The sequence below is a fragment of the Streptomyces sp. NPDC087859 genome (assembly GCF_044742595.1).
Taxonomy (GTDB): domain Bacteria; phylum Actinomycetota; class Actinomycetes; order Streptomycetales; family Streptomycetaceae; genus Streptomyces; species Streptomyces canus_F.
Map to the genome: position 1 here is coordinate 115344 of NZ_JBIUUU010000017.1, position 57671 is coordinate 173014.

The window sequence follows — 57671 nt, forward strand, 5'->3', positions numbered from 1 at the left end:
GCGCGGGACGTCGCCGAGGTGCTGCGGCTGCGCGAGGACATGCCCCTGGGCGAGGAGCACCTGACGGCGCGCCGCGTCGACTGGGAACCCAAGCCCGCCAATCTGGTGAGCCTCGCCCGCGAACTCGATCTCGGTCTCGAATCGTTCGTGGTGATCGACGACAATCCCGTCGAGATCGCCGCCCTGCGCGCCGCCTGCCCGCAGCTGCTCGCCCTCACCTGCCCGGCCGACCCCACCGACCTGCCCGCGTTCCTCGACCGCGTCTGGGCCTTCGACCGGCTCCAGGTCACCGCCGAGGACCGTACCCGCGCCTCCTTCTACGAGACGGCCGGGCAACGCCGTGAGCTACGCGCGTCCTCCGCCACGTTCACCGACTTCATCCGCGACCTGGACCTTCGCATCGAGGTCCGTGAGCCAGCGGGCGACGCGCTCACGCGGGTCGCCCAACTCACCCAGCGCACCAACCAGTTCAACATCGCGCCGGTACGGCGACAGGTGTCCGAGCTGCGCGCCCTGCTCGCGGACGACCCGTCCCTGCGCTGCCGCACCGTCAAGGTCGCCGACCGGTTCGGCGACTACGGCGTGGTCGGCGCTGCCCTGCTGCGCACCGCCGGGGAGGTGGCCGTTCTGGAGACGTTCCTGATGAGCTGCCGTGTGCTCGGCAAGGGCGTCGAGCACGCCTTCCTGGCCCGGCTGGCCGAGGAGGTCCGCGATGAGTGCGCGGTTGTGCGGATCACGCACCGGCCGACCGAGCGCAACGCCCCCGCACGGCGGTTCCTGGACTCGGTGGCCGGCGACCCGGTGCGCGAGGCGGCCGATGGATCGGTGGTGTACGAGCTGCCGGTCGAGGCGGCCGCCGCCGTGGCGTTCAGGCCCGAGACGTTCTTGGAGGAACCGCAGGAGGAGCAACAGGCGGCCCCCGTAAGGCAGTCGGCGCGTCCCGGGCACGCCGTGCTCGTGGAGATCGCCGAGCAGCCGTCGGCCTCCGACGCGGACGCACCGCACCCGTCTGCGGACGCACCGGTCCGGTCCGGCGCGGGCGGACACGGCACGGCGCTCGCGCGGATCGTGGAGGTGCTCTCGCGCACCCTGGGCGTGCCGGCCGCGACCCTGGACGGCGACACCACGGTCGAGCTACTGCGGCCCTCCTCCCTGGCCGCGGTGGACGCGACGGTCGCGCTGGAGCAGTGGTACGGCGAACTGCCGGCCACGCTGCTGTACGAGCACCGCACCCTCGCCGCCCTGGCCGACACCCTGGCCGCCCGGGAACAGCCCGCTCCCGCCCCCCGCGCCGATGCCCCGCGGACCACGCCCGCCGCGGCGCGTACGGAGCAACCGCGCGACGCCCAGGACGCCGTCGCCGTCATCGGCCTGGCCGGACGCTATCCCGGCGCCCGCGACATCGACGAGCTGTGGGACAGCCTGCTCGCCGGACGGGACTGCGTCGGCGAGATCCCACGCGAGCGCTGGGACCACGACGCCCTGCACGACCCGGACGGCGGCCCCGGCCGTACCTACTCGCGCTGGGCGGCGCTCATCGACGGCGTCGACGAGTTCGACTCCCTCTTCTTCGGCATCTCTCCCGCCGAGGCCGAACTGATGGACCCCCGTCAGCGGTTGTTCCTGGAAACCGCCCACCAGGCCCTCCAACACGCGGGCTACACACCCGCGAACATCGGCCGCGACACCGGTGTGTACGTGGGTGCGATGGCCAACGACTACGGCCTGTTCAGCGCCCTGGGCGCGCTCACGGGCGAAAGCCCCTATCCGTGGGCGGAGGGCTACCAGATCGCCAACCGGGTCAGCTACCTCTTCGACTTCACCGGCCCGAGTCTCACCGTGGACACCGCCTGCTCCGCCTCCGGCACCGCTCTGGAACTGGCCTGCGGAGCGGTACGGCGCGGCGAGGTCGGCGCGGCCGTGGCCGGTGGCGTCAACCTGGTACTGCACCCGGCGCGGCACGTGCAGTACGCGCAGATGGGCATGCTCTCGCGCACCGGCCGCTGCCGTGCCTTCGGCGCGGGGGCGGACGGCTTCGTGCTCGGCGAGGGCGTCGGCGCCGTGGTGCTCAAGCGGCTCGACCGGGCGCTTGCCGACGGCGATCACGTGCACGGCGTGATCCGCGCGGCGGTCGCGGGCTCCGACGGCCGGACCAACGGCTTCACCGTGCCCAGCCCCACCGCCCAGGCCGAGTTGGTGCGCCGTGCACACCGTGCCGCGGGCGTCGAGCCCGGTTCCATCGGCTACGTCGAGGCCCATGGCTCCGGCACCGCGCTCGGCGACCCCATCGAACTACGCGCCCTGACCGAGGCGTTCGGCGCGCAGGCGGACCCCGACGCCCGGTGCGGCATCGGCAGCATCAAGAGCAACATCGGCCATCTGGAGTCCGCCGCGGCCGTGGCCGGCCTCACCAAGGTGCTGCTCCAGCTGCGCCACCGCACGCTGGCACCGACGCTGCACGCGGACCCGGTCAACCCGCGCCTCGACCTCGCCCGCACCCCCTTCCACATCCAGCGCGCCGCCGAGCCGTGGCAGGCCCGCGGTGGCCTGCTGCGGGCCGGACTCAGCTCGTTCGGCGCCGGAGGCGTCAACGTCCACCTGGTGCTGGAGGAGGCCCCGACGTCGAGTGCCGGCAGCGGGGATCACACCGCCGGGCCCTGCCTCATCGTGCTCTCCGGCCGCGACGAGGCGGATCTACGGGACTACGCGGGCCGGCTGCGGACGGCTCTTCTGAACGCCCCGGACCACCGGCTCGCCGACATCGCCTTCACCCTCCAGGCCGGCCGGCCGGCGCGGGACGCACGGATCGCCTTCCCCGTGGCAGACCGGCCCCACCTGCACGCCGCCCTCGACCTCATCGCCGCCGGGCACCCCGAGGACGTGCCCGGACTGGTGAGCGGGCGGCTCGGTGGACAGCCGGGCCTCGGCGACCTGTTCGGCTCCGGCCCGCAAGGTACGGCCTTCCTGCGGGACCGGATGCGCGCGGGGGATCTGACACAGGCCGCCCGCCTGTGGGTACACGGCGCGGAACTGCCCTGGGCAGAGCTTGCCGAGCCCGGTCGCCGCCGTGTCCCGCTGCCACCGACGCGCTTCGCACCCGTACGGCACTGGTTGCCGGACCGCCTCACGGCGTCGCTGCTGCCGGGCGGGCTGAGCGCGAACGACGAGGGACGAACCGAAACGGCGCCGCCTCCCGGCGGCGAGACGGCCGGGCCCGGTGCGGCGGAGACGGACGGCGGGCCCCGGTACGAGACGGTGCTCTACCGATCGACGTGGGCTTTCGCCGGTGAAGCGCCCGCCCTGACCGTCGACGCCGGACTGCTGGTGGTGACGGTCGGCGGCGAGCCTGCGGGATCCGCTCCCGACGTGTTGCCGACCGGTGTACGGGTGCTGCGCGCGCCGGACGTGGACGCGGTACCGAGGCTCCTGGAGTCCGGCGCCGACCGGATCGTCGTCCTGGACATGCGTCAGTTCAACGGTCCGCCGCTGTCCCTGGAGGCGGCGGCGGAACTGCCGCTCGCTCTCGCACGCTGGTCGGCGCAGGGCGGGCGCCCGGTCGACTGCGCCGTCGTGTGCCGGCCGGGGGAACCGGCCGGGGTCGCGCTGGACGCGCTGGGCCGGTCCCTGGCCCTGGAAGGGGTGCGGTTGCGGCTCGGCCGGATCGAGGTCGCCGACGCCGAACTCCCGCCGCTGTCCCGCCTGCTGGCCGAGGCACTGGGCGCGGACCGCGAGGTCCGGCTGGACGGGGAACGACGCTGGACACCGCGGCCCGAGCCGGTGCGGCGGGCCGCCGCGGAACCGTCCCGCCAGGGCACCGGGGCCGGGGGCGCCGTGGTGATCACGGGCGGAGCCGGCGGCCTGGGACGGCTCATCGCCCGGCATCTGGCCGAGCGGCACCGCGTCGGTGCCCTCGTCCTGCTCGGCCGCTCGCCCGCTTCCGCCGACACCGAGCGGCTCCTGGCCGGCCTCGCACGGCACGGGACCCGCGCCGAGTACGCGCGGGCCGACATCACCGACGAGGACTCCCTGCGCGCCGCCCTCGACCGTGCCCGCGAACTGGGCGGAGGACTGAGGGGGATCGTCCACGCGGCGGGGGTACTGGAAGACGCCCCGCTGGCCGGCAAGACGGCCCTGTCCCTGCGGCGGGTCCTGGCGCCGAAGACGGACGGCACCCTGCTCCTGGACCGCCTCACCGGCTCCGACGACCTGGACTTCCTGCTGCTGACCTCTTCCTTCGTCGGCTGGACGGGCAACGCCGGCCAGTGCGACTACGCGGCGGCCAACCGCTTCCTCGACGCCTTCGCCGAACAGCGCGAGCAGCTCCGCCGACGCGGCCTGCGCCACGGACGCACAGTCTCCGCCGCCTGGCCGCTGTGGCAGGACGGAGGCATGCACATGCCGCAGGACGTCATCGAGCTCACCGCGTCCACCACCGGTCTTCGGCCCATCACCACGGCACAGGCGCTGCGTGCCCTGGACGAGCTGCTCACGGTCGAGTCCGGCGCGTATCTGGTCGGTCATGGTGACCAGGCCCGTATCAGCGCCGCGCTCGGCGGTGCCGCCGTGAGCGCGCCGGTGGCGCGGGAGGGGGCGACCGGTGAAGCCGTCCACGAGCAGGTCGCCGCCGAGGTGTGCGCCCTGCTCAAGCTGCCCGCCCATGTGCTGCGCACGGACGACCGGTTCGGGGACGTCGGCATGGACTCGGTGCAGACGGTCCGGCTGGTCAACCGGCTCAACGAGGTCTACGGACTGGCCCTGACTCCGGTGGCGGTCTACGACCACCCCACGGTGGGGGAGTTGAGCCGGCACCTGAGGGAGGCTCACGGGGCCGTCGCCGAGCCGGCGCCCTCCTCGACAGCGTCTCCAGTCCCCAGTGGCACACGGCAACTCCCGGCACGTGGCACGCCGCACGTTCCCGCCGCCACCGGCGCGGAGCCCATCGCCGTCATCGGTATGGCCGGGCGCTTCCCCGCGGCGGACGACGTGGACGCGTTCTGGGCGAACCTCCTCGCCGGACGGGACTGCGTCACTTCCGGCGCCGGGGACACGCCCGGTGAGCGGGTCGGCGGCCGGGTGCGGGCCTGGGCGGACGGGAGCGGCCCGAAGGGCGGCTTCCTCTCCGACGTGGACGCCTTCGACGCCGAGTTCTTCGGCATCTCGCCGCGCGAGGCCGCCCTGATGGACCCCCAGCAACGGCTGTTCCTTCAGGCGAGCTGGCATGCCATCGAGGACTCCGGCCGCGATCCGCGTACCCTCGCCGGTTCCCGTACGGGTGTCTATGCCGGCGCGACCCTCAGCGACTACACCGAACTGCTCGCCCGCAGCGGCGACACCGCGCATCCCCACCTCGCCACCGGCAACGTGCACAGCGTCATCGCCAACCGGGTCTCCCACCAGCTCGACCTGCGGGGCCCGAGCGAGGCCGTCGACACCGCCTGCTCCAGCTCGCTGGTGGCCCTCCAGCACGCCGTCACCGCGCTGCGCTCCGGCGACTGCGACCTGGCCCTGGCCGGGGGCGTCAACGTGCTGTTGTCGCCCACGTACTTCGCGTCGCTGACGAAAGCGGGGATGCTCTCGGCGACCGGGCACTGCCACACGTTCGACCGGGCCGCCGACGGTTACGTCCGGGGCGAGGGCGTGGCAGCGGTGCTGCTCAAGCCGCTGGCCCGGGCCCTCGCCGACGGTGACCCCGTGCACGCCGTACTGCGCGGCATCGCCGTCGGTCATGGCGGCCGGGCGCACTCCCTGACCGCGCCCCGCCCGTCCTCCCAGGCCGACGTGATCACCGCCGCACTGCGGGACGCAGGTGTGCCGGGGCATTCGCTCGCGTACGTCGAGACGCACGGCACCGGCACCGCGCTGGGCGACCCGATCGAGATCGAGGGGCTGCGCACGGCCCTCGGCAACACCGGCACGCAGCCGGCCGGCTGCGTGCTGGGCGCGGTCAAGGCCGCCATCGGCCACCTGGAGTCGGCCTCCGGCATGGCCGGACTGATCGCTGTCGTGCAGGCCATGCGCCATCGCACACTGCCCGGTACGCCCCGGCTGAAGGAGGTCAACCCGCACATCGACCTGTCGGACGGCACGCTGCGGCTCGCCACCCGCCCGGAACCCTGGGAGCGGCGCGAACCGCGGCAGCCCCGGCGGGCAGGCGTCAGCTCGTTCGGCTTCGGCGGCACCAACGCCCACGCCGTTGTGGAGGAGGCACCGCCGGGCGTTGCGGCCACGCCATCCACCGATCACGGCCCGCAGATCGTCACGCTCTCGGCCACCGACGACGAACGGCTGCGTGCCTACGCGGCACGCCTGTACGACTTCCTCGCGGACAACGACACCCCGCTGGCCGACCTCGCCCACACCTCCCGCACCGGGCGCACCGAGCTGTCGAGGCGGCTGGCGCTGATCTGCCACGACACAGCCGAACTGCGCGCGCTCCTGGCGGACTTCCTCACGGGCCGCGAGGACGCCGTGCGGCCCTCGCTTCCGGGCCCCCTGGCCGACGCGGTGCGCGAGTGGACGGCGGGCGGCAGCGTGGACTGGGCGGTGCTGTTCCCGCAGGGCGGGCGGCGCGTCCGGTTCCCGCTGTATCCGTTCACCACCAGCCGGCGGTACGGCCCGCCAAACGCCGCGGGCACCGACGGCGCGAAGACGGCCGACCACGCCCACGACGCCCCCCGCCGCGCCGATCGGCCCGGCGACGACGGTGACGCGATGGCGGGGTACCCGCACCGGACCATCAGCCCTCACCAGCCGGATGACGTCCGCCGACCGGACGTGAGCGACCCGCGCAGCGCCCCGGCCGCGGTCCGGCACGAGCCCGCCCTGTTGAGCCGTTCCTGGCAGACAGTGGAGCCGGTGCCCGCCACGCCGGGCGGCTCGCGTCCGGTGTGTGTCCTGCTGCTGGGCCGCCACACCACGCTGCCGGTGACCGCCGCCCTGCCGGGCACGGACGCGGTCGAGTGGATCGTCGTACGGGAGCGTTCCGCGCTGCCCCGGCTGGGCCGCGACGAACACGAACTCGAGCCGGAGGACGGCGCCTCGGGCCGGGCTCTGGGCGAGCGGCTGCGCTCGGTACACCCCCGCCTCGACGCGGTGGCGGACCTGAGCGACCTTGCCGGACCGCAGGACCTGGCCGGCCAACTCGGGCGCGTGGGAATGCTGCAAGCCCTCGTGGCGCCAACCGAGGGCCGTGCGCTGAGATTGCTGCACCTCACCTCCGGTGCGGCCGGCTCGCCCTGGGCCGCGGCCCGCATGGCCGCACTGGTCCGCTCCCTCGGTGCCGAGTACTCCCACGTATCGGCCACCACGGTCACCTGCGACACCCCCGCGGGCGACGGTGAGGCCCTGCTGCGCCTGGTGGAGGCCGAACTGGCCCTGGACGCGAGCGAGCCCGAGGTGCGGCTGAGCGAGGGCCGGCGGCTGGTGCCCCGGCTGGTCCGGGTCCCGCGGCCAGAGCCGGCGCCGGTACGGGTCGATCCGTCCCGGAGCTATGTGATCACCGGGGGCACGGGCGGGCTCGGCATGGCCGCCGCCCGGCGGCTGGCCGAACGTGGTGCGCGGCGGCTGGCCCTGCTCGGCCTGCGCCCGCTGCCGCCGCGCTCCGCCTGGACCACGGACAGTTCAGACCCACGCGTGGCCGGGCTGCTGGAGCTGGAGCGCATGGGCGTACAACTCCAGCTGCATGCAGGTCAGTTGACGGATACGGCCGGGCTGCGGGCGTTCCTCGGCCGGGTCCGGGAGGAACTCGGGCCCGTCGGCGGAGTGCTGCACTGCGCCGGGGCCGTCGACCGCGGGACGCCCGCCTTCGTCCACAAGGACCTGGACTCCGTACGGGCCACCTGGCGGCCCAAGGGGGAGGGGACGCTGACGCTGCTGACCGAGCTGCGCGAGGACACACCGGACTGGATCGTCCTGTACTCCTCGCTGTCCGCCGCCCTGCCGGAACTGGCCGTGGGACTCGCCGACTACGCCGCCGGCAACGCCGTACTGGACGCCGTCGCCGAACGGAACCCCGGCTCCCCCCGGATCCTCTCCATGGCCTGGGGCAGCTGGTCCGGTGCCGGCATGGGCGAGGTGCGCAGCCCCCGGTACGCGGAGCACGGCTTCGCCCCGCACACCGTCGAACAGGGCCTGGACCTCCTGGAAGCCGCCCTGGCATCAGGCCTGACCCACTGCGTGGCAGCCGCCGTCGACCCGGGCGTATGGCCCCTGTCCGATCCCGACCATGGACCCGAGGAAGCACCCATGCCCGAACCGGACACCGAGGGCGCCGCGCAGCCGGCCGTCGCCGAGGCCGTCGCCCGCCTGCTGGCCCGCGCCCTGCTGATGCCCGCCGAGCGGATCGGCCCCGACACGCACTTCACCCGGCTCGGCGTCGATTCCATCCTGGTGGCCGCCATCGTGGCCCAGCTCGAAGACCGCGTGGGGGAGTCGCTGTCACCCTCGCTCGTCCTGGAGTACCCGACCTGCGCCCAGCTCGCCGCGCATCTGTGCGACGCGCATCCCCGGGGCACGGCCCGCTGGATGCGCGAGGAATCCGGGGCTGAGCAGGCGCGGACGACCGTTGCCACGCAGGCAGGCGCCGGCGCGGTCTCCGCCGCTGCCGGACCCGCCCGCGAGACCCGGCCCGACCTGGTCGCTGTCATCGGTGCCGCGGGCCGCTACCCCGGCGCGCCCGACTTGGAGCGTTTCTGGGATCTGCTGCGGGAGGGCCGCAGCGGCATCACCGAGGTGCCCGCCTCCCGCTGGGATCACAGGAGGCTGTGGGCACCGCAGCAGACACCGGGCCGCAGCACCAGCAAGTGGGGCGGTTTCCTGGACGGCATCGAGGAGTTCGACCCGGAGTTCTTCGGAATCGACCCGGCCGACGCGAGCCATGTGGATCCGTTGGTGCGGCTGTCGCTGGAGACGGTGGAGCAGACACTGCGCGACGCGGGCTACTCCCGCGATGACGTGGCCGGGCGGCGGATCTCGTTCTTCATGGGATCCGGCACCAGCACCTATGGCAGCCGGGTGGCCGTCCCGCACCGCAACACCGTCACCGGCCTCAACCAGAACTTCATCGCCGCCCACGCCGCCCACGTCTTCGACCTGCGGGGACCTCACGTGACCGTGGACAGCGCCTGCTCCTCGTCGCTGACCGCGCTCCAGCTCGCCCTGCGCGCACTGGCCGCCGGTGACTGCGAGGCGGCGCTGGTCGGCGGCGGCGATCTGCTGCTGGACGAGACACCCTTCGTGAAGCTCAGCGCCTCCGGGGCGCTCTCGCCGGACGGCGCCTGCCATGTCTTCGACGCCGCCGCCAACGGCATCGTGCTGGGTGAGGGAGTCGGGGCGGTCCTGCTGAAACCGCTCGACCGGGCGCTCGCCGACGGTGACCGGATCCACGCCGTGATCGAGGCCTGCCTGCTCAACAACGACGGCCGCACGATGGGCCTGACCACGCCGAACCCCCAGGCTCAGGAGGAACTGGTCGCCGACACCCTGGCCGCGGCCGGAGTCGGCGCGGACACGGTGACATACGTGGAGGCGCACGGCACCGGCACCATGATCGGCGACCCGATGGAACTGCAGGCGCTCACCCGTGCCTTCCGTCGCACGACGGACGCGGTCGGCCACTGTGCGGTCGGCAGCGTGAAGTCCAACATGGGCCATCTGCTGATGGCCGCCGGTATGGCCGGGCTGCACAAGGTGATCCTCTCGCTCGTCCACGGCACCATTGCGCCCACCCTGCACTGCGAGCAGCCCAATCCGCGCTTCGCCTTCGACACCTCGCCGTTCCGGCCGGCGCTCACCACGGAGCCCTGGACACCGGAGTGCGGCGTGCGGCGCGCGGGGCTCAGCGCCTTCGGATTCGGCGGTACCAACGCCCACGTGGTGCTGCGCGAACTCCTCCCCGAGGAGCGGGAGCGCTATCACCCCCGCCGCACACCGCTGCCGCCCGCCCCCTACCGCCGAACCCGGCACTGGCTCGACCGAGAGGCGCCGCCGGCGTCACGTCCGGCGGCCCGGACGCTGCTCGCGCTGGAACCGGAACCCGGTCTGCCCGTGGCAGCCGGCCCGCCGTTGCCGTCCGCCCCGCAACAGGCCGATCCGGACGGGGCCGCCGTGCCCGTGCGGCCACACCGAACACCGGACACGGCTGACGTACCCGCGTACACCGGCCCGTCCGTCCCCGCATCCCGTCCCCGGCCTGCCGGTGCGGTTCGCCGACCCATGCTCGAACTCCACGAGGAGCTGACCTGATCATGTCGACCGTGGTTGATCCTCGCTTCGAGGCCGATCAGCACCGGCTGGCCGGCCGTCACCTGGTCACCAGCGTCACCGCCCAGGACGAGATCGTGCGCGGCCACCTCGTGCACGGCACGCCCGTCCTGCCGGGCGTCTTCTTCCTCGACCTGGTCCTGAGGCTCCTGCGGCACGCAGGCGTGGACCCGGCCGCGGCCGAACTGCGACGCTGCCTGTTCATCGCACCCGTGGTGGCCGCCGGGGACCGGGACCGGCAACTGCAGATAGCCGTGGACTCCCCGTCCCCGCAGGGTGTGCTGCCGGTGACCGTGCGCAGCAGGCCCGTGAGCGCGGGAGTCGTCCTCGACGAGGCATGGGAGACCAACTTCCAGGCGGAGATCCGTCTTTCCGCACCCGAGCCAGCCGGGCACGTCGACACCGAGCGGCTCAAGGCCGCGGCCGACCAGACCTACGACGCCGACGCGCTGTACGCCTTCGCTCGCCAAGTGGACATCCACCACCGGGACTTCATGAAGGTGGACGGCACCGTCTACCGCGGCGACGGCTACTCCCTCGGGGACGTCAGGCTCGGCCCCGACGCCCAGGAGTACCTGGACCACTTCCACATCCACCCGGTCACCCTGGACTTCTCCACCCTGGTGCCCTTCCTCCAGTTCGAGCCCACGCAGCGCGAACAGGCCGCGCGCCCCTTCATCCCGATCTACATCGAGTCCTTCCGCGCCTACGCCCCGCTCGGCGCCGCGGCGCAGGTGTACGTGCCGCGCGTGGAACAGCGCGAGCTGGATGCCGAGACCGTCACCGCGGACCTGCACATCTGCCACCCGGACGGCAGCGTCGTCGCCCGCATCGCCGGGTTCCGCGCCAAGCGCGTGCGCAGCGCCGACCTCATCACCCGGCTCGCCGAAGGCGCCGCGGCCCCCGTGCAGATCCCGCCCGCGCCGCGCCCGCCGAGGCCGGCCGAACCGCCGGTCGCCGAAGGACAGCGCACCTTGGAGACGGCCATCAGCGACCTCGTGGCCGAGGCGCTGGGCAGCGGGGACGCACCGATGGACCAGGACCGGGGCTTCTACGACCTCGGTCTGGACTCGGTGAACCTGCTCACGATCGCCGTATCGCTGGAGAAGCTGCTCGGCACCGAGCTGTACCCGACCCTGCTGTTCGAGTACCCCACCGTGAACAGCCTCGCCGCCCACCTGCGGGGCCAGGGACACACGCTGCCCGGCGGCACGCCCGCCCCCCAGGAACCGGTCGCCGCGCAGAGCACCGCCCCGCGGGCCGAGGCCCAGGGGGCACACCGGCCGGAACCGGCGCCGCACGCCCACGACGAGCCGATCGCCGTGGTGGGCCTCGCCGGACGCTACCCGGGAGCCGCCGACATCCGGGAGTTCTGGCAGGTGCTGCAGGACGGCCGCGACTGTGTGACCGAGGTACCGCCCGCACGCTGGGACCACACCCCCTGGTTCGCCCCCGGCCGGCACATCAGCGGCAAGACCCACGGCAAGTGGGGCGGATTCCTCGACGGCGTCGAGGACTTCGACCCGCTCTTCTTCAACATCTCCCCGCGCCAGGCCGAGTTGATGGACCCGCACGAACGGCTCTTCCTGGAGACCGCCTGGCAGACCGTCGAGGACGCCGGATACACCCCCGAGCAACTGGTCGGGCAGACCGGCGGCGCGGTCGGTGTCTTCGCGGGCGTCATGTGGAACGACTATCAGCTGCACGCCCTGGAGCAACTCGCCCGCGACAACCCGCAGATCGTCGCCTCCACCTTCTCGCTGATCACCAGCCGGGTCTCCTACGCCTTCGACTTCCGCGGCCCCAGTGTCTCCCTGGACACCGCCTGCTCGTCCTCGCTGACCACCATCCACCTGGCCTGCGAGGCGATCCGGCGCGGCGAGTGCCAGGCGGCCCTCGCCGGCGGAGTCAACCTCTCCCTGCACCCCTTCAAGTACCTGCGACTGGCGGAGAACAACCTGCTCTCCACCGACGGCCGTTGCCGTGTGTTCGGCGAGGGCGCCGACGGCTACGTGCCCGGCGAGGGGGTCGGCGCCGTGCTGCTGCGCCCGCTGTCCGAGGCCCAGGCGGCCGGCGACCACATCTACGGCGTCATCCGTGGCTCGGCCGTCCAGCACTCCGGCCGTACCAGCGGCTTCGCCGTGCCCAGCCCGGACGCGCAGGGCCGGGTGGTGCTGGAGGCGCTGCGCCGCGCCGACGTCGACGTGGAGACCATCACCAGCATCGAGGCGCACGGCGCCGGCACCACGCTCGGCGACCAGATCGAAATCGCCTCGCTCACCAAGGCCTACCGCCGCTCCACCGACCGGCGCGGCTTCTGCGCGGTCGGCTCGCTCAAGTCCAACGTCGGCCACCTGGAAGCCGCCGCGGGCATCGCGGCCCTCACCAAGGTGCTGCTGTCGATGCGGCACGGCACCATCGTGCCCACCCTGCACACCGAGCGGCTCAACCAGGAGATCCCCTTCGACGACAGCCCGTTCTACGTGGCACGGGAACGGCGTGACTGGCCCCGGGTCGTCGACCCGCGCACCGGACAGACGGCGCCGCGCCGCGCCGGGATCAGTGCCTTCGGCTTCGGCGGGGCCAATGTCCACATGGTGCTGGAGGAGTACCAGGACGGCGGCGGCGTGCGGTCCGACAGCACGACCGGACCCCAGGTCGTCCCCCTGTCCGCCCGTACCCCTGACGCGCTGCGGGTCCAGGCGGACCGGCTGCGCCGGTTCCTGAGCGAGGATCCGGACCTGCCCTTCGCCGATGTCGCCCACACGCTGCGCACCGGCCGCCGCGCCCTGGAGCACCGGCTCGCCGTGGTGGCCCACGACAGCGCGGAGCTGGTGGACCTGCTCACCGCATACGGTGCCGGACAGGCGGATCCGGCACGGGTGTTCACGGGCCGCGCCGGACGTGACGGCGGTGGCCGCGCGGACGGCACCGACCAGGCCCGCACCGCCGCGGCCTGGGTTCGCGGCGCGGAGACCGACTGGGCGACGCGCAGCGGACGCCGTGTGCCGCTGCCGACCTATCCCTTCGAGCGCAAGCGGTGCTGGATCCCGATGACCGACGCCGCTGCCTCGGGCCCGGCGTCCGGCGGGGCCCGGGCCGTGGCGGACGCGCCGGGCCCGATGGTCATCTCGTCCGACCCGTCGGCGGACAGCGACGGCGGCCTGGTCGGCGGGGAGCCGAACGTTCGCACCGAGGTGCCTGTTACGGCGGTGATGGCCGCGGCTCCTGCCGCACCCCGCTCCGCTCCCACCGCCGTACCGGACGGCCTGCTCGTCTACGAACCGGTATGGGCGCCGCGGGACCTCGAGGGCGGCACGCTGCCCGACGGCGTTGTGCTGGTGCTGGACGATGACGCCCGACGGGTGGCCGAACTGCGCCGCCGGGTAGCGGGCCGGGTCGTCGCGGTGCGCTCGGGGACGGCGTTCACCCGCACGGGCGCCGACGAGTTCACCGTCGATCCGGCCGCCGAGCAGGACCACCGAGCGGTCGCCCACGCGCTGCGCGCCGAGGGCGTCGATCCGGCGGCGGTCCTGAACCTGTGGCCCCTGGCCGCGGTGCTCGGCCCGGCGGCGGCGCGCGACAGCGCCTTCGCCCTGGCGCGCGCCTGGCTGACCTCGTGCACGGCGACCGTCCCGGTGGTCTACGCCTACGCCTCGGACGCCGTGAACCCCGACCACGCGGCCGTCGGCGGCCTGGCACGTGGTGTGCGGCGCGAACAACCCAAGCTGGCGCTGAAGACGGTGTGCCTGGAGACGGCCCTCGACGTCAAGGAGCAGTGCCGGGCCGTGCTCGCCGAGGCCGCGGCCTGGCAGGACATCGAGGTACGGGTCCGTCGGACAGGACGCGAAGTGCTCGGCTTCCGGCGGGTGACGACCGCGGCCTCGGCGGATGTCCCGCTGGCCCGCGACGGCGGCACCTATCTGATCACCGGAGGCGCCGGCGGCCTGGGCCGGCTGGTGGCCCGCCGACTGGCCGAGCGGGCACGCGTACGGATCGCCCTTGTCGGCCGGTCCGGGCACGGTGCGGAGCAGTCCGCGGCCGTCGCCGAACTCTCCGCGCTGGGCGCCCAAGCCCGCTACTACCCCTGCGACGTGACCGACCGTGCCGCCGTGGCGGACACCGTGTCGGCCGTCGTCGCCGACCTGGGCCCGCTCACCGGCGTCCTGCACGCCGCCGGAGTGGTCGAGGACGGGCTGCTGCTCCGCAAGGACATCACGGGCATCCGCCGGGTCACCGCGCCCAAGATCCTCGGCACCCGCCTGCTGGACGAGGCCACCCGGGAGGCCCGCCTCGACTACTTCCTGCTGTTCTCCTCCACCACCTCGGTGCTGGGCACCATCGGCACCACCGACTACACCACCGGAAACCGTTACCTGGACGCCTTCGCCCATCATCGTCAGGACCTGCGGGGCCGCGGCGAACGGTACGGCCGCACGCTGTCCGTCAACTGGCCCCTGTGGGCGGACGGCGGCATGCGGATCAACCCCGCCGTGGAGCAGCCGGTGCTGGAGGTCAACGGCCTCGAACCGCTCAGCACGACCGACGGTCTGGCGGCGCTGGAGTTCGCCCTCGGACATCCCGCCGCCCAACTCGCCGTGTTCCGCGGGGACGTACAGCGCCTGGAGCATCGGCTCACCCTCCACCCCGAGGCCCCGTCCGCCGCGCGCCCCGCTGTGGACGCCGACGCGCTCTGCCGTGAGCTGGCGGACATCTTCGCGGAGGTGCTGAAGGTCCCGGTCGAGGACCTGGACCCGGAGGAGGACCTCAGCGACTACGGGGTGGACTCGATCGCCGCCATGCGCGTCCTCGACGTCGTCGAACAGCGCTACGGCACCGCCGTCGTCCCCTCCGTGGTGGCCCGGCGCCGCACCCTGCGCGCGCTGGCCGATCACTTGGCCGGTGAACTCCCGGCGACGGCAGGCGACCCGGTCACGGAACCGGACACGCCCAGCCCGGCTCCGGAACCGGCTGCGACGCCCCGTCCCGCGCCGGCGCCCGTAGGGCCCGGGGACGTCGGCGGGCGGCGGGCCGCGTCCGGGCGGATCGCGGTCGTGGCCGCGGCGGTTCGCGTGCCGGGTGCCGCCTCCGTCGAGGAGTTCTGGCAGAACCTCGTGCGGGGTATCCACTCCGTCTCCCGTACGCCGGCCGACCGGTGGTCGCCGGACTGGTTCGACAGGGCCGATCCGGACGTCGTCGAGGCTGCCCGGTGGGGTGGGTTCATCGAGGGGATCGACCGGTTCGACGCGGAGTTCTTCGGCATCAGCGAGCAGGACGCGGCCTGGATGGACCCGCAGCAGCGGCTCTCCCTGGAACTGGCGCAGGAACTGCTCGACCGGGCCGGATACGCGCGCAAGGAGCTCGCCGGGGAACGTGTCGGTGTCTTCCTCGGCGTCGGTGCCAACGACTACGTCCGCCGCAACTGCATCGGTGGCCCGCCCACCACTCCGCAACTGCTGGTCAGCGCCCTGCCCAATATGGTGGCGACCCAGATCAGCCACGTGTTCGACTTCCGTGGCCCGTCGCTGGCCGTGGACACGGCCTGCTCGTCCTCGCTGGTCGCCGTCCACCAGGCGGTACAGAGCCTGCTCGCCGGTGAGTGCGACCACGCCGTCGCCGGCGGCTGCGAACTGCTGCTCGATCCCTTCGTCTACCTCGGCCTCGGCCGTGCGGGGGTGCTCTCGCGGGACGGCCACAGCCGGGTGTTCGACCGGGAGGCGACCGGCACGGTGCCGGGGGAGGGGCTCGGGATGGTGCTCCTGAAGACCGAGGAGCAGGCCCTGCGCGACGGTGACCAGGTGCTCGCCACCCTGGTCGCCTCCGCCGCGAACAACGACGGCCGCACCCTCGGCCTGACCGCGCCCAGCCACGAGGCACAGACGGAACTGCTGCGCACCGCACTGCGGGCGGCCCGCATCGACGCGCCCGCGATCGGATACCTGGAGGTCAACGGTTCGGCCAGCCGGTTCGGCGACCCGATCGAGATCCACGCTGCCGCCGAGGTCTACCGCGCGCTCGGCAGCGACAGCCAGCACTGCGCCGTCGGCTCGGTGAAATCCAATCTGGGCGCGCTGCTGCACGCCGGCGGCATCGCCTCCCTGGTGAAGACGGTGCTCGCGGTCCAGCACGGCTATCTGCCCGCGACCCTGCACTGCGCCGAGCCGCACCCCCGGCTCGGCTTCGAACGCACCCCCTTCTACCCCGTCACCTCCGGTCGCCCCTGGCCGGAGGCGACCGGGAGCCCGCGTCGCGCGGCGGTCTCCTCGTTCGGGTTCGGCGGCACCAACTGCCACGTGGTGCTGGAACAGGCCCCAGAAGGGCACACCCCGCGCCGCACCCCGCTCGCGCTCACCCGCTTCGACCGCAGGCGCCGGTGGATCACCGCCGGCGCGGGCAGCCCCGGCAGCGACCTGCCGCCGGCCAGCGGCCCTCGCTCGTACGGCGAACCGCCTGCGGCACGCATCGACCCGGACACCGCCACGGCCGCGGAGGCCACCCCCATGACTACGGGCGATCCCGTGCTCGACGCCGTCACCGACCACCTCGACGAGCTCGTCCGCGAACGACTGGGCACCCCGGTCCCGCCCGACCGGGCCGGCTTTCTCGACCTCGGGCTCACCTCGGCCGACCTGATGGCCCTCAACGACCGTATCGAGAGCGACCTCGGCTGCTCGCTCGTACCGACCGTCTTCTTCCGCCACCCCGACGTGCCACGGCTGGCCGCCCACCTGCGCGCGGAGTTCCCCGAGCAGACCGCCCGCCTCGCCCAGGCCGCCCCGCACCGGCAGGCGCCAGAACCGGTGGTCGCGCTACCGGTGCAAGCGTCAACCGCGGCACAGGCGAGCCCGGCGCGGCCCGTCGACCGTCCGTCCGAGGGAGCCATCGCCGTCATCGGCATGGCCGGGCGTTTCCCCGGCGCCCATGACACCGCCACGCTCTGGCAGCGTCTGCTGAACGGCGACGATCTCGTCACCGATGTACCGGCGGACCGCTGGGACCACCGGACGGTGTACGACCCGCAGGGCGGGGACGGTCGTACCGACTGCCCGCGCGGCGGATTCGTCGCCGACGCCGACAGCTTCGACGCCGCGCTGTTCGGCATGTCCCGTGACGAGGCGCAGACCATGGACCCGCAGACCCGGCTGCTGCTGGAGGTGCTGTGGGAGACCGCCGAGGACGCGGCGGTCGCCGGCCGGCTGCGCGGCTCCGACACCGGTGTGTTCGTCGGCCGTTCCTTCCGCGACTACGAGGAGGAGATGATCCGCGCCGGCCACGCCGAGGGCCCGTACGCGCCGATCGGCACGGCGGTCTCCATGTCCGCCAACCGGCCCTCGCACTTCTTCGACCTCACCGGCCCGAGCCTGACCGTCGACACCGCGTGCTCCGGCTCGCTGTACGCCGTCCACCTCGCGGTGAACGCGCTGCGGCGCGGTGAGTGCAGGATGGCCCTCGCCGCCGGAACCAACCTCATCCTCACGCCCCGCCACTACACCCAGCTGTCCGCGATCGGCGCCCTGTCGCCGAGCGGCGCCTGCCACGCCTTCGACGAGCGCGCCGACGGCTACGCGCCCGCCGAGGCGGTCGCCGCCGTCCTGCTCAAACCGCTCGCGGACGCCCTCCGCGACGGGGATCCGGTGCACGCCGTGATCCGGGGCAGTGCCGTCAACCACGGCGGCCGGGCCGGCTCCGTCACCGCACCCAACCCGGCCCGCCAGACGGCCCTGTTGCGCGCCGCCTGGGCCGACGCGGGCATCAGCCCCGACACCCTCGGATACCTCGAGGCCCACGGCACCGGGACCAAGCTCGGCGACCCCGTGGAGGTCGACGGCCTCACCGCCGCCTTCGCCGAACACACCTCCCGTACCGGCTTCTGCGTCCTGGGCACCGCCAAGGCGCACCTCGGCCACACCGAGGCGGCCGCCGGCCTGACCGGGCTCGTCAAGGCGGCACTCACCGTCCGGCACGGCGTCCTGCCCGCCATGCCCGACTACGCGCGCCCCAACGCCTACTGCACGCTCGACGGCGGGCCGCTGCGCGTCAACCGGGCCACCGAGCCGTGGGAAACGGCCGCCGGAACGCCGCGCCGGGCCGGAGTCAGCTCCTTCGGCTTCGGCGGGGCCTACGCCCACGTCGTGCTGGAGCAGGCCCCGCAGGCACCGGAGCGCCGACTGGCGACCGAAGGCCCGATGGTGTTCCCGTACTCCGCCGCGGACGACGACCGGCTGCGGGAGGTGATAGCCCGTCAGCGCGGCTTCGTCGCCGACTCGGACGCACCGCTCGACTCGATCGCCGCGACACTCCAGCACGGCCGCTTCCCGCTCCCGGCCCGGGCCGCCGTGGTCGCCGCCGACCGGCGCGCACTCCTGCGCGGCCTGGACGAACTGCTCGCTGCGGCACTGACGGGTGACCGGGTCCGGCTCGTGGGCGCCGAGGCGGCGTCCGCCGCCGCGGGGGCCGCGCGCCGCTGGACGGACGGCACCACCGACGCCTGGCCGCAACTGCCGGAGGCGGAAGCCCGACGCGTGTCCCTGCCCACGTACCCGTTCGCCCGCGAACGCCATGGACTGACCGCGCCACCGGCCACGCCCGAACGCACACCCGCTCCGGGCGCCGGACCGGTCACGAGCACTGCACCGGGCTCCGGGCGTGCCGTCACCACCGTGCCTGCGGGGCGCGGCACGCCCGACACCACGTCCGAGCCCGTGCCGCTCCCAACGCGGGCCGCCACGCCCGGCACCGCCCTCGGGGCGGACTCACCCGCCGCCGCGGCGGAACGGGCCGCCGACGCCTGGCTGCGCGACGCCGCCTACGACGGCCGGCAGATCGCCGCGGCCCTGCGGGGGCTCGGGGTCACCGCCGGCCGGATGCTCGACGCCGACCTGCGAGCCCGGCTGGGTCGTGACCCGCTGGCGCCCGGGGCACTGGACTCGCTGGCCGCGGACCCGTCGTACGAGCGGCTGACCCGCGTGATCGAGGGCGTGCTGCGTCGCAGCAGGGCCGCGGATCCGAGCCCGTTCGCGGCGGGGGAGTTGGACGCCCTCCTCGTCCGGCACCCCGAACTCTCCGCCCACGTACGCCTGGTGGCCGAGTGCCTGCCCGCGCTGCCGGATGTGCTGGCGGGCAGGGTCGACCCTCTGGAGCTGTATTTCTCCGGCGATCATCCGGACGTCCTGGCGGACATCTACCGGGGCAACGCCATCGCCGACCATTACAACGAACTCGTCGCCCGCGCCGTCCACGGCTTCGCCGCCGCACGGCTGGCCGCCCACCCCGGCCGGCCGGTGCGGATCGTCGAGGCGGGCGCGGGGACCGGAGGCACCACCGACCGTGTCCTTCAGCTCCTGGCGACCCTCGGCCCGGACGCCGCGCGCGTCGACTACCGCTACACCGACATCTCGGCTTCCTTCTTCCGCGCCGCCGAGCGCGAGTTCGGCGGCCGCGGGGTGCCGCTCCGCTTCGACGTGCTGGACCTGGAGGCCGATCCTGCGGCGCAGGGCTTCGCACCCGGCTGTGCGGACCTGGTCCTCGCCGCCAACGTCGTGCACGCCACCCGGCGCGTCTCCCGCAGCCTGGGCCGACTGCGCGGCCTATTGGCCGACGGCGGAGCGCTGGTGCTCAACGAGGTCACCTGCAATCTCGACTACCTGGCCCTGATGTTCGGGATGATCCCGGGCTGGTGGGCCTTCGAGGAGCCGGCCGAACGCCTGCCCGGCGCACCGCTCCTCGACGTCCCTCGCTGGCGCACGGCACTGCACACGGCGGGATTCGCGGGCGTGCGTGCGCTCGGCGCCGCCGGGCTGCCGGAGGACGAACTCGACCAGTCCGTGCTGCTGGCGGCGGCCACCGGGCCGCTACCCACCCCGGCCACGGACGGGGCGGCGGCCGCCGCACCGACCTCGGCGACTTCGGCGAGCGAGCCCATGACCGCCGCGACGGTGTCCGTGTCCGGGTCCGCCCACGGCGCGGCATCCTCGGACGGCCTGCCCGACCATCTCGCGGGCGTCTTCGCCGAATTCCTGCGCGTACCCCTCGCCGACATGGACCCCGCCGCGACCTTCGACCGCTACGGACTGGACTCCCTCGGCGCGATCCAGCTCGTGCGCAGGCTGGAGCAGGACTTCGGCCCGCTGCCCAAGGTGCTGCTCTACGAATGCACCACGCTCGACGCCGTAGCCCGCTACCTGGGCGAGCACGCCCCCGACGCCTGTGCCCGCTTCACGGTCGCCGTGCCGGACACCCCCGCACCGCAGCCGCAGCAGCGGGACGAGGAAGCGGCGGTCACCGACGACCCGGTGGTCATCGTCGGCCTGTCCGCCCGCTTTCCCGGCTCACCCGACCTGGACACGCTGTGGCGCAATCTCCACGACGGCGCCGACCTGGTCACCGAGATCCCCGCCGAACGGTTCGACTGGCGGCGTATCTACGGCGACCCGGTGCGCACCCCCGGCCGCACCAACAGCAAATGGGGCGCCTTCATCGACGGCGTCGCCGAGTTCGACGCCGGGTTCTTCGGCATCTCCCCGCTCGAGGCCGACCTGATGGACCCGCAGCAGCGGCTGTTCCTGCAGGCGGCCTGGGCGGCGGTGGAGGACGCCGGGCACAGTCCCGCGACGCTGCGCGGCACCCGCACCGGCGTGTTCGTCGGGGCCACCTCGCACGACTACGACGGCCATCTCACCGCACTCGGCCGCGACCGCGAGGCGCACTCCAGCAGCGGCCTCGCCCACTGCATCATCGCCAACCGCGTCTCGTACCTCATGGATCTGCGCGGGCCGAGCCAGTCCGTCGACACCGCCTGCTCCAGCTCCCTGTTCGCGTTCCACGCCGCCGTCCAGGCCATCCGCGGCGGCGACTGCGACCAGGCCATCGCGGGCGGCGTGCACCTGCTGCTCACCGAGCCGCTCTACGTCGCGCTCGGCCAGACCGGCATGCTGTCGCCCACCGGCCGCTGCCGCACCTTCGACGAGTCCGCCGACGGATTCGTGCGCGGCGAGGGCGTGGCCGCCGTGCTGCTCAAGCCGCTGAGCCGGGCCCTCGCCGACGGCGACACCGTGCACGCGGTCGTCCGGGGCAGCGGCACCGGACACGGCGGTCATGTGCAGTCCCTCACCGTGCCCAACCCGGCCGCCCAGGCCGGTCTGATCTCCTCCGTGCTGCGCGGCGCCGGCGTCGACCCCCGCACGGTCAGCTACGTGGAGGCGCACGGCACCGGCACCGTGGTCGGCGACCCGATCGAGGTACGGGGACTGCGGCTGGCCTTCGCCGAACTCACCGGTGAGCACGGCGAGGTGAGCGAACCCTGGTGCGGCCTGGGCACCATCAAGTCCAACATGGGCCACCTGGAGGCGGCGGCCGGCATCGCGGGTCTGGTGAAGGTCGTCCTGGCGATGCGGCACGGCGTCCTGCCCGCCAGCATCCACTACCAACGGCCCAACCCCCTGCTGGAGCTGGAGGGCAGCCCCTTCCGCATCGTGGGCGCCACCGGGCCCTGGGACCGGCTCAAGGACGCCTCCGGCCGGGACGTCCCGCGCCGGGCGGGCATCAGCTCGATGGGCTTCGGCGGCGGCAACGCCCACGTCCTGCTGGAGGAACCGCCCCCGCGCGAGCCCGACTCCAGTACTGCGCACGGCCCGCGGCTCATCGTGCTCTCCGCACGTGACGAGGACCGGCTGCGGGCGGCGGCCCGGCGTCTGTTCGAGCACCTGGACGGCCACCAAGTCCCGCTGGACGACTTGGCGTTCACCCTCCAGGAGGGCCGTGACGCGATGACGGTCCGGCTGGCTCTGGTCGCCGCCGATCAGGACGGACTGCGCGAGCAGCTCGACGCCTACCTCTACGGCAGGCCCGGCCGGTACGTCACCGGCACGGCCGGCACCGGCGGTACGGCGCCGGCGGGGCCCGTGCCGACGGACCTGCTGGAGTGGGGCCGGGCCTGGACGGCCGGCGCCGACATCACCTGGTCCGTGTTGCGGGCGCCCGGCATCACCCCCCGCCGGATCTCCCTTCCCGCCTACCCCTTCGCACCGGAACGCCACTGGGCGGACCCTGAGCCCGGCGGTTCCCCGAGCACCGGGCCCACCGTGAGCCACGAGCCCGCGGCGGCCGACACACGGCTGCAGGACGTCCTGGAGGCCCTGCAGCGCGGCGAGTTGACGGTCGACGAGGTCGACCGGCTGATGGCCACGAGTGAGAACGGATCCCACGCATGAGCCCCGACTCCGCATCCCCGCAGGGAGGTTCCCTGCGCCGGAGCATCCTCGCCCGGGTCGACACGGGCGACCTCACGCCCGCCGAAGCCGTCGAACTGCTCAAGACCGACGGACACCGCCTCGCCCTGTTCCGCTCCCGGTGGTCGCCCAGGCCCGCGCCTGCGGCATCACGGCCCGTGTCGCCCCGGGGGCTGGCGGTGGTGGCGACCGACACGCGGTCCCTCGCCGCCGCACCGGCCGGAGCGCTCCGTATCGCTCTCGGCCCGGTGGACGAGCTCCCCGAGGACGCCGTACACCTGGCCGACCGGGCCGACACCTCGGCGTGGGCGGCGCTGTGGGCGCGGCGCCGGACCTCGGGCGACCCCGTACGCCAGGTCGTGTTCCTGGTCGACGTGGCCGCCGAGGAGGCGGAGTACGCGCTGGACCCGCTCTTCGCGGCCGTGCGGGCGTGGATCGCCGACCGGCAGGGCGGACCGCTGGACCTCGCCTGCGTGGTCGCCGGGCCCGGCCGCGAAGCGGTGGCCGCGGCCCTGGGCGGGTTCTGTCAGATCGCGGGCTTCGAGGACCGGCGCGTTCGCGCCGTCGCCATCGAGGCCCCGGACCTTCCCGCGGGCTGGGCCGGGGCCGAGGACGCCGTCCGCCTCGCACTCGACGAACTCGCCCTGGCCCGGCCGGGATCCGCGCAGCTGCGCCGCGACCGGACGGGAAGCGGCCTGCGCGACATCGAACCCGTCGACGCACCGCGGGCCGACCGGCCGGTGTTCCGGCGTGGCGGCAGCTATCTGATCACCGGTGGCGCGGGCGGTATCGCGTTGCGCCTGGCCGAACTGCTCGCCTCCCGCCACGGCGCCCGCTTCGTGCTGATGGGCCGCTCCGAGTTCGGCGAGCGGCAGCGCGCCGCCTGCGAGCGCATCGCCGAACTCGGCGGACAGGCCCGCTACATCAGCGGCGACGTCCGCACACCCGCCGATGTCGAGGCCGCCGTCCACCTGGCCGTGCGGGAGTTCGGCGGCTTGCACGGTGTGCTGCACTCGGCGGGCATCAACAACGACACGTACGTGGTCAACAAGGACCCCCGTGACGTCGTCGCCGTGACCGGCCCCAAACTCTCCGGCGCCCGCAACCTCGACCTGGCCACCGCCGACCTGCCACTGGACTTCTTCGCGCTGTTCTCCTCCACGGCCGCTTATCTGTGCATGGCCGGGCAGAGCGACTACGCCGCCGCCAACCGGGGCCTGGGCGGGTTCGCCGAGACCCGCGAGGCGCTGGTGGCGCGGGGCGGCCGCAGCGGACGAACCGTGTCCGTGTGCTGGCCGCTGTGGAGCGGCGGCGGCATGGATCTGGAGGCGAGCGACAAGCGGGTCCTGCGGGAACTGCAGGGCATGGTCGCCATGCCCGCGGCCGAGGGCCTGACCGCGCTGGAGGCGGCCCTGCGGGGCGAAGGACCTGAGTGGCTCGTCGTCTACGGCGACGGGCGGCGTGCCGCGGACTTCATCGCGGGGCGCATGGCGGACCGGACCGATGACACCAGCGTTGCGGTCGAACAGCCCTACAGCACGGCCGACTTGACCACCGCCGTCGAGCAGTGGCTGCTCGGGCTGGTGTCGGACACGGTCCGGCTGCCCGCCGGACGGCTGCGCCGCGACCAGGAGTTCGCCACCATCGGCGTGGACTCCATCCTGATCCGCAAGCTCACCACCGTCCTCGAGGACGAACTGGGCCCGCAGCCCGTCACCCTCTTCTTCGAGTACCGCAACGTGGCCGAACTGGCAGCCCAGTTGGTCCGCACGCATCGAGCCGAGCTGGCCCGTCGGCTCACCACGCCCGTGCCGGACGAGAAGACTCCGACTCCGGCTCCCGTCGCTGCGGCGCCCGAGCGTGCGCCGGCGTCGGACGCCATCGCCGTGATCGGCCTGGCGGGGCGCTATCCCGGCGGTGAGGACCTGGAGGAGTTCTGGCGATCCCTGTCCGAGGGCCGTGACTGCGTCGGCCCGATCCCCGAGGACCGCTGGGACCACGCGACCTACCACTCACCGGGAGGCCGTCGTCCGGGCCTGGCGTACGGTTCCGACGGTGGCTTCCTGCGTGACGTGGCCCGCTTCGACGCCGCCTACTTCAGCATCTCCCCGCGTGAGGCCGAACGCAGCGACCCCAAGGAACGGCTGTTCCTGGAAGTCGCCGCGAGCGCCCTGCAGGACGCCGGGTACTCCCGGAGCCTGATCCAGGCGCGCACCCGGGATGCCCGCGGCCGGCACGCCATCGGGGTGTTCGTCGGCGTCACCGGCTCCTCGTACGGGTTGCTGGGCGCGGAGGAGTGGGGCCGAGGCAACCGTGTGATCGCTCCCGCGATGGACTTCTCGGCGGCCAACCGGCTGTCGTACTGGCTCGACGCGCACGGGCCGAGCATGGTCGTGGACACCGCCTGCTCCGCCTCGCTCACCGCGCTGCACCTGGCCTGCGAGAGCCTCAGGTCGGGGGAGAGCCGGATCGCCGTCGCCGGTGGTGTCTGCGTCAACGTCCACCCCAGCAAGTGGGTCGTCCTCTCCGAACTGCGGATGCTCGCACCCGGCGGACGCTGCCGTGCCTTCGGCGCGGGCGGCGATGGATTCGTGCCCGGCGAGGGTGTGGGGGCCGTGGTCCTCAAGCCGCTGTCCGCCGCGATCGCGGACGGGGACCCGATCCGCGGCGTGATCCGCGGCACCGCCGTCAACCATGGCGGCCGCACCAACGGCTACACCGTGCCCAGCCCGAAGGCACAGGGCTGGGTGGTCGCCGACGCCCTGCGCGCCGCCGGCGTCGACGCCCGCGACCTCGGCTACGTCGAGGCCCATGGCACCGGCACCGCCCTCGGCGACCCGATCGAGGTGGAGGGACTGCGCCGGGCCTTCGGCGAGTACACCGAGGCCACCGGCTTCTGCGCCCTCGGCTCGGTGAAGTCCAACATCGGGCACACGGAGTCCGCGGCGGGCATCGCCGGACTCACCAAGATCCTGTTGCAGATGGAGCACGGCACCCTCGCGCCCACACTGCACTGCGCCGAGGAGAATCCGGCCCTGGACCTCTCCCGCACCCCGTTCGTGCTGCCCCGCACCGCCCGGCCCTGGCAGCCGGCCGAGGGCCGGACACGGCTGGCCGCGCTCAGCTCGTTCGGCGCGGGCGGCGCCAACGGCCATGCGGTGGTGGAGGAGTACGTGCCTGCCCCGGCCCCCGCAACAGCCCTGCCGGACGGGCCCGAGCTGATCGTCCTGTCCGCCGACACCGAGGAGCAGTTGCGGATTGCGGCCGGGCGCCTGGCCGACCGGTTGGCCCGGCCCGGCGCAGACGCACCCCCGCTCGCCTCTGTCGCCGTGACCCTGCAACAGGGCCGCGAGCACCTGGCCCACCGGCTCGCCCTCGTCGCGCACAGCGTCGCCGAGATCGCCCCCGCCTTGCGCGACCACCTCGCGGGGCGCGAGGTCCCCGGCCTGCTCACCGGGCGCGCCGATCTGGCCGCGCCGGGCGAGGAAAACCCCGACCGGCTGCGGCAGTTGGCCCGCGACGGCTCGCCCGACAGCCTCGCCCGCGCCTACACGGCCGGCGCCGACATCCCCTGGGAGCAGGCAGACCGGCCGGGTGTGCGGCGTGTCGCACTGCCCACCTACCCGTTCGCGGGTGGACGCCACTGGATCCGTACGACCGCTGCCGCCGCCGGACCGGAGCCGGTGGCCGCGGCCACCGGGCCGGACGCGCCCGGCACGGTCACGGTCCGTCTGGATCCCTCCGACTCGCTCGTCGCCGACCATCTCGTCGACGGACGCCGGATCGTCGCGGGCGTCCTCCAACTGGAGCTCGCCCGCGCCGCCGCGGGGGCCGATGCGCCCGCGGCCCTGACGGACGTGCGGTGGCGGGTGCCGCTGGAGGTCGCCGAGGACGGCACGGACGTAACGGTCGTCCTGACCGGGGGCCCGCGAGGGACGGCGTACGAGATCACCACCGGCGACGGCGTCGCGCGGACCGTGCACAGCACGGGCACGGTGGTCACCGGGGACCAGGAGCCCGCCGACGTCCTGCCGTTGGACGCCCTTCGGGCGCGCTGCCGCGCCAGCGTTCCCGGCCACGAGTTGTACGCGCGGGCAGCCGCGGCGGGTCTCGGCTACGGGCCCTCGTACCGCGGGGTCCGCATCCTGTCGCGCGGCGACGGCGAGGCGCTGGTCGAGCTGGAGCCGGCCGGTGTCGGCGGCGCTTCGGGCACGGTGCCCGCCGGGCTGATCGACAGTGCTCTGCACGCCGTCCAGGGCATCCTGCCCGAGACACTCGCCGCACGCGCCCCCGTCCCGGCGACTGCCGGGGCCGTCCGGCTGCTCGGCGACCCCACGACCGCCCGGCACGCCCACGCCCGGCTGCTGCGCGCGGACGACACCAGCGCCCGCTGCCAGGTGGTCGTCGCCGACGTCAGCGGCCGACCGGTGCTGGTCTTCGACGACTTCACCGTCGCCGCCCGGCCCGCCGGGGACCCGGTCAGCTATCTCAGCCCCCGCTGGAGCGCGATCGAGACGCCGCCCCGCGTGGCGGGGACGCACGGCCGTGCCCTGGTGCTCACCACCCCCGACGACTTCGGACTGGGCGCACAGCTCGCCGAGCGGTTCCCGGGCGCGCTGAGCGCCGACCTGACCCGGCTCGACCCCGCCACCGACCTGCCGCGTCTGCTCGACGAGGCGGGACCCGAGCCCGATGTGTACTTCCTCGGCGGCGTCGACGCCACCCACTACAGCCACGAGGACCTGACGTACCTGGAGCGCAGCCAGCAGCACGGGGCGATCGCCCTGTTCCATCTGGCGCGCGCCCTCGCCACGGCCCGCCCGCACGGAGCCCGGCTGACCGTGGTCACCAGCGGAGTCCAGCAGATCGACCCGGCCCACCCGGCGCGCAACCCGTTCGCCGCCTCGCTGATCGGGCTCACCCGGTCTCTGGACCGGGAACTGCCGTTCCTCAGGACCGGGCTTCTCGACCTCGATCCGGACGAACTAGCCGTACCGCGCGGTGAGGTGGGCGGCGGTGCCGCGGACGCGCTCCTCGACGCGGTCACCTCGGCCGCCGCTGAGGGCCCCGTGGCCGAGCGTGCCCTGCGGGGCGGGGTCCTGCTGGAGTGCGAACTGACCGCCATGGAGCTGCCGGCCGTCCGCGAAGAGTCCCTGCCGCTGCGCAAGGGCGGCCGCTATCTCGTGCTCGGCGGAGCGGGCGGGCTCGGCTCGGTGATCGCCCGTCACCTCGCCGAGCGGTACGACGCACGTCTTTTGCTCGTCGGACGCAGGCCCGCCGACGCCCTGCCCGAGGGATACCTCGCCGGGCCGCGTCGGGCCGGCGGCGACGTGCACTACGAGAGGGCCGACGTGTCCGATCCCGAGGCCATGCGCCGGGTCATCCGGGTGGCGGACAGCCGTTTCGGTGGCGTCGACGGTGTCATCCACTCGGCGTTCGTCCTCGCGGACCGCACCCTGGAGCGGATGGACGAGCCCACGTTCCGCGCCGTCCTCGACCCCAAGGTGCGGGGAACGGCCGTACTGGAGCAGGTCCTGGCCGACCGGGAGCTGGACTTCATCGCCCTGTTCTCCTCCGCCATCTCCCACACGGCCAACCCCGGCCAGGCCAACTACGCCGCCGGATCCACCTTCCAGGACGCCTTCGGCCGCTACCTGGCCGCCCGGCTGGGCCGTCGCGTCCGCCTGTTCAACTGGGGATTCTGGGGCGAGAGCGGCTCGGTGGCCACCGATGCCTACCGGACGCGGATCAGCCGCTCCGGAGTCGAACCGCTCACCGACGAGCAGGGCCTGGCCGCGTTCCGCCGGGTCATGGCCGCCCCGGCCACCCAGGTCGCGCCGATCCGACTCACCACGCCGCCCGCCGGGGACGTACGGCGGCTCGCCCCGGTATCCGGTGCGGACCTGGCCCGTGCGGTGGGCCGTGGCGTGGCGGACACCCTGGCCGGCGCGGACGCGGAGCCGCTGCCGGGCGCCGACTACTTCGACCGTGTCGAGCGACTGGCCCGCCGGCAGATCATGGACGCACTGCGCGGCCCTGCCGGACTGCGGGCGGGGGAGCGGACCGAGCCGGACCGGCTCGCCGAACGGCTGGGAGTCGTTCCCGGTCAACGTCGCCTGTTCGAAGCCGCGTTGACCGCACTGCGCCATGGCGGCCACGTCACCGCCGAGGGCGCCGTCACGGACACCGGTGAGGACGCCGGTGCGCTGCGAGCCGAGCTGGCCGCCGTGTACCCGCACAACGTGGGGGCCCTGGAGCTGATCGGCGACTGCGCGGCGGCGCTGCCCGACGTGCTCGCCGGCCGCCGCAGCGGACTGGAGCTGCTGTTCCCCGGCGGCTCCGACCACCGCCTGGCGCCGCTGTACAGCGACGACCCGAGGTCCGCCTACTTCAACGCCGCCTGCGCGGGCGCGGTACGGGCGGCCGTGACCCGGATGCTGGACGCCGACCCCGCCGCCCGGGTGTCGGTCCTGGAGATCGGGGCCGGCACCGGCGGCACCAGCCGACCGGTACTGCGTGCGCTGTCGCCGTACGCGAACCGGATCGGCTACGACTACACGGACCTCGCCACCGGCCTGGTGCGCCGCGCGGAACAACGCCTCGGCGCCGACCACCCGTTCGCCCGCTTCCGCGTGCTGGACATCGCCGCCGATCCGGAGTCGCAGGGCTTCTCCGAGGGCGGCTGGGACGTGGTGCTCGCCGCGAACGTCCTGCACGCCACCCCCGACCTGCGGCGCACCCTCACCCACGCCCGCCGGCTGCTGCGGCCGGGCGGCGTGCTGGTGCTGAACGAGGCCACCCGCGTGCTCGACTCCGTCAACGTCGTCTTCGGGCTGACCGACGGCTGGTGGGCCTACCGGGACGGCGAACTGCGGCTGCCGCACTCACCGTTGCTCAGCCCCGGTGCCTGGCGGGCGGTGCTGGCCGCGGCAGGCTTCCGTGACATTCAGGCGTACGGTGTGCCCGGCGTGCCGGGCGCGGAGTCGGGCCAGCACATCGTGATCGCCGAACGGGACGCCTGGGCGGATGTCGGCCGGGTGAAGGCGGTCCCGGTCCCGGCACCCTCGCGGGCGCGGGCCGACACGCGGGTGACAGCCCGTCCGGCAGGCGCAGGGACGGACGATGTCCACCGCAGAGCGGTCGGCTGGCTCACCGAGGCCTTCGCCGAGAGCCTGCGCATGCAGCCTGCGGACCTGGACCCCGGTGCGCCGCTGGAGGTCTACGGCGCCGACTCGCTGATCACCATGGAGATCGCTGACCGGGTCGAACGAGAACTGGGCACGGTCACCGGCCCGTTGCCGTTCATCGGAGGGACGATCGGCTCCGTCGCGGAGGCCCTGGTCGCGTCCGGGAAGTTCACGCACGCGGCAGCCGGGAACGCCACGGAGCCCGCCCCGGCACGGGATTCGGCCGCCCTGGACGAGCCTGTCGGGGTGGCGGAGCCGACCGTGGCCGCCGGGCCCGGCGCAGTGCGACCGGCCGTCGCCTCCCCGGCACCCAGGAGCAGTCCTTTCACCACCAACGGCCGGCCCCCCGCCGCCGGCCTGGGTGCCTCCGTGGAGACGGATCCGTCCGATGCCGTGCACCGGCCGGAGCCCATGGCCATCGTCGGCCTTGCGGGCCGCTACCCCGGCGCCGACGACCTGGATGCCTTCTGGGAGAACCTCCGCAGCGGCCGCCGCATGATCGGCGACGTGCCGACGGAACGCTGGACGCCCGCCGAGCATCAGGACGCCCCAGGCCGTACCCCGCACCGCTGGGGCGGCTTCCTGGACGGCGTGGACCTGTTCGACCCGCTGTTGTTCCGCATGTCGCCCCGCGAGGCGGAACGGACGGATCCGCAGGAGCGGCTGTTCCTGCGCTGCGTATGGGAGGCACTGGAGGACGCCGGCAGCACCGCACCGCGGCTGGCCGCCCAGGCCGGCCCCGCGGGCGTCGGCGTGTTCGTCGGCGTGTCCGGGTCGCCTTACCAACAGCTCGCCCTCGAACGCTGGGGCCGAGGGCACCGGGAGGCGCCCCCCTCAGGGCCCTGGTCGGTGGCGAACCGGGTCTCGCACGTGTTCGGGTTCGGCGGGCCCAGTCTGGCCGTGGACACCGCCTGCTCGTCGTCGCTGACCGCCCTGCACCTGGCGTGCCAGGCCCTGCGGGACGGTGACTGCGAGGCGGCCGTGGTGGGCGGGGTCAGCCTGATCCTGCACGCGTCCCACCATCTGGCCCTCTCCGCGGCGACCATGCTGTCCTCCGACGGGCGCAGTCGCGCCTTCAGCGCCGAGGCCGACGGATTCACCACGGGCGAGGGTGTCGGCGCGGTGATCCTCAAGCCCCTGCGTGCCGCCGTACGCGACGGCGACCGGGTGCACGCCGTCCTACTCGCCTCCGCAGCCAACGCCAACGGGCCCGAAGGGGCCTACGCGTCCCCCGACGGGGCCGCTCAGTCCCGTCTCCTGCGCACCGTGCTCGACCGGGCCGGACTGGACGCGCATGACATCCAGTACGTGGAGGCGGCCGCGTCCGGATCCCCGCTGTCCGATCCGCTCGAGGCGGCCGCCCTCGCCGACGTGTACGGGGCCGGCAGGCACGGCCTGCACGTGGGTTCCGTCAAGCCCGCCATCGGCCACCTGGAAGCCGCGTCCGGCATGGCGCAGCTGACCAAGGTGGTGCTCCAGATGCGGCACGGACGCCTGGCGCCGACCCTGGACTGCGATCCGGTGCGTGCGGGAGTCGAGGGGCCGGGACTGCGTCTGGTCCGCGAGGAGACCGAGTGGGCCCGGCCGGCGGGTGGCCCGCGACGGGCCGCGATCAGCGCCTTCGGTGCCGGGGGCGCCAACGCGCACCTCATCGTCGAGGAGGCGCCGCCCGCGCCACCGCGCGAGGTCGACGGCCCCGCACGCCCACAGGTGATCGTGCTCTCGGCGCACCGGGAGGAACGTCTCCTGGTCGCCGCGCGACGGCTCCGCGACCGGCTGGTGGCCGCCGGTCCCTCGCTGCCGCTGCCGGACGTGGCCCGCACCCTCCAACTGGGCCGCGCCGCGCTGCCGTACCGACTCGCCCTCGTCGCCGAGGACAACGCCACGGCCGTGGCGGCACTGACCGCCCACCTCGAGGGCCGCGGGAGGCAACACGGTGTGGTCACCGGCCGCGCGGCCCGCACCTCGTACCCCGTGCACCGGACCGACGATGCCGCGGCGCTCGCCGCCGCCTGGGTCCTGGGCGGGGACGTCGACTGGACCGAGCAGGACCGCGACCGGACACGCGCGGTCGTTTCGCTGCCCCACTACCCCTTCGCCGAGGAGCGTCACTGGATGCCCGACATACCGGCACCGCACCCGACTTCGGACATCGCCCCCGCCGCGCTACCGCGGCCCACGCCCGACACACGGGCCGCTTACGCCGTCGAACCACCCGACCGAGACCCGGCCCTTGTCCTCGCGCCCGCAGCGCTCGCGGACGCGCCGTCCACCGAGCGGGTACGCACCGCCGTCGTGGCCGCGATCGGCGAGGTGCTCGGGGTCTCGGCCCGGGACCTCGACTTCGCCGACCGGCTCAGCGACTACGGGTTCGACTCGGTGAGCGTGATGACCCTGGCCGCGCGGCTGGAGGCCGATCTCGGCGTCCCGGTCAGCCCCACGGCCCTGTACGCGGCACCGGATCTCGCGGGGCTGGTCGACCTGCTCGCCGTGCCGTCGGCGTCCTCGCCGGTGGCGCCGCAGGCCGCGCCGGGGCCCCTGGTCGACGAGCCCATCGCCCGGCTTCGCCCCGCGACCGGCGCGGAAGCGGGGAAGGTGCGCACCGGACCGGAGCCCGTGGCGATCGTCGGCATGGCCGGCGCGTTCCCCGGCAGCCCTGACCTGGAGTCCTTCTGGGGCAACCTCGTGGCGGGCCGGGATCTCGTGGGCACCGTCCCGAGCGGGCGCCCGCAGGCGAGCACGCCGGGTACGACCGGCGGATTCCTCAGCGACATCGACCACTTCGACGCCGAGTTCTTCCGCATCTCCCCGCGTGAGGCACGGCTGATGGACCCCCAGCACCGCCTCTTCCTCCAGGCGGCCTGGCACGCCATCGAGGACGCGGGGCACGACCCGCGCCGGCTCGCCGGCAGCGACACCGGAGTTTTCGCAGGTGTCGCGTCCTCGGAGTACTCCCAGTTGCTGCTGTCGCGAGGTGTGCCGGTGGACGGGCAGATGGCGACCGGCAACGAGCACAGCATGCTCGCGGGCCGTCTGTCGTTCCTGCTGGACCTGCACGGCCCCAGCGAGCCGGTGGACACCGCGTGCTCCAGCAGTCTGGTGGCCGTCCACCGGGCCGTGCGGGCCATCCAGGACGGTGACTGCTCGGCGGCCCTGGTCGGCGGCGTCAACCTGATCCTCAACACCAACGGCTTCGAGGCGTTCGGCAGTTCGGGGATGCTCGCCGGTGACGGACGCTGCAAGACCTTCGACCATCGGGCCGACGGCTACGCGCGCGGCGAGGGCGTCGGCGTGCTGTTCCTCAAGCCGCTCAGCCGGGCGGAGGCCGACGGCGACAGTGTGCACGCCGTGATCCTGGGCAGCGCGGTCAACCACGGCGGTCGGGCCACCTCCTTGACCGCGCCCAACCCGGCGGCGCAGGCGGCCGTGATCGGCTCCGCACTCCGGCGGGCCGGTGTCGGGGCCGACACCATCGGATACGTCGAGGCGCACGGCACGGGCACGCCGCTCGGCGACCCCATCGAAGTGGAGGGCCTCACCCGGGCGTTCCGCGACCACGGCTGGGACGGCTCGGGACGGCGCTGTGCCCTGGGCACGGTGAAGACCAGCGTCGGGCACCTGGAGACCGCAGCCGGCATCGCGGGTCTGATCAAGACCGTACTGGCGATGCGGCACCGCATCCTGCCGCCGCTGCTGCACCTGGAACGTCCCAACCCGCTGCTGGAACTCGAGCGCAGCCCCTTCCACCTGGTGGACGCGGCGATGCCGTGGGACCGGCACTCCATCGAGGGCCACGAACTGCCGCGCCGTGCCGGAGTCAGCTCCTTCGGCTTCGGGGGCGCCAACGCCCATGTGGTCCTGGAGGAGCACTCCGGGCGGCGGTCCGCCCCCGCCGCGAGCGGACCGCAGCTGATCGTGCTGAGCGCCCTGGACGAGGAGCGGCTCGGCGCCTACGCGGCCCGTCTCCTGGACCACACCCGACGCGTACTGATGCGGGGCACCGACGGGGACGCCGCACTGGCCGACCTGGCCTGGACCCTGCAGACGGGACGCTCCGAACTGCCCAGCCGGCTGGCGCTGGTGGTGTCCTCTCTGCCCGACCTGGCCGCGGCGCTGGAGGCCGTGGCCGACGGCACACCTCTCGACAACCTGTCCCGCGGCTGTGCCGATGCCTCGGCCGACGACCTGGCCCTGGCCGACCCGGACCCGGCCCGCCTGCTCGCCGCCGGCACGGAGGAGGGCCTACGGCGTATCGGCGCGCTGTGGGTTCGCGGCGCCCACTTCGAGTGGCCCGTGCTGCACGACGGTGGCCGCCGGCCCGTCCGCCTTCACCTGCCCGGCTATCCCTTCGCCCCCCAGCACCACTGGCAGCCCGAGACGGACGCGGAGAGTGCGGTGACGGCCCCGCTGCCCACACCTGCTGCGCCTGCGCGCACGGCAGCTCCCGTCCGCGTCGCGCCGGAGACAGCGCCGCCGCCGGTCGAGCCCCCGGCCCCGCTGCCCGCGCCTGCTGCCCCGGCACGTACGGCAGTTGCCGTCCGCGTCGCGCCGGAGACAGCGCCGCCGCCGGCGGTCGCACCACCGGCCCCGGAGCCCGTGACGACGCCACGGACACCAGCGACCGAATCGCCCGCCGACCCCGTACAGGATCTGCGTGCCATCATCGCCGAGGGCGTCGGCATGCCCGCCGAGAGCCTCGACGTCGATCGGGACTTCGCCTCGTACGGCATCGACTCCATCGCGGCGCTCCGCATCATGCAGCGCGTCCAGGCGCACTTCGGCGACGACGTCCCCATGGCCGCCATCTTCGAGTACTCCACTGTCCGCAAGCTCGCCGCACACCTGGCCGAGGACGGCCTCGCATCGGCGGCGCAGCCGCAGTCGGCACCGACCGGGGAAGCCCCGGCGGCACTGGCTGCTTCCCCTGATCAGACACCGGTCGCTGTGCCGGGTGGTGCGGAACAGCCGCTCGCAGCTGCGGCGTCGGCCGATGACTCCGGCAGCCGGACGGGGAGTGCCCGCCCACCGCATCCGTCCCCCGAGCCCCCGGCCGCTCCCAAGGTCTTCGCACTCGCCGACGCGGTAGACCCGGACGCGATCCCCGTCTTCGCCGTCCACGGCGGCACCGGTGAGCTGAGTTGGCTGACTGGCCTGGTCGACGGCCTCGCCGACGGGGGAGCCGTCCTCGGTGTCCAGGCGCCCGGGTTCGCGACCGGGGCGCCGGAGCCCGGCCTGTCGATCGGCACGCTCGGCGGCGAGTGCGCCGCGGCCATTCTGCAGACGCGGTCGGCCGGGCCGTTCCGGCTGGCCGGGCACGCCGCGGGAGCACTCGTCGCGATCGAGACGGCCCGTGCGCTGGCTCGGCAGGGGCACGAGATCGAGCGGCTCACTCTGATCGACCCCGCAGCCCCGGGCCGGGACGAGACGGGATCGGAGTCCGACCACGTGCGGGCCGCCGCCCTGGTCCTCGGCGAGGCCTGGGGAGCCCCTGACTCCTTGGCGAGGCGGCTTGCGCCGGCCCGCACCGCGGCCGAGGCCGCCCGCCTCCTGGTGGAACTGGCCGAACCGCCCATGGGTGGAGAGAAGCTGACCGCCTGGCTGGCGGCCGCGGGCGCGTGGCACGCCGCGCTCGCCCGGGCCGCGGCCACGTACGTGCCGGCGCCCCTCACCGACGCGGCCCGCACACTGATCGTGACCACCGCTCACGCCGAGCCGTCCGACTGGCAGCGCCTGATCGTGCCACCGCCCCTCGCGCTCGAACTTCCTGCCGACGCGCGCCTGTTGAGCGATGACGCCGTCGTCACCCAGCTCCGCGACGCCGATCGGGGCGCGGTGACCGGGTCCGGACCGGTTCCGGACGGCGTGTCCGAGCCGGACGCCACGCAGAAGGAGCCCGTCGAGTTCGACACCGCCGACGAGAACGAGGACGAGGACGAGGGCGCCCACCTGGTCGCCGTCAACGGCGGCGGTCGGCGCCCTGCCACCTTCTGGACCCATCACCTCTTCGGCGACGTCAGCTACTGCGTCTACCTCTCGCGCCACCTGGGCCCCGACTACCCGGTCTTCGCCCTGGAGCAAGTCGACTACCAGCTCACCTTCCGCTCCTTCGACGACATCCAGCAGATGAGCTCCGCCTATCTGGCCGCGCTGCGGGAGCGCCGGCCGCACGGCCCGTACCGGATCGGCGGTTGCTCCTTCGGCGGTGTGGTCGCCTACGAGATGACCCAGCAACTGCTGGCCGCGGGGGAGGAGGTGTCGCACCTGTACCTGGTGGACCCGCTGATGCCGGGCACCGGCGCGTGGGACGGGGTGGACGCCAGCGGGATCGAGGAGAGCGAGGGGGAGAACCTGGCCCTGATGCTGATCGGCAACTCCGCCTGCCAGTTGTGGCGGGTGGACGAGCAGATCGGCGTGGAGAAACTGCACGGCCTCACACTGGACGAGCAGTTCGCCACGATGGCCGAGCACGTCGTCGCCAACTCGCCCGCCACGCTGGCCCACGACCATGTGCTGAAGCTGATGCGCAGCAAGTGGGACGTGCTGGAACTGAACGGCAAGCTCCTGGACGGCTACCAGGCGGTCCCGTTGCGGGCCCCGGTGGACGTCACCGTCTTCCACGCGCGGCGCGGCTTCTCCGCGGAGGGCAACCCGTTCGGTATGCCGGCGATCCCCCGTACCGACGGGGACACCAGCAACGGGCTCGCCGGGTTGGTGCGGGAGCGTGATCTGACCGTCCATGTCATGGACGCCGACCACTTCACCATCGTGCTGGAGGAGAACCTCCAGCGGATCGCGGGCCTGCTGCGGCCCTCACTGGACGGGGAGTGACCGATGGAGTTCAGCGTCTACTTCTTCGCCGCGGACGACCGCCAGTCTCCGCGTGACCGGTACCGGTTCATCCTCGACGTGGCCCGCTTCATCGACACCCGCGGCTTCCGGGCGATCTGGGTGCCTGAGCGTCACTTTCAGGAGTTCGGCGGGAGCTTCCCCAATCCCTCGGTGCTGGCCGCGGCCATCGCCGCCGTCACCGAGCGCGTCGAGCTGAGGGCCGGCAGCGTGGTCGTGCCGCATCACCACCCGGTGCGGATCGTCGAGGAGTGGTCGCTGGTCGACCAGCTCTCCGCCGGCCGGGTGGGGCTGTGCCTGGCGACCGGCTGGCACCGCGGGGACTTCGTGTTCCAGCCCGGCCACTTCGCTGACCGGCGCGAGTACACCCTCGACACCGTCGACACCCTGCGTGCGCTGTGGCGAGGGGAGGAGGTCCCCTTCCCCGGGCCGGAGGACAGCACGCTCTCCGTGCGCACCTTCCCCCGGCCGCACCAGCCGGAGCTGCCCATGTGGCTGGTGCACACGTCCAACCCCGCCACCTGGTTGGAGGCAGGCCGGCGCGACCTCGGTGTGCTGACCCTGCTGGACAGCTGGGAACGGCTCGCGGACAACATCGCCGCCTATCGCAAGGAGCGGGCGGCCGCCGGACTCGACCCGGCGGGCGGCACGGTCACGGTGGGCATGCACACCTACCTCGGGGACGACGAGGACCAGGTGTGGGGCGTCGTCCGAGATCCGGTACGCCGCTATCTGTCCACCTTCCTCACCCAGAAACGGAGCGACGACAGCTCCGCCGCCATGTCGGACGCGGAGCAGGAGCAGCTGGCCACGCTGGTGGCCCGGGACTTCTACGACCGGCGCTCCCTGCTCGGCACTCCGGGCAAGTGCGCCGAGGTGGTCGAGCGGCTCGCCGGCATCGGCGTGGACGAGGTCGCCTGTCTGGTCGACTTCGGGCTGCCGTTCGCCGAGGTGCTGGCCGGCCTGCCCCGGCTGGACGCCCTGCGCCGTGCCTGCGGCCCTGCCGCCGGGCGCACCCGGCCGACGTCGACGGCGCGTCGGCTGGGCGGCTACTACGACCAGTGATCCGTCGTCCGGACACGACGGTGCCCCCGCCCCGACGGGCGGGGGCACCGGACGGGGAATCAGCCGGCCTGTTCGACGAGGAGTTTCACTACAGATTCACGGGAGGTCTGGAAGAAGAAATGGTCGCCCGGTAGCACGTTGAGGGTGAATTTCCCCGACGTGTGGACCTGCCATGCCTCCAGGTCGGTAATTCTGCATTCCGTGTCGGATTCTCCGCCGAAAGCTGATACCGGGCATTCGAGCGGAGTTTCCGGAAGGTATTCGTAGGTTTCCTCGACGGCCACGTCGGCACGCATGGCGGGCACGTACACCTCCTGCATTTCCGCATCGGCCCGCAACGCCGGCGGAACGCTGTGGCAGCGCTCGTCCAGCGCGTTGAGGAAGCGCTCGACGGGCAGGCCGTGGATGGGCGCGTAGCGCGGCGGGAGGTGGGGTGCGGGCTGTGCGCTGACGGCGAGCAGGGCGGGCAGCCGACCGTGTTCGCGGCGCAGCCGACGGGCCACGTCGAACGCCGTCAGCGCGCCTGAACTGTGCCCGAAGAGGACGAAATCGCCGGTCAGAGCCTGTGCGCAGGCGGCGGCAGCGGGACCGGCGAGCTCGCTCATCGTCGTGACGAGGGGTTCTTGACGGCGCACTTCACGGCCCGGGAGGCGCAGCATCCACAGGTCGACGTCGGCCGGCAGCAGATCCGCGAGGCCGTGGTAGGCGGCGGTGCCGCTGCCGGCCCAGGGCACGGCGAGGACGGTCAGCCGGGGATTGCTTCTGCGCCCGGCCCGCAGAAACCAACGGTCGGGATCCAGCCGAATGGAAGTCATGCAGCGAAATGATAGAGCAGTTCAGGTGGGTGTAGGTCAAGAGTCCGAGAATATCTGGGGCTGCGGGCGTCGCGGCGCCGGGGAGGGTGCAGGAATTTTGGCAAGACTATTCTGCGGTATTGATCGGAGGCCCTGGCATGGCTAGTGTCGGGATGCGACCGGGATTCACGAAGCCCTGTGCGGCCCTTTTCCTGCGGCCTGAGGAGGAATTGCTTCATGCGCGCTCTCAGCGGTGACGTCGACGCGGACCTGAGCGCCCCGTCAACACTGCACGGACTGGCGCTGACCCAGGCCCGGCAGCGGCCGCAGGCCGTCGCCGTCCGCCATGCCGGGCGCGCCACCACCTACCGGGAACTCGACGACCGCAGCGCGGCGCTGGCCCGACTGCTCCTCGACCGTGGCCTCGGCGCCGGCGAACTGGTCGGGGTGTCCATGGCGCCCAGCGACCACATGGTGGTCGCCGTGCTCGCCGTGTTGCGGGCCGGAGCGGCCTACGTCGCGGTGGACCCTGCCTATCCCGAGGAACGCATCCGGTTCATCCTGGCCGACAGCGGAGCCCGGACGGTCCTGGTGGACGAGGCGTCCGCCTGGGTGCCCGGCCTCCTGGGGCTGGAGGAACTGCGTGCGGACCGGCCGGCCGAGCCGCGTGAGCCACTCCCGCTGCCCGAGGTGGATCCCTCCCAACTGCCGTACCTCATCTACACCTCCGGCTCCACCGGACGTCCCAAGGGCGCCATGAACCGGCATGCCGGTGTCACCCTGACCATGCGCGGCCTCGCCGAAGCCATCGGCCTGGACCACAGTGACCGGGTGCTGCAGGTGTCGTCGCTCAACTTCGACCTGTCCGTCATCGAGATCTTCGCGACCTTCGCGTCCGGCGCCACCGTGGTCGTCCCGCTCGCGGCGGAGCGCACCGACCCCGGCGCGCTCCTCGATCTGCTGACCGCGGAGTCGGTGACCGTGTGGTCCTCGGCGCCGGCCCTGCTGCGCCCCCTCACCGACACCGCCCGGCGACGCACCGGGACCCTGCCCGAGGCGCTGCGCACGGTGGTGCTGGCCGGTGACCGCTTCCCGCCCGTCATGGCCGCCACTCTCGGTGAACTGGGTCCGTCGGTACGGGCGTTCAACGTGGCCGGCATGACCGAGGTGTCCTGCTGCAGCACCGTCTACCCGGTGCGCAAGGAGGACGCCGAACGGGATGCGATCCCCTGGGGGCACACCCTGCCGGGCCACACCGCCCACGTCCTTGGCGCGGACGGCCGTCCGGTCGCGCGCGGCGAGCGCGGCGAGTTGTACATCGGTGGGGCCGGCGTCGGGCAGGGCTACTGGCGGCGCCCGGAGTTGACCGAGGAACGCTTCGTGCCCGACCCGTTCGCCGAGTCGCCGGACGCGACCATGTACCGCACCGGTGACCTCGCGGCCGTCCGGCCGGACGGCGGCATCGAGTTCTTCGGCCGGCTGGACGGCCAGGTGAAGATCCGCGGCGTACGGGTGGAGACGGGGGAGCTGGAGACCGCCCTGGAACAGCACCCCGATATCCGCGAGGCGGCCGTCGTGGCCCGCCAGGACCGCGTCGGCGAGGGGTTCCTGGTCGGTTACGTCGTACCGGAGCCCGGTCGGCTGCTCACCGCCGCCCAGTGCCGCGAGCACCTGGCCCGGACGGTACCGGCCCACTCCATACCCGGCCGGTTCTTCTTCCTGTCCGGCATCCCACTGCTGCCGAACGGCAAGGCGGACCGCTCCGCGCTGCCCTTCCCCGAGGACACCGCGGCACTCGCCGCCGAGGCCACCGCACCGGACGACGTACTGGTGTCGGCGGTCATCCGGGTGTGGGAGGAGGTCCTGGGCCGTCAGGGCATCGGCGCCCACGACGAGTTCAGCGAGATCGGAGGGCAGTCCCTGGCCGCCATGGAGATCGTCGGCCGCATCCGCGAGGGCTGGGGAGCGGCCACCGGCCTGGCCGCCTTCCTGGACCACTCGACGCCGACCCGCTATGCGGCGCACCTGCGCGCGGCCGGCGCCGCGGCGCCCGAGAACTGACACACCCGCAACCCACCACCCACGAAGGGCATTCCGTGACCACAGCGAACGCCATCCCCGCCGCCGAGCGTGAGATCGTCACCCGGATCGGCGCCTACTACGAGAAGGACGGCATGGCCGCCGACCGCGGCGAGGTGATCGGATATCTGCTGATCTCCGAACCGGCACGGCAGCTGGCCAGCGAGATCAGCGCCAAGCTCGGCATCCCCCGGGACGCGGTCGACAAAATGTCCGACCAACTGGTTCCGGCCGAGTTCCTCATCCGTGAGGAGGCCGAGGACGGCGACTACTACCTCACGCTGCAGGACGCCACCTGGCCCCGGGTCATCCAGCACACCTTCCTGAGCTGGCCGAACTTCCACGAGACCATGGCCGAAGGCCTCAAGGCCCTGGAGGCCGAGGGAGCTTCCGCGGAGCGGCTGGCCCGGCTGCGGAACATGGAGAAGCTCTTCGGCCACCTCGCCACCGAGATGCCGGCTCTCTGGCACCGCTACGAGAAGTCCGCCGCCGCTTCCTGACCGGGCCCTGGGGCGGGTCCGTCTCGCACACGCAGACAAGGGGGAGTTCACCATGCAGACGCCTGCTCCGACCACCCGCCCGGCAATCGACCCCCAGTGGGTGCTCCGCCCGGAGCCACGGGACGGCGCCGCGGTGCGACTGCTGTGCGTGCCGTACGCGGGTGGCGGCACCACGGTCTTCCACGGCTGGGCGGCCGGACTGCCCGACTGGATCGACGTGTGGCTGCTGCGGCTGCCAGGGCGCGAGGTACGGCTCCGGGAGGAACCCCGCACCGACCTGATCCGCCTGGCACGCGAGGCCGCGGACGCTCTGGCGCCGGCTCTCGATGGTCCGTTCGCGGTGTTCGGGCACAGCCTCGGTGCGCTCGTCGGCTTCGAAGTGGCCAGGGAACTGCGCCGCGGTCACGGCCTGGAGGTGTCCCATCTGACCGTGTCGGCGCGCGGCACCCCGGAGATCCCGCAGGCGCAGCGGATGTCCCACCTGCTGTCCGACGAGGAGTTCCTCGACGCGCTGGACCGCCGCTTTCGTGCGGTGCCGCCGCAGATCCGCCGGGACCCGGAGATGCGGGCTCTCTATCTGCCGGTGCTGCGCGGTGACATCGCCATGCTGGAGACGTACCGCTACCGCGCCGAGCGGCCGCTGCGATGTGCGATCACCGCGCTCTCGGGCAGCGACGACCAGGAAGCGCGCGAGGAGGACATGCGCGGCTGGCGCCACCACGGTGCCGGCGGCTTCACCCAGCACACCTATCGAGGCGGGCACTTCTTCCTCCAGGAGCACCGGGCCGCCCTGCTGGGCCTGCTGGCACAGGACCTCGCGCGCACCGTGGTGCCCTGACCTGTTCACTCGCGCGGGTGGCTGAGGTTCCGCTTGTCTTGTCAGTGCAGTACGTTCGGAATACGCTGAACGCCATGGCACTCACACACGACGAGGCCCTGCGCTTCGCCGAGGACGTGGCCCTGTACTTCGAGCAGGACGCCGGTCTTCCCAGGATCACCGGCCGCGTCATCGGGTGGCTGCTGATCTGCGATCCGCCGGAGCAGACGGCGGGGCAACTGGTCGACACCCTGGGCGCGAGCAAAGCATCCATCTCCACCTCCACCCGCCAGTTGATGCAGGCGGGTCTGGTGGAGAAGGTGTCCGTCCCCGGAGACCGGCGCACGTACTACCGGATCAACGACGAGGGGTGGGTCACCTCGGTCTTCGAGCGTCTCGCCGCCGTCACCAACATCCTCAAGGTGCTGGACAAGGGCAGCGCACTCCTGGCGCACGAATCCCCGGCCCGCCGGGCCCGGTTGGAGAACGTGGCCGACCTGTACCGCTGGATGCAAAGCGAACTGCCGCCGTTGCTCGCCCGCCACCGCGAGCAACGGCTTCACGATGGAGGAGAGAAGTGACCTTAGCGGCGATCGAGACGACCGGTCTCACCAAACGGTATCCCGGGGGCCGCGGCGTCGCCGACCTCGATCTCGAGGTCCGGCGCGGGGAGATCTTCGGTTTCCTCGGCCCCAACGGGGCCGGGAAGACGACGACCATGAAAATGATCCTCGACCTGATCCGCCCCACCTCCGGCACGATCCGCGTCCTGGGCCTCGACCCCGTGACCCAGGGCGCGGAGTTACGTGCGCAGATCGGCTACCTGCCCGGCGAACTCGTCCTGGAGGGCGCGGAGAACGTGGGCGAACTGCTCGGGTTCTTCGCACGGTTACAGGGCCACGTGGACCCCGCCTGGGTGACGGAGCTCAGTGAACGCCTGGAACTGGACCGCACCCGCAAGGTGAAGAATCTGTCCAAGGGCAACAAACAGAAGGTCGGCATCGTCCAGGCCTTCATGCACCGGCCCGCTCTGCTCGTGCTCGACGAACCGACCAGCGGCCTCGACCCCCTGATGCAGCAGGTCTTCTTGAACCTCGTCACCGAGGCCAAGGCGGACGGACAGACGGTCTTCATGTCCTCGCACATCCTCAGCGAGGTCCAGGAGGTCGCCGACCGGGTGGCCATCATCAAGGACGGGCACCTGGTGACCGCGGGCACCGTGGAGTCGCTCCAGCGCCAGGCCGTCAGCCAGGTGGAGATCCGCTTCGGCGAGCCCTTCAGCACCGAGGACTTCACCGGACTGGCACATGTCGCCGGAGTCCGCGTCGAGGGGCACACACTGCACTGCAGTGTCGACGGCAGCGTCGACGCCCTGATCAAGCAGGCGGCTCGCTACCGCGTGGACGCACTGTTCTGCCACAAGCCGGACCTGGAAGCCATCTTCATGGACGAGTACGTCAAGGAAGGCGCCTCCGTTGTCCACTGACCTCCCCGTTTTCGGCAAGGCGATCCGAGACCAGCGGCGCGGACTGCTGCTGTGGGCCCTGGGCATCGCGGTCGTGATGGCCATCTACACCTCGTCCTACGCGCAGGTGAAGGATCAGGGCGACGCCCTGGACTCGATCCCCTCGGGCATGGCGGGCGCCATGAACTTCGACGACCTCACCAGCGGCGCCGGCTTCCTCGAAGGCACGGTCTTCGGCCTGCTCGGACCGCTGCTCCTGCTCATCTTCGCCATTTCCACCGGCACCCGGGCCATCGCCGCCCCAGAGCAGTCCGGGGTGCTCGACCTGTACCTCGCCTACCCCATCACCCGCCGGCGCCTCGGCCTCGAACGGTTCGGCGCGCTCTTCACGGCACTTTCCGCCCTCACCCTGCTGATCGCCCTTGAGGTGACCGGTCTGGCGTCCTCGCAGGACATGAACGTGCCGGCCGGCAACATCGTCGCCGGTGCGGTCCAACTCGGCCTGCTGGCCCTGTTCTTCGGCGCACTCGCCCTGTGCGTCGGAGGCGTCACCGGCAGCAGGCCCGTCACCCTCGGCGCGACGAGCGCCGTGGCCGTCGGAACGTACGTGCTCAACGCGATCGCCTCGCAGATCGACGGCCTGCACTTCCTGCAGCGCCTCACCCCCTTCTACTGGGCGCAGAGCACCCACCCCCTGCGCGACGGCTTCTCCCTCGGCGGTGTGGTCGTCCTGCTCGCCGCGACCGCGGTCGTACTGGCCGTCGGGATGCGGTCCTTCTCCAGGCGCGACATCAACAGCTGACACGCGCCGCTCCTGTCGCCACCGCGAACTCGCGGACAAGACCCTGCCGGGGCCGGGCATCTCGCCCGGCCCCGTGCTTGCAGTGCTGCCCCCTGCCGTTCGTCCGACAGTGTGGAGGTACGTGTCCATGGCAAGGCCGGTGATCTCCGGGATCCTGACCCACCTGCGCCGCTTCGACCGTCCGCAGTACGCGGCGTATCTGGCCGGTTGCGTGATCTTCTCGTACGGCGCCTCCTGCTTCATCGCGGCAGACCTGGGCACCGACCCGCTCGACGTCTTCGCGCTCGGCCTGCTCGACCACCTGCCTCTGACGATCGGTATCGCGCAGGCACTCTTCGCGGCCCTGTGCATCGCGATCTGGGCGGCGTGGAATCACCGCCGTCCGGTCATATCGCCGTTCGTGACCTTCTTCTTCTGCGGCAGCCTCATCGACATCGCCCGCGCCGCCGACCTCGCCGAACTGCCCGTACCGAACGCCGTCCTCATGTTCGTCGGCAGCCTGCTGTGCGCGTACGGCTCCTCCCTGATCATCATCAGCGGCATCGGTATCCGGGCCATGGACCTGATCGCCATCAGCATGGTCGAACACTGGCGACTGCCGTTCTGGGCCGCCAAGTCCAGCACCGAACTCGTCCTCCTGGTCAGCGGCTGGCTGCTCGGCGGACCTGTCGGCATCGGTACGGTCTGCTTCCTCGTCGTGGTCGACCTTCTGGTCCAGCCCTTGATGCGCCTCAACGGCACCGTCCTCCGCCTGCCCAACGCGGGCATCCCCAGCCTGAGCGTGGTCGAGAGCCGCGCCTGACGTCGGTGCGCGACCAGGGCCGCAGCCCGCTGCCGCAGCACCTGGTGGAGATCGCCGGTGTGGTGCTCGCCGTCCGCGGCGGCGCCCGGTCATTGGGCGACCACCGCCGAATTCGTCAACGGTGTCCGTCGCGGCACATGACCTGCTTGCCCCGCTGCACGGGGGACAGGACGTGCATCAGCGGCAGGCTGCGGGGCACCCGAGGTCAGGTAACCATGCGGGCTGATGCTTCGAGGGAGGGCGCGATGAGCGGCAAGGACAAGGCCGAGCAGGCAAAGGGTGACCTCAAGCAGGCCGGCGAGCACGTCAAGGACGTCTTCAAGGACTGACCCCCACGCCTCCCTGCACCGCAAGGGGGCCGCAGCCACCTCCTCGCAAGGGTGCTGCGGTCCCTTGCTGTGTCCACCCGGATGACGTGCGAGAGATGCCGCGAACATGGCTATGCCGGTGTGTGATGGCCCTCCTTTGCTCAGGGACCCTTCTGAGCAGGTGGCGGGGAGAGAAGACGGGGTGGGCCTTGGCTTAGCTCCTGTCGTCCCGGTGGGGTGATGCGGGGGTGCCGAGAGGCTGCATACTCGATGATCATTGCGGGGCTGTGGAGCCTCGCGCCGGGTTGTAAGGGTCGGGTTCAAGGGTGTGGGGGATATGACGGACGTGAAAGATCTGGCCGCTGCGGACGTGGTGGAGAACCCGGCCGTACCGGAGCGCCAGAGTGGAGTTGTGGCGCGCTGGTTGCTCCGGCACCGGGTGCATGCGGTCAGCCCGGCGGATGAGACAGGTGCGGACGAGTCTCATGCCTGGTGGAAGGTGATGTGCCTGACCGGCGTCGACTACTTCTCCAGCCTGGCCTACGTGCCGGCGATCGCCGCCCTCGCAGCCGGTGCGGTCTCCCCGCTGGCCACGCTCGTGCTCGTGCTTCTGACCCTGCTGGGGATGCTGCCGATGTACCGGCGGGTGGCCCGCGAAAGTCCGCACGGGGCCGGATCGGTGGCGATGCTCGAGGACCTGCTGCCGTTTTGGCGGGGCAAACTGTTCGTCCTGGTCCTGCTCGGGTTCGTGGTGACCTCGTGGATCATCACGATCACCCTGTCCGAGGCCGACGCCTCCGTGCATCTGGTGGAGAACGCCTACGCCCCGCAGGCATTGCACGGACACGAGGTCGCCATCACCGTGGCACTCCTGGTGCTCCTCGGCGGGGTGTTCCTGCTCGGGTTCAGCGAAGCCGTGAGCGTAGCCATCCCACTGGTCGCCATTTTCCTCACGCTCAACGCGATAACCATCGGCGTCGGCCTGGTGGATATGTTCACCAGCCCGGGCCCCCTTTCGGCATGGAGCAGTGCGCTCGTCGAAGGCGGCGGGCTGGGTGACCTGGCCGGGCCCGCGCTGCTGGCCTTCCCGCTGCTGGTGCTGGGCCTGTCCGGGTTCGAGACCGGGGTGAGCATGATGCCGCTCATCTCCGCCGAGGGCGAGACCACCGAGCAGCGGCAGAAGTCCCGCATCCGCAACGCCCGCAAGCTGCTCACGACCGCCGCACTGGTCATGAGCGTCTACCTGCTGGCCGCCAGTTTCGTCACCACCGTCCTCATCCCCCACCGGGAGTTCGAGGAAGGAGGCGGGGCCAACGGCCGAGCCCTTTCCTGGTTGGCCCACGAACACGTCGGGGAAGCCTTCGGTACCGCCTACGACATCAGCACCATCCTGATCCTCTGGTTCGCCGGCGCCTCCGCGATGGCCGGACTGGTCAACATCGTCCCGCGCTATCTACCGGCCTACGGCATGGCCCCCGAATGGGGCCGCGCAGTGCGACCCGTCGTCCTCGTCTACACGGCCCTGTGCATCATCATTACCTTCGCCTTCGACGCCGATGTCGACGCCCAGGCCGGCGCCTACGCCACCGGAATCCTCGCCATGATGGTCTCCGGCGCGTTCGCCGTCACCGTCTCCGCCCATCACCGCCGCCAACGCGCCGTGACTGTGGGGTTCGCTGCGCTCACCGCGGTGCTGCTCTACGCGCTGGTGGCCAACATCATCGACAAGCCGGACGGCATCACCTTCTCCGCGATGTTCATCGTCGGCATCATCATCGTCTCGCTGATCTCCCGCATCTCACGCACCACCGAACTACGCACAGAGAAAATCGAATTCGATGAGGCCGCCCGCCAGTTCATCGCCGACACCCTCGCCCACGACAACGCCATCAACATCATCGCTAACCGGCGCGAGGCCGGCGACGGCGCCGAGTACGCCGACAAGGAACGGGAGCAGCGCGGCACCAACCCGGTACCCGGCCTCGCCGACGTGATCTTCCTGGAGATCGACGTGGTGGACCCGTCCGACTTCAGCGAGACCCTCTCTGTTCACGGCGTCGAAGTCGACGGGTACCGGATCCTGCGCGCCGAAGCCCCCGCCGCACCGAACGCCATCGCCGCGATCCTCCTCAGCCTGCACGAGACCACCGGCGTCCAGCCGCACTGCTTCTTCGCCTGGGCCGAAGGCAGCCCCCTGACCCACATGTTCCGCTACTTCCTGCTCGGCCGCGGCGACACCGCCCCCGTCACCCGCGAGATCATCCGCCAGCACCAGCCCGATCCCGCCCGCCGCCCCGGTATCCACGTCGGAGGCTGACGCCCCACCGCCCTACCTGCACCAGCCCCAGATGCAAGCCGACGCAGAGGAAGGCCCGGGTGCCAGGCATGGCAGCCCGGGCCCAGGCGGCGGCGAGAAGCCAGCCCTCTGTCAGAGGAATCCTGTACACAGGGCAGGCGGCGGCGGGGCTGGATGTGCCCGGGCACGCCTCTGATGCTCAGCCCGGCAGAGCCTTGGTGAGCACGTGACACACGGAATTCCCGCTGCCAGGACGGAGTTCGCCGAACTCATCCCAACCCCATGCCCCAAAGGCAGCCTGCGCCACCGTGTTGGCGGGGTCGACCAGGACGACCGCCAGTTCCGCATGGCTGGCGGAGAGCAGTCTTTCCTGAAGGCGACCGCCGATCCCGCGACGACGGTGCTCCGGCAGCACCATCAGCTCGGCCAGGACGAACGCCTTGCCGGAGGCGGTGAGTTCCTCGACCTCGTCGGGAACGACACCGACGAATCCCCGCCACCACGAGCCGTCACGGTGCAGCGGATACCCATACGCCACCCCCGCGGGTTCGTCGTCATCGCCGTCCTCATCGTCAGCCACCACCATGCCGAAGCCCGGACGTTGGACATCCTCCGCGAGTCTGGCCAGGAACCGTTCGCGATTGCGGTACTCCTCACCCGGGGGTTCCTCGTAGGCAGCCACGTACAGGTCCGCCAGCTCCTCCCGGTCACCGTCAGCCTGCCACCGGCTCAGCTTGCGGAAGAACACCTGCCCCATACCCATCCCCTCGCCCCTGGCCCCCGGCAGTCAGACTGCCCCATCGCCACTGAACCTATTCGGGGCGCCAGGCCCCCACTCGATGACCGTGCCCCTGCTTTACCCGCCGCAGCGAGGCATCTCTTTCCAAGACCGTCCGCCTGGTCAACCTTCTCATCGGCGTCGTCATCAACTCCCTTGAAGAAGCCCGCGAATTCGAAGGAGCAACCCCCCAGCCACGGGAACAACCCGCGGCACCCGACGCCTGCACGCACGCATCGCAACAGCCCGTCAGGCACTCGACGCGCCGGAAGCCGACCCGGCCACTCAGCCCGCACCCCGGCCTCACGAATAGGAAGCCCCCATCGCGGCACCCCATCGCGCCCCGCCTCAACTGGACGCTCACGGATCGTGTCGCCGCAGGCAACTCCCCACCGGGCACGGCCAGACCGACGATGCCCGCACCGGGGCGAAACCTCACCGCTGACCGAGGTGGCGTCCCGCCGAGTGGTGTAGCCATACCGGCCGTGTGGCTCCGCCCAGAGCCGAGGCAACTGCGTCGGCCAACTGACCTGCGGAGTCACGAACCCCGCACCTCTCCACCACTCGGCGGGACACCACCCCGACCGACCGTGAACGCGGCCAGGGCAGAGGCTGTCCCGCACGCGCCGTGCCGGACACCGAAGCGCTGCTGGTCAGGCAGATCCCGCCAGGGCCGGTTCGGAGTCGCGATCACTCGGCAGGGCGAAGGCAATGCGCGGTGCCGCAGGACTCCAAGGCTCGGCACACCGTCGAGTGCGGCATCAACCGCCTCAAGCCGCCGTGCCGTGGCCACGAAGGACGGACTATCGGCAGTGGTCCGCTACGAGGCGACCGTCCTTGTCGCGGCCTTCAATGAATGGCTGTGCCCAGCGTCATCGAGAGTGATCCAGTAGCGGCGCTTGACCCCAATTTCGGTGCTGCGCACATCCTCGAGGACGCCGCCATTGCTTTCGATGGTGCGCGCGGAGCCGACGTTGCCATCGTCACAGGTGAGAAGAACCCGGTCCAGACCGAGCGCCGGTGCCTTGAGGAGAACCGCTCCCAGCGCCCACGTGGCCAGTCCGCGTCTCCTGGCAGAAGGCCGAACGTTGTAGCCGATGTGTCCGCCGCCTTCCAACAGGAGGGCGTTCAGATAGTGCCGAAGATCGATGGCCCCGAGGTATGACTCGCCGTCGACGATCCACCAGTGGGTGGCGTGGACGCGGCCTTCCCCGACAGGCAGCGACCGGTCCGATTGCTGCCGCAGTCGCTCGACCCATGAGGCGAACCCTTGCGGGCTGTCGAGATCATCGTCACCAACCAGCCGCAGGCCGGCCCCGTCCTGGTGAGCACCAGGTTGCCACTCGTCGCGCGCCGTGAGCCACGAGGAATGCAACCGTCCAGTGGGAGCGATCAGTTCAGCCATGCGAGGGACGATAACACCCACACCCCCTATCTGATCAGGCACTTTATGTCAGCTCGGAAGCCTGCCCGTCGGATGGAGTGCAGCGGGTAAGCCAGCTCAAGGCGAGATCGGCTCATGCGCAAGGGCTGCATGTCACGGGCGAAGGGCGCGGTGGGCCTGCTGCGCAGCCAGCCGGGCTCGGCACGTTCGATTCCTTGATAAGCGTCGGGATGCGCCGTGTGATCGTGGGCGATGGGCGGCTTTCCGGCGGTGCCTTGTCTATCGGGCGTCGTCGGGACTGCCCGCGAGAGACCCGCCTATCCAGAAGGGCAGCGCCTTTTGATCTTTGCTCAGTGACCGTCGTATGGCGTTCACCAACTGCACCTGGGCTTGGGCGGGCGCCCTGCTGGCCTGGGCGAACTCTTCCTGGTTCAACGGATCACGTGCCGGGTCGCGTGCCGGGTCACGCGCCACCTGGTCCAGGAAGGCGCCGATCGCCCTGCCGAAGTTGTCGATCTCCGCCGCGACGGCCGCGGGGGCGACCAGGCTGGCACGGGTCAGGGCCGCGCTCCACTCGCTCCAGTCGTAGTCCCATCCCTGCCGATCGGCATGGGCGCGGCTGATGGTCATCGTGAACTTGGCGTAGTGGCTGATCAGTTCTTGATAGGCGAGCAGCTGCTTGTCCCGTAGCCACTGACGGTCCTGGGCCCGGTGCGTGACGATGCCCCCGACCAGGACCCCGATTGTGGCGGACAGCGCCCCAGTGCCTGTGGTGACCAGTGTGTCCAGCAGTGCCACGCCAGGCCCCGTATTTCCCGTTGTTCGAACAAAGGCGGATCGAACGTACTGGTGACCAGCCTCTGATGACAATGCTCAACTGCGGGGCGTACGAGCCAGAGCGGCGGGTCACGCGAGCTGTTCTTTTTGATGCGGTTCGCGGAGCCGTCCGAGCTGCGGCGGAGCGTGAGCCCGGCGGTGACGGCGCGGAGATCATTGGTGAGCCGGCGGGCGAAGCTGCTCAGGCCGGGCAGGCCTGCCGTGAGGCCGTTGTCGATCCAGGCGTCCAGAACCGCTGTGAGCTGCCGGTGTTCGTCTTCAAAAGCGAGCTTGGTCGGCGGGTGAGCCAGCCGGTGGCCGGCCGCGCGGTCGGCGGTGCCGGGGGCGACTGTGCGGTCCGGCGGGGCTGACGGAGTCCCCCTCTCCAGGGCGCCGTCTCGGCCCGTATCGGAAGCCGTGAGCCGATGTTCCTGCCTTTGGCCAGGAGCCAGATCATGAGGAGGAGTTCGCCTACGCCCGTGAACACGGCCACTTCGGCCCACTAGCCGGAGGAGAGGGAGGTGCCGAGGCTGTCCACGAGGTAGCCGAGCCCCGCGAGGGCCAGCAGGACGCCCAGCACTCGGGGTACGTAGTCCGATCTGAAGGCGAGCAGTCCCAGCAGCAGGTGGATGCCGAAGAAGATGAGCCCGGCGTTCCAGATGCCGTAACGCAGTCGCCCTGCTCCTGGCGAAGACCGCCAAAGGAGCCATGGCCAGGATTCCCGTTCCCGCGACCAGAGCGGCGTCGCGGACCGTCAGCGAGGTCCCGCGGGGCGGGTTCATCCGGGGACGCGCTTGGGTGTCGGCCGCTCATCACGATCGACTGTGCCGGGCGCCGGCACGATGACGCGGAATCCCTTGAAGATCAGCAGCAGCGGAAGCACAGCTTCGAACAAGCCACCAGGAACGTAGAACATCGCCCCGGCACCGGAGTTGATGTCCAAGAGCCCCAGCAGGTCACTCGCCACTCCGGCCAGCAGAACGGCGTAACCCACGAGTCCGAGCGCCGAAAGCCACCGTGCGACCAGCCCGGAACGCAGCAGCAGATAGGACTGGGGTCCTGACCTACTCAGCGTCACCGACAGCCGCCCCGCGCCGGGCTTCACGTTCCGTACGGCCGCCGCCGCACTGCGGCGGCGGCCGTACGTGGCGCGAGGATGGGAGGCCCCCCTCCACCGTGTCCTCGCGCGCTGTCCTCCGCGGCGGCGGGACTGGTGAGAACACCCAGTCTGGAAATGCCGGGAGGACGGAGACTGGAGCCGCTCACTGCGGCGATGCGGCTCCGGCCGGGCCTGGTTTCCGACTCGAGGGCTGGGAGCCTGGATGGGAAGACCTACTGGTACCTGGCACGGTCGCAGTCCCGTCTTCCCCGCGTGAAGCCTAGAGCAGATGCAAGCGAAGCGGAACAGGGCCTTTCACGGGCGCCGCCCATGCCCCGGGACATCGTCACGCGCCCCTCCTCGGCACCTGGGGGTCGGCCATCACCTGGTCGTGCAGGCGGGCACAGGTGCGGGTGATCAGACGGGATACGTGCATCTGGGAGACGCCGAGTTGCAGACCGATGCGGGCCTGCGTCATCTCGCGGAAGAACCTCATGTACAGGATCTGGCGTTCGCGTTCGGGCAGAGCCCGCAGCAGAGGTCGGAGCGCCTCACGGTCGACGACCCGGTCGAAGCCGGGCTCCGTGCCACCGAGGGTGTCGGTCAGCGGGTAGCTGTCCACGGAGCGGGCGGGCATGGCGTCCATGGACAGGGCAGTGAAGCTCTCCAGCGCGGCCTGGCCCAGCCGTACCTCCGCCTCGGTCAGGCCAGTGTGCGCGGCGATCTCGGGGACGGAGGGTTCGCGTCCGCCCCGCGCAGAGCCAAGCTCGTGACCGGCGGCACGGACCCAGCCGCGCAGCTCCTGTACGCGCCGCGGCACATGCACGACCCAGAGCTCGTCGCGGAAGTGCCGCTTCACCTCGCCGAGGATCGTCGGTATGGCAAAGCTCGGGAAGGCGGTGCCGAGACTCGGGTCGAAGCGGGACACCGCCTTGACCAGGCCCAGTTGGGCGACCTGGTTGAGGTCCTCGAAGGTCTCGCCGCGGTGCCGGAAGCGCCGGGCGAGCCGTGCGGCCATCGGCATCCAGGCGCACACCACCTCCTGCCGCAGCGCGGACCTCTCCGGGCTGTCCGGCAGGGCGGCGATGCGGCGGAACGCTGCGTCGGTGTCCGGTGTGTCGTCGTAGCCGTGGGGGCGTGCGCTTCGTGAGCTCTGCGTGCGTACGTATGGCATGGGCACGTGTCTCCCTGATCGGCGGGCATCACTCACCGTGGGAGGCTGGCAGACCGCAGCGCGCAGAGGAGCAGCGACAGCTGCTCGCACGGGCGTGCCTCCGGTCCGAAGCACGCCGGACGGATTCCCGCGCAGCCCGCGTTCAAACACGGATTCCGCCGTGCGCCCGCGTCCACCCGCGGCTGTCCGCGGATGGGCCGACACGTTCACCGTTCGTCCATCGCGGCACCCCAGATCCCCGTGCCTCAACGGGCGCCGGCAGGGCTCCGATCCGGGGCTATGCTGGCGTACAGACGTCCCGGACCCCGGCGCCGCACGGCCCATCGGCCACGATGGCACTCCCGCACATCTGCCGGTCTCCTGAACCGAGGCGCCTCATGCGCACCCCGCTGCAACCGCCCGACCCCGAAGGCTCCGAGCGTCTCGGCCTGGACACGGTGCGGCTGCGCCGACTGAACCGCTGGCAGGCCGAGGGCCTGCGGGAGGACCTGGCGGATCTGTACGTGGAGTCCTCCGCCACCGAGCCGGGTGAGGAGTTCCACGACCGGCAGAAGTTCCTGCACCGTCTGGCCGACCACGTGAAACTGCCGGGATTCGACATGCTGGTCGCCGAGGCGCAGGCCCTGACCGGCTGTGTCGTCGGATTCCCCGTGCCGCGCGACGGCTCCTGGTGGCACGGGTTCGAAGGTCCGCTGCCACAGAACCTGGAACAACTGACCGCGTCCGGGCACGTCTTCGCGATCCTCGAAACCGTCGTCCATCCGCACCAGCACGCCCACGGACTCGCCCGCCGGCTCCAGGAGCGCCTGCTCACCGACCACCACGCCTCGCTCGGCGTCACCCTGGTGGAGCACTCCGACCGTCCGGTGGGTGCCGCCCTGGAGGCGTGGGGCTGGCAGGACGCGGGGCGGATCCGGCGCCCGCCCGAACCGACAGCCCTGCGGCTCATGGTTCTTCCCCTCGGGGAACGCACGGCGGATCATCCGGACGGCCTCGCTCACGACGACCGTACCCAGCGGCCCGAATAGCCGTCCGCACCGGCCGGAAACGGCTGGTTCGCAAGCGTGCAGGAGCGCGTGGAGTCGTTGCCGGAACTGGAGGCAGGGCGGTGCGGCGGATCGCGGCGGCACGACATCCCGGACACTCCGCCCGCCGGCGCCTTCGACCGGACCGCTGTCCTGAGTGCACGCCCGGTCGCGCCCAGCGCCTGGGAGCTGAAGTGTGCCGGAGCGCACGGGAACTGACACGGCGTGGGCGCGAACGGGATTCGGCCATGGTGCGACGGACGGGCGCGGAATTCGTACGCCTTGCTTTCCCAGGTCCTTCCCCGTGCGTCGGGCGGGATCCCCCGTGTCGCTCGGCGTGAGTGGGGGGCGGGGCGGGTGGGGTGGCGGAATCTGCTTCCGCGTCCGCCACGGGCCGTGTCGTTGTGGTTCTCTGGCGGGACGCCGGCTGCGGCCCGCCACCCGGGGGTCGCCGTAGGTGACAGAGGCGATCCCCAGTGCGTGATGCGGGGATGCGCCCGACGAGATGACGCGCCCGGCCCCCGCGTGTGCCCTGTGGTGAGAGAAGGGCTCCCTCCCATGCCGGTTTTGCGCGTACCGACCCCGTCGATGGCGGCGGCCGGTTTGTCCACCGCTCTCGTCGGCCTTGCCCACAGGCTCGCCGCGTACGGCGGCGGCCCTGTGCCGACGGCGGCGGGCCGGATAGCCAGTGCTCTCGTGAGCCCGCTTGCGAGTCCCCTCGCTGCGGACGACTACCTCGGCCTGATCGACCCGCTGCTGTCCGCCCGCCGTCCCGCGGGCCGGGTGGTCGCCGTGCGGCCGGAGTGCGCCGGGGCGGCCACGCTGGAGATCCGCCCCGGGCGCGGCTGGGCACCACACCGGCCCGGGCAGCACCTGCCGGTGGGGGTGGAGATCGATGGCGTACGGCACTGGCGTACGTACTCGATCACCTCACCCCCCGAGTGGCCGGGCCGGACACTGACCATCACGGTCAAGGCGCATCCCGGCGGCCGGGTCTCCCCGCACCTCGTGCACCGCACCCCGCCCGGCACCGTGCTCCGACTCGGCCCCGCACAGGGCGAGTTCACACTGCCGGAGGATCCGCTGCCGCCGCGCCTGCTGATGGTGACGGCGGGCAGTGGCATCACCCCAGTGGCGGGGATACTGCGCACCTTCGCGGGCCGCCGCTTCCCCGGGCCCGCCCCCGACGTCGTACTCCTGCACAGCGCACCCTGCCCGGACGAGTTCCTCTTCCGTGCCGAACTGGCCGCTCTGACAGCCCGGTTGCCCTGGCTGAGCGTCCACGCGCGGTACACCCGCACTGCGGGCCGACTGGTCCCCGAGCACATCGGCGTGCTCTGTCCGGACTGGCGCGACCGGGAGACGTGGGCCTGTGGTCCGGACGGACTGCTCGACACACTGGAGCGGCACTGGGCGGCTGCCGGGGCCGGTGAGCGGTTGCGCGTGGAGCGTTTCCGGCCTGCCCTCGTGCTGTCGCCGGGCGCCGCCACGACCGGCGGCCGGGTCCGGTTCGAACGCAGCGGCGTCGAGACCGACGTGTCCGCTGCCGTCCCCCTCCTGGAGGCGGGGGAGGCGGCGGGTGTGGCGATGCCGCACGGCTGCCGCCGGGGGCTCTGCTTCGGCTGCCTCGTCCCGCTGGTCCACGGTCGTGTCCGTGATCTGCGGACCGGTGAACTGCACGGTGAACCGGGCGAGTTGATCCAGACCTGCGTCAATGGTGCGGCAGGTCCGCTCGTCCTCGCTCTCTAGGCCCCTCAAGGAGCCTGTGATGTCCGCAACTGCTGTACCTGTCACCTCTCTTCATTCCGTCGAGGATCAAACGGAGCTGCTCGGTGAGGAGTTGGACCGGATCCGAGGCGAGATCGTCGCGGCGCGCGGCGCGAAGGACGCTCGCTACATCCGTACGGTGATCGCCGTCCAACGCGGCCTGGAAACCGGCGGTCGCGCCGCCCTGGCCGTATCCCTCTTCCCGCCCGCCTGGCTCGCGGGCACCGCGCTGCTGACCACCGCCAAGATCCTGGAGAACATGGAGCTGGGCCACAACATCCTGCACGGCCAGTGGGACTGGATGGGCGACCCGGCGATCCACTCCACCACCTGGGAGTGGGACTTCCTCACCCCCGCCGACGCCTGGAAGCACACCCACAACCACCTGCACCACACCTACACCAACGTCGTCGGCCTCGACCGGGACCTCGGCTACACGATCCTGCGCATGAGCCCGGACCAGCCCTGGAGTCCGGCCCACCTCCTCCAGCCGCTGTACACCGCGCTGCTGGCCCCCGTCTTCGAGTGGGGCATCGCCCTCTACGACCTGGAGGCGGACGCCGTCCCGTCCGGCCGCAAGAGCGTGCGGGCCCTCCTCGGCGACCTGGCCGGCCTGGCCCGCAAGGCGGTGCACCAGGCGGCCAAGGACTACGTCCTCTTCCCGCTGCTCGCGGGCCCGTCCGCGCTGCCCTGCCTGGCCGGCAACGTCGCAGCGAACGGGCTTCGCAACATCTGGGCGCACACCGTGATCTTCTGCGGCCACTTCCCGGGCGACGTCCGGACCTTCTCGTACGAGGAGGAACAGCTGGAGGGCGAGACGCGCGGTGGGTGGTACCTGCGCCAGATCCAGGGCTCGGCGAACATCGAGGGCGGTCCTCTCCTCCACCTGCTCACCGGCAACCTGAGCCACCAGATCGAGCACCACGTCTTCCCCGACCTGCCCAGCAACCGCTACGCCGAAATCGCGCCACGGGTGCGTGAGATCTGCGCCCGGCACGGGATCACGTATGTGAGCGGGCCGCTGTGGCGCCAGTACGCGTCCATGTGGGGCCGCGTCCTTCGGTACGCGGTGCCGGACGGGTCCCGGCGCCGCCGGGCTTGGGCCGGCTGACGGCGCGAGCCGCACCAGCCGCAGTACGCTGGACCGTGGGTTGGCTCACTCTCACGTGCAGCCGCCCGGAAGGGCGGCTCCGGCGTGGTTGCGCCGGAGCCGTTGTCACAGCCGCACTGGCGGTTCCGGCCAGACGGCGACCTCCAGGGGACGCGGCACGCGTCGACCGGTGTCCTGCGCCGGAGGGACAGTGCGACTCGGCCCGGGAGCGGCTCTGGGACTCCGAAGGCGGGCACGGAGCCCGTCCTACGCCCTCTCGCAGCCCCGCGACGGACGGCCTCGACCGGCGGCAGCCGATCAGTATCCGGGTGCTCGGCGTCGGTCCGTCCGCTTCCCGTACTTGCACGGATCGTGTCCGTGCAACGGCTCGCCGGATCTGTTCATCACCGCGGGGTCCCGGATCGGTCGACTCAGGTAGCCGGTCCCGGGGTACCGCGATTGCTGGGCAGAGTCCGTTCGGTCGGCCGGAAGAGTACCCTGGTGTTACCGAGGGTATTTCGCGCACCGGCCTCTACGCCTGTGTCGTTTTCGGTGATTGATGACGCCGGGCCGGTTGCGACCGGTCCGGAGCAGGGTTCGCATCATGACTGCGACCGTTTCGTACCCGCCGACACTCGGACACCGGACCTCCGCTCCATCTCTCCGCGCGTCGTCGGCTCTCATCGGTTCGACACCGGCACCGCTGCGTGGCGCCTGGTGGCCCCGTTCCCGTGCTTCGGCGGCGGAATTTCCCTCATTGACTTTCGTGTTCGATCCGCAGACGACTCCCGTCTCGGCCGCCTGGCTGATGGCCGCCGCGAGCGACCCACTGCGCACCTCGACCACGGGCCGTCTGATGGCGGAGGCGGCGCGCCGGCGCACCGTGTCGGAGAGCGAGCGGGCCGTGCAAGCTGTCTGGGACGCCGAAGGAGGCCACGAGGCCCGCGCTCCGACCGCGCGTCCACGGATCCCGGCCGTCATCGCTGCGGTGATCGGCGTCCCGGCAGCCGCTCTTGCGATGCCGGATCCGGCGCGGAGGGTGTGAGGGCCATGGAGACCTTCGTGACCGTGCTCGTGCTCCTGGCGATGG

General features: G+C 72.3%; 24 protein-coding genes (2 of these 24 cut by a window edge). 17 read left to right on the plus strand and 7 right to left on the minus strand.

Going from position 1 to position 57671, the window contains the following annotated elements:
- The 4 genes in view from ACIOHP_RS36230 to ACIOHP_RS36245 are tightly spaced (at most 3 nt apart) and all read left to right on the plus strand, a layout consistent with a single transcriptional unit that may run on beyond the window.
- Nucleotides 1-10242, plus strand: partial view of an SDR family NAD(P)-dependent oxidoreductase gene (locus tag ACIOHP_RS36230; RefSeq protein ID WP_401894039.1) — the 3' portion only. The gene continues 2235 nt to the left of window position 1, outside the view; only the last 10242 of its 12477 coding nucleotides appear in the window; the start codon falls outside the window, past its left edge; it ends in the stop codon at nucleotides 10240-10242.
- A gap of 2 nt (nucleotides 10243-10244) precedes the next feature.
- Nucleotides 10245-22469: an SDR family NAD(P)-dependent oxidoreductase gene (locus ACIOHP_RS36235; RefSeq protein WP_401894041.1), complete on the plus strand. Its 12225-nt coding sequence runs from the start codon at nucleotides 10245-10247 to the stop codon at nucleotides 22467-22469.
- Entirely contained in the window at nucleotides 22466-36502 is a 14037-nt protein-coding gene (locus ACIOHP_RS36240) for an SDR family NAD(P)-dependent oxidoreductase (RefSeq protein ID WP_401894042.1), read from the plus strand. Before ACIOHP_RS36235 ends, ACIOHP_RS36240 begins: the two co-directional genes overlap by 4 nt.
- Before the next feature lie 3 nt (nucleotides 36503-36505).
- The gene (locus ACIOHP_RS36245) at nucleotides 36506-37585 is read left to right on the plus strand and encodes a MupA/Atu3671 family FMN-dependent luciferase-like monooxygenase (protein WP_361551372.1); all 1080 of its coding nucleotides are present in this window, start codon (nucleotides 36506-36508) and stop codon (nucleotides 37583-37585) included.
- A gap of 59 nt (nucleotides 37586-37644) precedes the next feature.
- On the opposite strand, the gene ACIOHP_RS36250 is transcribed toward ACIOHP_RS36245, so the two are convergent.
- Entirely contained in the window at nucleotides 37645-38319 is a 675-nt protein-coding gene (locus ACIOHP_RS36250; RefSeq protein ID WP_401894044.1) for a thioesterase II family protein, read from the minus strand.
- A gap of 297 nt (nucleotides 38320-38616) precedes the next feature.
- On the opposite strand from ACIOHP_RS36250, the gene ACIOHP_RS36255 reads away from it, so the two are divergent.
- The 8 genes from ACIOHP_RS36255 to ACIOHP_RS36290 all read left to right on the plus strand — a co-directional run bounded on the left by ACIOHP_RS36255 (nucleotide 38617) and on the right by ACIOHP_RS36290 (nucleotide 47469).
- Complete coding sequence (locus tag ACIOHP_RS36255; RefSeq protein WP_401894046.1) at nucleotides 38617-40440, plus strand: non-ribosomal peptide synthetase; 1824 nt, start codon at nucleotides 38617-38619, stop codon at nucleotides 40438-40440.
- Nucleotides 40441-40475: 35 nt separating this feature from the next.
- On the plus strand, nucleotides 40476-40958 hold the full coding sequence (locus ACIOHP_RS36260; protein ID WP_361551381.1) for a hypothetical protein: 483 nt from the start codon (nucleotides 40476-40478) through the stop codon (nucleotides 40956-40958).
- 52 nt (nucleotides 40959-41010) lie between these two features.
- Entirely contained in the window at nucleotides 41011-41796 is a 786-nt protein-coding gene (locus ACIOHP_RS36265; RefSeq protein WP_361551384.1) for an alpha/beta fold hydrolase, read from the plus strand.
- 74 nt (nucleotides 41797-41870) lie between these two features.
- On the plus strand, nucleotides 41871-42356 hold the full coding sequence (locus ACIOHP_RS36270; protein ID WP_361486441.1) for a MarR family transcriptional regulator: 486 nt from the start codon (nucleotides 41871-41873) through the stop codon (nucleotides 42354-42356).
- Nucleotides 42353-43261 (plus strand): ABC transporter ATP-binding protein, encoded by a 909-nt coding sequence (locus ACIOHP_RS36275; protein WP_361551387.1) that lies wholly within the window; start codon nucleotides 42353-42355, stop codon nucleotides 43259-43261. The genes ACIOHP_RS36270 and ACIOHP_RS36275 overlap by 4 nt, the downstream gene beginning before the upstream one ends.
- A complete protein-coding gene (locus ACIOHP_RS36280) occupies nucleotides 43251-44042 on the plus strand; it encodes an ABC transporter permease subunit (protein ID WP_401894048.1) in 792 nt (263 codons plus the stop codon). The genes ACIOHP_RS36275 and ACIOHP_RS36280 overlap by 11 nt, the downstream gene beginning before the upstream one ends.
- A 127-nt stretch (nucleotides 44043-44169) precedes the next feature.
- Nucleotides 44170-44844 (plus strand): hypothetical protein, encoded by a 675-nt coding sequence (locus ACIOHP_RS36285; RefSeq protein ID WP_361551392.1) that lies wholly within the window; start codon nucleotides 44170-44172, stop codon nucleotides 44842-44844.
- Nucleotides 44845-45489: 645 nt separating this feature from the next.
- Nucleotides 45490-47469: an amino acid transporter gene (locus ACIOHP_RS36290; protein ID WP_401894050.1), complete on the plus strand. Its 1980-nt coding sequence runs from the start codon at nucleotides 45490-45492 to the stop codon at nucleotides 47467-47469.
- A 178-nt stretch (nucleotides 47470-47647) separates the two neighbouring features.
- On the opposite strand, the gene ACIOHP_RS36295 is transcribed toward ACIOHP_RS36290, so the two are convergent.
- The 6 genes from ACIOHP_RS36295 to ACIOHP_RS36320 all read right to left on the minus strand — a co-directional run bounded on the left by ACIOHP_RS36295 (nucleotide 47648) and on the right by ACIOHP_RS36320 (nucleotide 52699).
- A complete protein-coding gene (locus tag ACIOHP_RS36295; protein ID WP_401894051.1) occupies nucleotides 47648-48211 on the minus strand; it encodes a GNAT family N-acetyltransferase in 564 nt (187 codons plus the stop codon).
- A gap of 835 nt (nucleotides 48212-49046) precedes the next feature.
- Nucleotides 49047-49631: a GNAT family N-acetyltransferase gene (locus ACIOHP_RS36300; protein WP_361551401.1), complete on the minus strand. Its 585-nt coding sequence runs from the start codon at nucleotides 49629-49631 to the stop codon at nucleotides 49047-49049.
- A 258-nt stretch (nucleotides 49632-49889) separates the two neighbouring features.
- The gene (locus ACIOHP_RS36305) at nucleotides 49890-50408 is read right to left on the minus strand and encodes a hypothetical protein (RefSeq protein WP_401894053.1); all 519 of its coding nucleotides are present in this window, start codon (nucleotides 50406-50408) and stop codon (nucleotides 49890-49892) included.
- A 520-nt stretch (nucleotides 50409-50928) separates the two neighbouring features.
- Nucleotides 50929-51099 carry a DUF4386 family protein gene (locus ACIOHP_RS36310; protein ID WP_401894160.1) on the minus strand — a complete coding sequence of 57 codons (171 nt, stop codon included), beginning with the start codon at nucleotides 51097-51099 and terminating at the stop codon, nucleotides 50929-50931.
- Nucleotides 51100-51204: 105 nt separating this feature from the next.
- Entirely contained in the window at nucleotides 51205-51531 is a 327-nt protein-coding gene (locus ACIOHP_RS36315; protein ID WP_401894055.1) for a DUF4386 family protein, read from the minus strand.
- A gap of 340 nt (nucleotides 51532-51871) precedes the next feature.
- Nucleotides 51872-52699 (minus strand): SigB/SigF/SigG family RNA polymerase sigma factor, encoded by an 828-nt coding sequence (locus ACIOHP_RS36320; RefSeq protein ID WP_361551412.1) that lies wholly within the window; start codon nucleotides 52697-52699, stop codon nucleotides 51872-51874.
- A gap of 377 nt (nucleotides 52700-53076) precedes the next feature.
- Here ACIOHP_RS36320 and ACIOHP_RS36325 point away from each other — a divergent pair, with 377 nt between their 5' ends.
- The 5 genes from ACIOHP_RS36325 to ACIOHP_RS36345 all read left to right on the plus strand — a co-directional run.
- On the plus strand, nucleotides 53077-53727 hold the full coding sequence (locus ACIOHP_RS36325) for a hypothetical protein (protein WP_361551415.1): 651 nt from the start codon (nucleotides 53077-53079) through the stop codon (nucleotides 53725-53727).
- A gap of 555 nt (nucleotides 53728-54282) precedes the next feature.
- Complete coding sequence (locus ACIOHP_RS36330; protein ID WP_401894056.1) at nucleotides 54283-55473, plus strand: ferredoxin reductase; 1191 nt, start codon at nucleotides 54283-54285, stop codon at nucleotides 55471-55473.
- Between the two features lie 19 nt (nucleotides 55474-55492).
- A complete protein-coding gene (locus ACIOHP_RS36335; protein ID WP_401894057.1) occupies nucleotides 55493-56602 on the plus strand; it encodes a fatty acid desaturase family protein in 1110 nt (369 codons plus the stop codon).
- Between the two features lie 583 nt (nucleotides 56603-57185).
- Nucleotides 57186-57626, plus strand: coding sequence for a DUF5994 family protein (locus ACIOHP_RS36340; protein ID WP_401894058.1), 441 nt, complete (start codon nucleotides 57186-57188; stop codon nucleotides 57624-57626).
- 5 nt (nucleotides 57627-57631) lie between these two features.
- A protein-coding gene (locus ACIOHP_RS36345) for a hypothetical protein (protein WP_401894060.1) crosses the window boundary here: on the plus strand, nucleotides 57632-57671 show its beginning. Its footprint extends 230 nt past the window's final position; only the first 40 of its 270 coding nucleotides appear in the window; it begins with the start codon at nucleotides 57632-57634; its stop codon lies beyond the right edge, outside the window.

What these genes read in the sequence shown, in the direction of transcription:
- ACIOHP_RS36335 (WP_401894057.1), top strand. Translation starts at nt 55,493, where the DNA reads ATGTCCGCAACTGCTGTACCTGTCACCTCTCTTCATTCCGTCGAGGAT.
- ACIOHP_RS36295 (WP_401894051.1), bottom strand. Translation starts at nt 48,211, where the DNA reads ATGGGTATGGGGCAGGTGTTCTTCCGCAAGCTGAGCCGGTGGCAGGCT.
- ACIOHP_RS36300 (WP_361551401.1), bottom strand. Translation starts at nt 49,631, where the DNA reads ATGGCTGAACTGATCGCTCCCACTGGACGGTTGCATTCCTCGTGGCTC.
- ACIOHP_RS36270 (WP_361486441.1), top strand. Translation starts at nt 41,871, where the DNA reads ATGGCACTCACACACGACGAGGCCCTGCGCTTCGCCGAGGACGTGGCC.
- ACIOHP_RS36240 (WP_401894042.1), top strand. Translation starts at nt 22,466, where the DNA reads ATGAGCCCCGACTCCGCATCCCCGCAGGGAGGTTCCCTGCGCCGGAGC.
- ACIOHP_RS36245 (WP_361551372.1), top strand. Translation starts at nt 36,506, where the DNA reads ATGGAGTTCAGCGTCTACTTCTTCGCCGCGGACGACCGCCAGTCTCCG.
- ACIOHP_RS36325 (WP_361551415.1), top strand. Translation starts at nt 53,077, where the DNA reads ATGCGCACCCCGCTGCAACCGCCCGACCCCGAAGGCTCCGAGCGTCTC.
- ACIOHP_RS36265 (WP_361551384.1), top strand. Translation starts at nt 41,011, where the DNA reads ATGCAGACGCCTGCTCCGACCACCCGCCCGGCAATCGACCCCCAGTGG.
- ACIOHP_RS36285 (WP_361551392.1), top strand. Translation starts at nt 44,170, where the DNA reads ATGGCAAGGCCGGTGATCTCCGGGATCCTGACCCACCTGCGCCGCTTC.
- ACIOHP_RS36255 (WP_401894046.1), top strand. Translation starts at nt 38,617, where the DNA reads ATGCGCGCTCTCAGCGGTGACGTCGACGCGGACCTGAGCGCCCCGTCA.
- ACIOHP_RS36320 (WP_361551412.1), bottom strand. Translation starts at nt 52,699, where the DNA reads ATGCCATACGTACGCACGCAGAGCTCACGAAGCGCACGCCCCCACGGC.
- ACIOHP_RS36330 (WP_401894056.1), top strand. Translation starts at nt 54,283, where the DNA reads ATGCCGGTTTTGCGCGTACCGACCCCGTCGATGGCGGCGGCCGGTTTG.
- ACIOHP_RS36340 (WP_401894058.1), top strand. Translation starts at nt 57,186, where the DNA reads ATGACTGCGACCGTTTCGTACCCGCCGACACTCGGACACCGGACCTCC.
- ACIOHP_RS36235 (WP_401894041.1), top strand. Translation starts at nt 10,245, where the DNA reads ATGTCGACCGTGGTTGATCCTCGCTTCGAGGCCGATCAGCACCGGCTG.
- ACIOHP_RS36290 (WP_401894050.1), top strand. Translation starts at nt 45,490, where the DNA reads ATGACGGACGTGAAAGATCTGGCCGCTGCGGACGTGGTGGAGAACCCG.